The following is a 56,987-nucleotide window of genomic DNA, read 5'->3' as shown; positions in this document are numbered from 1 at the left end:
CAATCCAAGCCACCAATCTTTTTTTGAGGGGTATTTCATTTTGTGACAACTCCTTTTAAACGAATAATGGATATAGGAACTTGTATGCTTTTAGGTAGATAATAATTAATTTTAAAAAAGGAAGTAGGTTAGGGAACAAAGTAACGATTAGTACAGAATAGCCTATCAATCTAAGGAGCGAGGAAAATACATCCTTTTTATTCCATTATAATGGAAGTAGAGTTGAATCTGGAGACTTATTGTTTTTAGGAAGTTAAATTTCTCGTATTTTATTTGTTATGGAACTTTTTACATATTCAGTCGTATTGATTAATAGGGTAAAGAAGTAAATGTTAAAAAAGGGGATAGTTTATGAACATCTTGTTATTTTCCATCATTGTGGGTCTAGCCGCAGCATTAGTGATCTTTCCGATCTCTAGCGGCAAAAAGCCTGTAAAAAAAGAAAAGAAGAACAACCTTACTGGTACTATGATTAGTGTTACTATTTGTACCATTCCTGCAATATTTGTTTTCTATTATATAACGAATCTGGATCGCAATTTTTCGTCAATCTGGATACTTGCGATTATTGTTACAGCCATCGGTGCGTTTTTTGCGACAGGTAAAGAAAGGTTGATCAAGCTGGCTTTGTTCCTTATTAGCTTGATCATTGGTATCTTTTTTCTGTCTGCTGGATTATTTAACGCTAGTGAAAAATATCAGTCATCCAAAATGGCAGAAAAGACAGAAATCGAGTCATTTGATGAGAAAGAAACTCCGGCAAGTGTGCCGCCCAAGTTTGCAAGAAATAAAATGAGAAAGTCTTTCGGGCAAGTGCCAAACACAAGCTTTTATGAATTAGGAAATCTACAAATTCAAAAAGTGGACGAAAAATACGTCTATATTGCACCTGTTGAATTCTCTGGACTTTTTAAGTGGTGGAATGGCGATGTGACCCCAGGGTATTTTACATTGAGTGCTACCGATTCTTCGGCCAACCCGAAGTTTATTAAATCAGAAATGACTTATACACCATCTTCTTATTTTAATAAAAACGTTGAACGACATATGCGCTCAAGTTATCCAGAATACATTTTCTATGGCGATCCACAACTAGAGATCGATGATGATGGAAAGCCGTTTTATATTCGCTCCTATGGAGAATTCATATCTGCGCGTAACGGATTTAAAGTAAAAGGTATTGTCGTAACAGATCCTGAAAATGGAAATACAAAAAATTATCACATCAAGGACATTCCATCCTTTATTGATGGCGCCGTATCTCCAGAAACAGTTAGCCTGCAAAACAGTTACTTTGGTAATTATGTGCATGGATTCTGGAACAGTAAATTCGGTAAAAAGGATGTGAAGCTTCCATCTGATGAAGGAACGGAAGCTAATGTAAGCCCAATCTTTGATGAGAATGGTGATATGTTTTACTTTACCGACTTTACAAGCCCGAAAGAGGGAGTCGACTCTATGCTCGGTTATTCATTAACAGATGCAAGAACGGGGAAGGCGACCTATTTTACTGGTAATCTTGAAGAGTCTTATATGGATTCTGAAGGAGCTTTAGAGATCATAGAAAAGAAGTTTATCGAGAAAAAATGGGACGGTGAGATGCCCGTATTGTATAACTTCTATGGAGAAGCAAGCTGGCTGACCCCTGTTCTAGATTCGAATGGATTCCTACAGAACTATTTTATCGTCTCTGCCGCAAACCCAGAAATCTCTGTATATGCAAATACACCAAATGCTGCAATAAAGCAATACAAAACCGCTTTACAGCGAGGTGGAGGTACAGTTGATGGAACATCGGATGCAGAGGAAAAACAGATAACAGGTGCCGTGCTTCGCGTTTATAAAGAAAAAGTAGGGGATTATACGATTGTATCCTTCTTGCTGGATAACCGTAAGAGCTACATCGTATCTTCAGAAAACAGTCCTCTAGCTATCTATTTAAAAGAACAAGATAAAGTTAACGTTACTTATCAAAATACGGGTGAAGCATTTTTACCTGTAACAGAAATGACAATAGAAGGTTTAGAATAATTGATGATAATAAAAAGGCAGAGCACATTTCATTGTGCTCTGCTCTTTTGTTAAGGTTGTGGAATATATCTTCGTGCTCCTGAGAATTCTACAGCATAAGCAGGTGTTGAGATCGGATCGAGTCTTACTGTAGATGCAGTGTTCGGAGAGTGGATCATCATACCGTTCCCGGCATACATCGCTACATGATGAACGCGTCCTTTTCCTTCATCATAAGCAAAGAACATGAGATCCCCAGGCTGCAGTTGATCTTTATCAACGATCAGCCCTTCCTTAGATTGTGGGCCTGAGTCTCGTGGAATTGTTATGCCGTTTGCTTTATGGACGGTGTGTGTAAACCCAGAACAATCAAATCCAAACCCTGAAGCTCCAGCCCATAAATAAGGAAGACCTAGAAATTTCTTAGCTTCTTCTACGAGTTCTTCGCCTGTTGGAACCGGAATATCACTTTCACTTCTATATACTTTTGCATCTTTCGCATTAAGCCAACGAACTTTTCCTTGAGGTGTTAAAACGGCAATCGTTTTTCCTAGTTTCTTAATAACTGGCAACTTCGTGTTGTAGCTTAATTCAAGATCTTTTTTATGTCCAAATGGTCCTTTAGTAAGCCAAGCAGTTGGACTTGTAATCAATGCAAATTGTTTTCCTTCAGCTTTTTTAAAGTGCTCAGAGTAAGTTAATTGTGCTAACGGCATCCACCCTGGATATCCAAGCTCATTTCTAGGGGTAGGCTGGCCATAGACCGCAACTTTTACCCAATCTCCTTGTTGTTCCAAAATATGTACTTTTTGACCATATAATGCTTGTGTTTCAAGTTCGCCTACTAACCAAAGCTTTTCTTCATACGTCATACTGGTTGTCCAACTTCTTAAGTCAACGGGGTGAGAAACCGATGGATCATCAACAGGTCTTGCTGCATCTGGTCCTACCCAAAGGGTTGCTGCAGCAACATTCACATACATATCTTTCCCAACAATCTCTTTGTTTGTTGCTCCTTTTTCAGCTGAAGCTGTGTTTGAAAATATACCAAGTAACACAGCAAGTGAAAATAATATTTTTACTATTTTTTTCATAGCACCTTCGCTCCTTTTTCTATTTTTCTACATCATTCGTGTTTTTGGTTTGTCATTCCTTTTATACTTGCAAAAGATAAGTCGAATAGCCTTATGTATGTTTTGGATCATCTGTAGCTTATGTACTAGAAATGATAGATTGCAGGTAAAAAGAGGGATGAAAAAAACACCTCCTTTAAGAGGTGTTTGATAGGTCTAGCTTATTAAAAAACGGTTTGCATCCATAAGCTGATTTCCGTAAACAACAAAAGCAGACAAGACTCCTGCTAACAATAGATACAATATCAACACGATCACTTTTGTTTTGGTGTTTGAAACGTAATAGTTTTTAGTTTGTTCAAATTGTTTCTCGATGTTTGCTTTTTCAGTTAACAAGCTTTGTTCATACGCTTCAAACAAGCTGCTGTGGCTAAAGTTTGAAAGCTCTGGTATAGTTGCCAACTCTTCAGGATCAGCTTCTTTATACATGTTATGAATATATTCTTTCTGACGTTGATTGCTCTCATATTCTTCTAAGAGTGTTTGTAGGAACCGTTCACGGTTGTTTAAAATTTCTATTTCCACTAATGTACGATGCTTACGAATCTTCTTCTTATCCTGCAGAACAGGGAACGAATACCCGGTTGGCATGTTTCGCTTTAGTCTATCTTTTGCAACGCGCACATCTTCTAAATACGTACCGATGATATAACCAAAGTTCGGCATGTCCTTGTAATCATTCATCTCCTGATTAATCACAGTGAGTTTATCTTGTTCTGATTGAAACAAAGTAAGCGTTTCTTTCAGTTTATTTTGTTCAAAGTCTTCACGAACTCGTTTCCACCATGTTAGGATACCGAAAATGAAGATTAAGAAAATGATTGGGTCAGGTGATATGAACAAGTAAGGCAGAACAAGTAATAAACCAATAAACCAGATCTTAGTAGACAGAACTCCAACTATTCTACCGCCATCGAGTGGTGAGACGGGGAACAAGTTAAATAGGTTGATCATTGCCCCTAAAAAGATGACCAAGCCCCAGAATGGTTCTGCAGTCGTTTCATACAGAAACACAGCTGGCAAGAAAGATAATAACCCGAACAACGGTCCTGCATATGCGATATAGGCTTCGTCTTTAGCATTTTTAGGCATCTCTTTCATACCGATCGCGGCACCCATAAACGGGATAAATATCGCGGGCGATGTTTTTATTCCTTTTTGTTTAGCAGCGACTAAATGGCCCATCTCATGCACAAAAATTAAATATACGATTGCTACTGCGAATTTCCAGCCATAAAATGCCGCGTATGCTCCAAGTGATATAAACATGGAGATGAGTGTTGCGAATTTCCCTAATTTTAGTAGGCCGAACACCCACTTTAATTTACTTAACAGAAACAAACCTATTCCCGCTATGATGGTCCATATACGGGATTGGTTTTGTTTTTCAGCTTTTTGAGCCATGTATGAATCCCCCAACTATAGTTTCTTATTTCTATCTTAAAGGAAATACGTTAAAAGGGGAAAGAAGTTTCTCTTTTAAGAAAATTCCTTTATAGACGGTTTTTTGATTGAAAAATAGGGGTATACGACATTTAAGTACCCCTCTATTGATAGGAAAGTGTTGCGAATGCTGTTATAGATAAGAAGGAGTGATGAGTTTGGCTCTACATGACCATCCATATATTAGTGATGCATTTGTTATGAACAAAGCAGAAGTGATAAAAGCAGTAGAAGGATATTTATTACGCGAAGGCTATGAAACTGAAACGTGCAATGAGATTGACGGTGTAGATTTGATTGCAACAAATGAATATCATACACTTCTGATCGCAGCGGAAGGGAATATGTCTGAAATAACTGGCTATCAAAACCAGAATGAATTTTGTCTGAAATTTGTAAATCTGCTAAAAAGTCATGAAAAAAACCCTGCTAAGACATTAGTACTTGCTCATCCCGACACTCCAAGTTATCGTGAAAAAGCAAATACGATCAGACATGCATTGGATGATTTAGGAATGGTAAGATTTTGGATTAAAGAAGATGGAACGATAGAGTGGGAATAGAGTTGCTCAACAAGAAAAGCACCGGAAAAATTTCCGGTGCTATTTTACTTTTTCGATTGTATCATGGCTAGCTTCGTATAATTCAGGCAAAACTTCCATCTCTTCAATTTCTCGCTTCGTTTTTTCAGTTCCTAATAAGTAGAGGTTCCTAAACAATTCGTACACAAGCTTACTGTCTTTTCCTCGATGGTATTCAGCATGTGATTCAGAAAAGTGTCTTTTCGGTGAGAAAATATCCAATCCTTCTTGTTTATTGTTAGCGTGCATTTTTGCAAACAGATGCTCTAGCTGTTGCTTTTCATCATAAGAAGCTTGAATCTCAAAATAATGCACATGATCATCAGTTGGAAGGGGCTCCATATCGCCTTTAGCTGTTACATAAAACGTTCCTTTTTGTTCCATTCTCGAATACCTCCTTTTTCCTTTTCATACCTCTAGTAAGCTATTTTGAAACCTATTACGTAGAAAAGAAAAAAAGAAGCTAAATACTCTTAGCTTCTTGTCCATATAGATCAGCGTTCTTTTTTAGTAAGGAATAAATGTACATATCATAATAATGATCTCCAACTCTTTGGTGTTCGTGAAGTAATGCTTCTTCTTGAAAACCAAGTTTAGTTACAAGTGAGCGTGAAGAATTGTTTTCCGGTCTGATCACAGCAGCAATTCTGTTAAATTCGATCCCATTGAAACCATAATGAAGAATCGCTCGTAATGCTTCATTCATAAATCCATTATGCCAATATGCACGATTTAGTTCATACCCGAGTTCTGTTCTTCTGTCTGATTTGCTCCAATTATGAAATCCGCATGTTCCGATGAGTTTATCTTGTTCTTTTAGAATGATTCCCCAACGGATGGAGCTTCCTGTTGTAAATCCTTTTTCGAACGCTTGAATAAGCTCATAAGCTTCTTCCTCTGTTTTTAAAGGTTCCATTCCATAGAATTGAAGTGCGTCACCATCAGAGAAGGTTTCGTATATTTCCTTTACATCTGATTGAATAACGGGTCTTAGTCTTAGCCTATCGGTTTCAATGACTGGAAAATGATCGTATGTATTCAATAATTACCTCCTGTATTAAGAAATAGATTTTAACGACATCTCTTCAATAAATAGTTGGGTTAAGTATGGATCCCATTGTGTACCTTTTCCATCCTCTAAGATAGCCAATGCTTTTTCATGGGTCATCCCTTTCCGGTATGGTCTATCAGATGTCATTGCATCATAAGCATCGGCTACAGCAATGATTCTTCCGAAAATAGGGATGTTTTCTCCAGCTAGCTGTTCAGGATAGCCGTTACCATCATAGCGTTCATGATGATAACGAACACCAGGAAGCAGTGGTTGCATCGCGTCATAAGGCTGAACTTGCGCTAGGATGTCAGCACCTATTACTGGATGCTTCTTTATTTGTTCAAATTCTTCTGAAGTTAATTTTGATTCTTTTAATAACACGACATCGGGTATACCGATTTTTCCTATATCATGCAAAAGAGCTGCTTTTCGAAGTTGTACCAATTGTTGAAACGGCAGTCCTGCCATCTGACCGATCTTCATTGCATAATCGGCAACTCGTAAGCTATGCCCCGCTGTGTAAGGATCTCGTGCATCCAAAGTGGCAGCCATCGTCGCGAAAAAACTTTCGAGCAGCTGTTTGTTTTCATGTTCACGAGATTGTATAGCTTGAGCCATATGATTAAAGCCTTTTATAAGTTTAGAGAACTCATCTGAATACAGATCGTTGACTTTCGCATTAGAATTTCCGGTGCGGACCTCATGCATGCCTGTTTGAAGTTCGTTCATAGGCTGTTGAATATCTTTAAACAATAAGTATGCTCCATAGATAGCAAAAGAAATACCGATCAATAAGATGAAGAAAGCCCAACTCCAATACGATCCGTTTACAGGTGCGGATAAATGATATAAGCGTACTTGATTCGCGAGTGCGAACAACAGCAATGGAAATGTTCCAATAAATAAGGTGCTCCATTGAATTTTTCGTTGAATAGATATGTGTTTAGAGGTTGCTAAAGACAATATCTTCCCATGGTCCTTAAGCGTTCTTTCCTGAATATTTCGAAGCACAGGCTGAACCGCTTTCGTCGTCAAAAAGAATTCAATGATCGCATGCATACCTGCCACTAAGATAGCTCCGAGTGATGCGAGATACATGTAATAATAGGGTAGTGACAAATAACCTGAAGAGATCGCTATAGCTGTTAGACATAGTGCAGGTATAGATAACCCAAATAAATGTGGACCAAGAATTCGTTTAACCGTTCTAATCGGGAAATGATGCGCGTGAAAATATGCTTTTTCTGCGAGCTGTATGGCAGGTTGTTGTTTCGAGAAATAATTTTTAAAAACGGCTGTATGCATACGGAAAAAAACAAATTCAAGAGAAAACATAATCATACTAGAAATAAGGAGAATACCACACAAAACTAAAAATTCGAATGTTGATAAACGGAGTGTGGTAAAAACAAATACCCCTCCGACTCCTAATACGGCAGCGGTTGAACCAATCACGTAATTTTTTAATAAACGTTTTTCAAAATTCTCATATATCTTCATGTTCCCCCGCCTTTCTTACTATGACTTTTAAAAGATATTATTAGCATACCTTACAAAAAGTTGGAAAAAAAGCGATTTTTCAACACTTTTTAACATTTTTTGATAATAACTAGGTAATACGCTTCATTTATGAGTTGTGGGTTCAGAAGAAATGAAAATTATTGATAGTGATTGACTGGAGAACAAGAAGGTTTGGCACTAAGTATAGCATGTATGATAGTGGTGCAAAATACACAGGATGGATAATTATTAGTAATAACGGGTATGAAATGGTATACGGAAGTAGGAAGGGAGATTGAATCATGGCATTATCTACACAAGAAATGGACCATTTTAAGCAAATTTTATTATCACGAAAAGAAGAGATAAAAGGAATGAGGGAAAGGAACGAATCATTTGGTAATGATTCAGAATTTCCGAAAGAATCAACAGGTGAACTTTCAAATTATGATAATCATCCTGGTGATCTTGGCACTGAATTATTTGAAAAAGAAAAAGATATTGCGTTAAATGATCTTCATGAAAAAGAACTTGAAGATATAGATGTAGCTTTAAAAAGTATTGAGACAGGTGATTACGGAGTTTGTAAAACGTGTGGCCAAGATATTTTAAAAGAGCGGTTAGAGATCGTACCTTATACGCTTTATTGTAAAGAACATAGCCCTGCACAAAACTCATCAGATGATCGTCCGATTGAAGAAGAGGTAATTGGACCTGATTATAAAACAAGAAGCAATGACAATAAAGATGCGACGTACTTTGATGGAGAAGATGCATGGCAGTCCGTTGCTAAATATGGTACGAGTGAAACTCCTTCAGACTTTACTGATCCTGATAAAAGAGATTATAACGAGATGTATGAAGACTCTGATGATGATGACGGTTTTGTAGAAGACTATGAAAGTTTTGTTGCTACTGATATAACAGGAAAAGAAAGAAATGTTATCCATAACAGAAATCATGAGGAATATGAAGAAGAGTTGGACAGGGAAGAGGAGAAGCAGTCAGATAGAGAAAAATATGATAAGTAAAGATACAAGGCGCTGTCTATTTTAGACAGCGCCTTATGATTTATAAAAACAATTTTAATAATTTATACGTAAGGAAGCTAGAGAATGCAAGCAAACCGATTCCTGCTAATCTTGCTAACCACCTTATTGTAAAATCATTAATGAGCGTACGAAAAAAATGAACGGTAAAGGCCACGTTAAGGTTCCATAGAATAATTCCTACTATTATACAAAAACTTAACCCCATTCTTAACAATTCACTTGTTGCAGAAGGTATGCTTTGAAGTGAACCACCATAAACACCAAACCAAAACATAAAATTATAGGGATTCATAAGAGCGATGACAAAACCTGTCCAAAAAGGTTTTTTGTCGTCTTTTGTATTTTCTTCGATTAAAGGCAAGGATGTAACGGAATTTCTAATGGTTGAAATTCCTAAGTAACTAAGCATCATAATACCGGTTATTAACATGCAGACTGTAATCCATCTCTCATGTAGGAAAGGCGAGAGTCCTAGGAAGATAAATGACATAAACAATATATCTGCACAAACTGCCCCGATTCCAACGAGCCAAGATGGCCAAAAACCACCGTATAATCCATGCTTAATCATCTCAAGTTTAACAGGGCCGATTGGAATAGCTAAACTGATACCAAGCGTAACAAAATGAATACTCAATATCATGATTTCGTTCAAAGGGTGCCCCCCTTTTCATGTGGCTTGTCTAAGGTACTTACAAAATATGAGATTTAGATCAGAAATAGTACGGAAGGAAAAATTAAAGTCACATCGAAAATGTAATGTAATAGGAAGCACAGTCTGAATATAAGGAGATTGTAATGTGAAAAAAGCAGGTTTGCTTATTGTTGATGTTCAAAAAGGATTTGATGAAACAGATTTCTGGGGAGAACGAAATAATGCAAATGCTGAAGTGAATATGCTTATATTACTTGGTGCCTTTCGAGAGGTAGGATTGCCTGTCTTTCATGTTCAGCACCAATCAGAAAACGAACACTCTCCATTGCATCCTTCAAAATTAGGTTATCAGTTGAAAACAGGATTTGAACCTAAAGAAGATGAACTTCTTTTTATTAAGAATGTTAATAGTGCATTTATTGGTACAGAGCTAAAAGACGCATTAGATAAAGAGGGTATCGAACACATTGTGATAATAGGTTTAACAACAAACCATTGTGTATCTACAACCACAAGAATGGCAGCAAATTATGGTTTTGGAGTGTCTTTAATCCATGATGCAACTGCTGCATTTAAAATTCATTCCTATGATGGAAAAGTGTTCTCAGCTCAAGATGTCCATGAGTCTGCCCTTGCTCACCTTCACCAAGAATTTGCAGAAATAATAAGTACAGAAGAAGCTTTAACACGATGGGTGAGGACTTCTCCTTACATGCAATAACAGACATAGACAATATTCCCCAGGAAATGTCGTATACTGCTAATGGTTTAGAGGATTTCATTTAGGGTAAAAATGTATATACTAAATTAATCAGAGTAATCTAGAGGTGTCTTACAGATGAATAGTGATCAAATAGAAAAATTGATGAACAATCCAGAACAAGAATTGGAGTTTTGGAGAGAAGAAGATCAGCAGCCTGAACTTGTTAGAATACGGTATGTTCCACAAGGAGAAAGTGGTTATTTCCAAGTTACTTTCTTAGATGAGGAAGAGGGAATCATCGGATCACAAGTGTTAGATGAAGTAGAGGATGCTTTGCGTTTTTTAGAGAAAAACAACAATATGAACAAATAGATGAAACCAGAGGGAATCGCCCTCTGGTTTTTTAATACTCTCTTTGATTAAAGAAATTTTTTTGCTTGTTTCCATTCTGTAGCATGCTCAATGCATGTTTCTAGTTGTTCAAACTTGCCTTCTTTATGCATTGAAATGATTTTTTGAGCCGTTTCATGTGCAAGTTTCATTTGTTCTTCATTAATATCCCCTTTTTGAAAAGCTTTCATCAACTCATCATCATCTAAAAGAAAGAGCTCTTTGTCAGGAAGAATAACGATATCTAAATAAAGGTCATCAAACCAAGGTATACCTCTATCATCAACTCCATGATCCCCACACATATCAATATAGAATTGTACAACCTCGCCGTTCTCGTCCAATACCGTGGTAATCGTGTATTTTTCTCCCTCAGGAAAATGTTGCATCCATGTATAGCCAGAGTCAGCAATACATATCTTATTCTCTTTATAGTTTACAACTAATGGTTCAGAAACTTGCTTCAAATGAATCGCTGTAACTTTCCCTTTAAAGCAAGAACTTTCTTTATGCGTTACTTCAAAATGTTTGTCTGTGACTCTTTTCCAATTTGGCCGGTCTGCTGTTTTATGTTCCATTGTTAACCTCCATATTCTGGTAATATTATAACCTACATTTATTGATTGTAAAAAAGGTTTATGTAAAATTGTGGAGAAATATGTAGATAGAATGGTGTGAAACGGAGGGGTTGTAAATCATGAAAAGCATGCATAGAGAGTTAGAGAATTTTCAACTGCAAAAAGGATGGGAGATTAGTCAAGATGGTGCTGACAAAAGCACGGAATCCCTTTTGCTAAATCACATGCTATTAACGACAGAGATAGCGGAGATTGCTGAAGAATTAAGAAGAATGTTAAATAGAGCGTATGAGATGAAAGAAGAAGGTGTTGAAGGGGAGAAGGCTTTTCAACTCGCAAAGGAAGAAGTTGCTGAAGATATCGGGAAAGAAATTGCTGACAGTATTGCTTATCTTTGCAAGTTTGCAACGTTTTTCCAAAGAGATATTGAACAAGATATTAGAAATAAACTGAACGAAATCAATACTCGTACAAAACCAAATTTACAGAAGCGGATGAAAGAAGAGGTGAAATAGATGGATATTCCGTTTGATCAACATAAGATACATTCACATGATGGAACAATGCTTACAGGTTATGATTATGGCGGTTTGGGGGATCCGTTGATTTTAATTCACTATCTTGGTGGTACAGTGAAAGCCTGGAATCCAGTAACTCCATTCTTGAGAGATCATTATAGAATAATAAGTTATGATCTTCGTGGACATGGGAAATCTGATCAACCCGATTATGGATATTCTTTCGAGGATACCACGAAGGATTTAGAAAGTGTAATGAATCATTTTGAGATTGAAAAAGCACATCTTGTAGGAAGCTCTTACGGGTGTATGGTAGGGTTATATTTTACAGCGATGCGTCAGGATAGAGTTCTGTCACTCGCAAACATAGACGGCGCGATCATTAACGATACAGGTGAGAATGGTCTTAATGATGAGACGTTAGAAGAGCACCTTGCTAAATTTGAAGGACAACTAGATCCGGATTACGAATCGATAGAAGAATTTCAACAGGTCTATAGAGAACAATGGTTGCCATGGAATAAGGAACGGGCCAATTATGTAGCAGAATATGAACCACGTATGAAAGAGAACGGAAAAGTAGGTAATATTACTACAGGCCAAACGATGCAGAAGATTATATCCGAAATCTATTATATAGATTTCTTAACTTGGTATAAGAAGGTTCAATCGCCTGTTCTATTTCTACCCGCAGAAAAAGAAGGACATTTCCAACAATCATTAAAGTTCATTGGTCAGGCAAAGGTAGGATTGCCTTACAGTGAGACTGTGATTATCCCTAATTCAACACATCTAATGATGTTTGATCATGCCAAAGAACTAGCAGCGGCCATATTAAAGTTTCACTCGGAAATACCTGTTTCAGAGAGATCTTTTAGATGATTGCTAGAAGAGGGCTCCCTACAATGAGGGAGCCCTTTTCTATTTATTAGTCTTCTTTCTGCACATGCTGATGCGAATTTCTTCGTTTATAGAACTGTTCAAGAATCATACATGTTAGCATCCCCATGATCAGACCGTTGCTTAATAGCGTTACGATAATATTTGGCCATTCTTTTAAAGCGGCAGCAGGAATGAAGAGACTCCCGATTCCAACCATAAGAGAAGTACTGATAATAAAGAGATTATTTTCCGACTTTAGCTCGGATCTATATTCTTTGAAAGCTAAACCAATCATACTAGAAAAAGGGAGGAATATGGTTGCATATCCTACCGGAGCAGGAATACCAGCAAAGAAAAAAGTAAGTGGCGGAAAAAAGCTAATTAAGATAATAAGTGCGTTTCCTATAATGAATGCTAGTTTGCTGAACATTTTTGTAGTTAGGATGAAGCCTGCTGAACCTGAGATAGGTACACTTGCAACTGCTGAAAATAGACCAGCTATCCACGTGTTTATACCCATCATGATTGATGATCGATTATAATTGATAGGTTCATAATCTTTTTTCTCTGTTTCATACGCTTTTTCGACGACGTTAATACTAGCTACCATGTTCGTAAGTAAGAGCATGCCTACGAATAGAGAAGTTATTATCGTTCCGGAAGATAGTTCTGGCATCCCCCAAGCTAGTAACTCTGGAAAAGCAAAAGTCGTATTGCTATGCATCGTTTCTTTTGTTAAGTTCAAGATTCTGAACAATCCCCAACCAAGTAACAAAGAGATCAAGATGGAATAACTTCTTAACCATTTCACACGAGACTTTCCTAGAACGATAGATAAAATTAAGATGAAGAGTGATGTGAGAGCCACTTTGCTATCTGCACCTTCCTGCAGATATCCAATCCCGAGCATACCTTTAATAAAAGAACCACTCAACTGTGAGACGAGAAGGATTAAGTAAGTGCCGGTAACTAAAGGAGTAAAGAGAGCTCTGACCGAACTTATGATGCGAAACATTCCAAGCAGTAGAAAAAGAACGCCGCTGATCAGCATTCCCGCTGTAAGTTGCTGCAGCCCGTCAGCAACCGTTAATGCCCCTGAAGCTACAATCCCCGCGTAAACGGTAAAAACACCCCACCATAATCCAGCAGGTCCTTCATTGATCGGAAGCTTATGTCCGAAAAGTGCTTGCAGAATCGCAGACACTCCAATAATTAAGAATGAACGTTGTAAAAGATCTGCAGTCTCTGCTTGTGTCATTCCAAATGCATCACCAATAGCGATAGGAGCTACTAAACTACCCGCAAGGATAAAAACCATCCATTGAAGAGAAGAAAACGTTAATTTCATGTAAACACCTTCTGTTATGTATTTCGTCACTATTCATTATAGACCTTTCACTTGATTCGTAGAAAGGAAAGATGTTTATAAATGTAGGTATAGCGGGTAAAACTCCATAAAGCAAGAAAGTATTGATAACGAACATTAGAAAAAATTGTGAATTATTTTATTTGTATACCCTCAAAAAAATGGTAGTGGCCGAATTATATAGATACAGGTTAAGACGACCACAAACAAAGGACGATTCTAATGATGCATAAACTTACACATGATGATGTCATTCAATTGTTAGAGAAACATCTATTAGACTTTGAACAGTTTACGCCTTACTTGTTTACTTCACAGTGGATTCATTCTTTTTGTAAGGATAAAGAAAACGGAAATGAGTTCGAAGTAAAATGGGATACATCAGGACAAGAATTGTTCTTCCGACTGTTGGACAACTTGGATTATGATGATCAATGGAAATGGCTTGGCACATTTCAATACACAGAAGAGGTGAAATCATGAGAATTGATGGACAACAACCCGTTCAGCGAAAATATGATGTGAATAAAGTGTATCAGCAGCCTTCTGTAAAGCCGCCATCATTTGCTAAAGACGAACTATACATATCTAACGAGGCAAAAGTGCTGCATGAAAATGCTCAATTAAACATAAGAGAAAAGAAATTATTAGATATTAAAAAACGCATTGATGCTGGTGAATACCAGATCGATGCGCAAGCGATCGCAAAAAAGATCTCACAATTTTATTCCAATTAAACATTACTTATTTTGATTGTCGTTTTTCTGTCTTAGCAGAGAAACGGCATTTTTTATGAACTCAGGAATCGGAACATTCATTCTTCCTGCATTCTCAATGATTGATAACAATTCATTGGATAAATAAAAAAAGATAGTAGCGGAATGAATGTAATTTCCACCTAGCAATTGGTCGAGAGAATGGGCTGCTGCGACGATCGCAAATATGATCATTTTTTTTAGTATTCCTCTAAAGCCCTCTTTGCTGTTTAATCTGCCTTCGTAGGCTGAAGCAGCCATACCAGTTAGATAGTCTAATACAATAAATACGACAAGTGTCTTAAATAACATGCTTGGTGTACCAAATAAGAAGCTTGCAACTGCTCCTAATGATACTACAGTCATGTTGTATAGCATGGACCATTTTTCCACTCGATCGTTCCCCCTTTGAACTCCAATTTGTATAGTATATGTTTGTACAAACCAATTCGATTTGGCGATTACCTACTACTCGTCCCCTAATTTTTTGAAGCTTTATTTCAAATGTGTTAAATAGTCGAAAAATTAAAAAAATATAGAGTCAGACACGCACTATATCTGTTACAATGAAACAAATCCGGAAAGGGAGGAAAGAAATGCAATGAATAAAATTACGTTAGGCTTGCCTCCACATTGCCACAAAGTAACTTGTGACGGAAGAATGATTAAGATTAAGGATCCTGGTAACAACAAATGGGCGTTTCCGCTCTCTGGTACTGAAAATGCAGTTGTTGATCAAGTGAACGATGAGACAGGATTACTTACCATTCATGGAAAGGATAAGATACTCGCGACACTTGAGATGCCGATTCGTTTTTGTGAAGTGGGCAGAGGCTGGCTCCTTGATAAACTACCTAAAAAGAAACGTGTGAAAATAAAATAAATAACCTTAAAATATCCGCACAGCAGATTCATCTTGCTGTGCGTTTTCCATGTATAAGTGCATATTCTTGTTGAAAAAGAGCTATGAAAGGAAAAGAAATAATCAGGAAAATAAAATGAAAGAAGGAAAAAAATGTTATAATGATTTTGGATACGTGTAGATGGGGTGAATGTATTGGGGAAAAAACACCTGCCTGCACACTTAAATCACATTGCTTGGAATCGAAAAATCATAAATGTATTTTGGGTTGTAATCTTTGTGTCAGTGTGTGTAGAGGTCATTAATAGTTTTTTTACATCTAGGCCATTACAAGAATTTATTGGGATGTACATTGTTCTGCCGACAGCACTTTTGATTTTTATGGTTAGTTTGGCTGAATGGAGTTTTATAAAGAAAACAAAATACATAGATTACATCATTATCTGGACAGCGAGTATGTTCTCCGCAATTTTAATCAGCGTGCACTATGAAATGTATGTCATGTATACGAGTCTGTTTTTCCCTATGCTGATATCGACCATTTATTTTAAAAAGAAGAAAGTGTGGCTGTCGTTTGCTCTTAGCTCACTTACCTTTCTGCTGATCTCCAATTTCCATCCGGTCTTAAGAAATATGAATGCTGTCATGGATCAGGTCTCTATGATTTGCATTCTCTTAACATCAACAGCAATCTGTGTTGGAATTATGAGTAGAGGGTATGAGATGGCGAAAGAGCTTAACAAAGCGCAGGCAGATCATCAAGATTTAATGGTTAAGTCAACAATTATGGAGAAGCAAGTGAAAACAGATGCACTAACAGGTCTGTATAATCATATGGCGTTTTATGAATATATGGATGTGTTGTTGCTTCAAGCAGAAACGTACCATTATCCCGTCCATTTAGCGGTGATGGATATTGACAATTTTAAGAAGATCAACGATACATATGGTCACGGAATTGGAGATGTCGTCTTAAAACGAATTGCGAAAGCGATAAAAGATAATGTCACTACAGATGATTTTGTCGCACGCTACGGCGGAGAAGAATTTGTTGTTATCTTAAATGATATAAATGAGGAAGAAGCTTTTACTTTATTAGAAAAAGTACGATTGGTCATACAAAGGCTTGAACACCCTGAAGTTAAGGAAGAACATATAACAATTAGTACAGGGTTGCAAACGTACAGAAGAGGCATGCATAAACAGGCATTCTTTGAAGGTGCCGACAATAGCTTGTACGTTGCAAAGAGGCAAGGGAAGAACAGAGTCATTACTGAAGGATACAGTGAAGCTATACATATTTAATAAGTCACTTATTTGCAGCAAGAGATATCTTGCTGTTTTTTCTTTTTCTTCTAAAATCCTTGTCCATGCATATGTTTGTAAAAGATATGGCCATGGAGGTGAGGGCATGAGTAGTCGAATGAAACAAATACTGCAGATAGCCGCCACTTACATCGGCACTGTTGTCGGTGCTGGGTTTGCTACTGGAAGAGAAATCGTTGAATTTTTTACTAGATACGGCTCAGCTGGATTTGCCGGCATTCTGATCAGTGGTTTTCTTTTTATCATGATTGGTACAAAGCTAATGATCATGGCAAAGCGACTAGGTGCAACTTCTTTTGATGAGATGAATCAATACTTGTTTGGAGCGATTGCCTCAAGAATCGTCAACGTTTTAATGATGATCATGCTCTTTGGAGTCACTGGAGTCATGTTATCAGGTGCAGGAGCATTGTTTTGGGAACAACTTCATCTTCCGTTTCAATTGGGAATTGTTTTTACACTACTCGTAACCTATTTAGTTATGAAAAAAGGCATAGAGGGGATTCTTTGGACAAACTCATTGATTGTCCCCATCATGATATTCTTTTCTATCGTTTTGTCGGTATCAATGTTTGATCTATCTGAAGGTAGGCAGCTGTTTGTTGAAAGTGACTTTGTTGGAGATTGGAGATGGCTTGTAAGTTCATTTGCTTATGCAGCATTTAACTTAACCCTTGCACAAGCTGTCCTTGTTCCTTTATCACGAGAAGCTAATGATGAATCGGTTATTAAGTGGGGCGGCTTTTTAGGTGGCTTAGGATTAACTTTTATTCTATTAAATAGCCACTATGTTCTCTATTCTGTTCCGCGTGTATTGAGTTATGAGATACCAATCGCGGAAATAGTAGGAGGTCTTGGCGTAGCTGTACATTATATTTTTGTAATTGTGATCTATGGGGAGATTTTCTCAACATTAATAGGTAACATTTTCGGACTTGCAGGTGCATTGCAAAGAAATGTTAGGTTATCCAATCAAGTCATCTTAATCGCTTTGATGACAGGAAGTTACTTGTTGAGTCAAGTAGGCTATTCTGAGCTTCTTCATTATTTGTATCCAGTCTTTGGTATAATCGCAATTATTTTTTTAGGTGTTGTTTCTGCTAAAAAACTAACTTGATGCATATCGTTTATATAGGATTGTTTTTTTAGATGTTGTGAAATTGTTGGAAGGGAAAAGAGCCGATGGCGTATTACAATAAATTAGTGCGAGATAAAATACCAGAACTGCTTGAACAGGCTGGGAAGAAAGGAACTTTTCGGATTCTTGGAAATCAGGAGTTCGAAACAGAACTGAAGAAAAAGCTAACAGAAGGTGTGAAAGAATATCGAGAAGTCAAAAATGAAATAGATGCTGCGGAAGAACTGGCGGAGCTGTTTGAGATCTTGATCGCATTAACGAAAGTACATGATCTTACTCTGAGAGAATTGGATGAGATCAGGCAGGAAAAGGCTCAAAAACAAGGGCGTTTTCACGAGCGTCTCTTCCTGATCAAGGTAGAAGACTAAAGGGGTCTGACCCCAGACAAATACAAATTTAAAAAATTTGTATTTGTCAGAAATACATACTTTGACTACACTGTATACTCGTAATCTATATTCCTATCAATACGGGCTAAAACAAGCTAACGCACTGCTTGTTTTAGCTCGTTTTTCTATAAATAAAGAAAAAACATGCAAAATAAGTTTGACAAACAAGCATGAAACAGCATAAGATTAGAGTGCCACGTGGAAATAAGAGGTAACGGAGGAAAATATTATGTTTTCTGAGGAAAGAAGAGAAAAGATTTTAGAAGTGCTTAAGAATGAAGGTCGAGTGCTTGCAAAAGAATTATCTGATGCCCTCCAAGTTTCGATTGATTCTATTCGCCGGGACTTATCATCTCTAGAGGATAACGGGCTACTTAAACGCACGCATGGTGGCGCAATTCCTGTGACAGAAGTAAAAAAAGGACCTACATCAAACGCAGTTCGTTTTGGAGAAGGATCTAAGTATGAGAGAGCAATAGCGAAGGAAGCTGTGAAGTACATCAAAGAGAACGATACTATTTTCCTAAGTGGAGGAGGAATGCACCATGAGATTGTAAAGCATCTTCCACACTACCGATTAACTGTTGTGACGAACTCTCTTGTAACAGCTGAAATACTTCGCGAAAAAGATAACATTGATCTTTATGTGGTCGGAGGAAAAGTGAAGAGATCAGGAAATATGACGGATGCACTAGTAACAAATCTGATCGGTCAGTATTCGTTTGATGTTTCATTCGCAACAGGTGGAGGGATCTCTGAAAGAGGTATCAGTACGGCGACGCCTGAAGTAGCTGCTTTTATGAATGCAGTTGGAATGGTCTCCCGTAAAAGTATCGGTGTATTTCCACATTACAAAATAGGGGTTAACGCGTTTGCGAAAGTTGGGCCAGTTTCCAATTTAGACGTTGTAATCACAGATGATGATGCGCAAAGAGACCATCTGTCAGCCATTGAACAGCAAGGAGTTAGTGTAGTAATTGCTCAATCAGAATTCAGCCAGCAGCACTCAGCTTCAGAAACAGAATAATTTTCTTTTTTATAAAAGACCCCCAAATGTGGAGGTCTTTTTATTATTCGTTACTCATCATTAAAGCGAGGTCTCCTACTTCTGACGAAAGGAATACAAGTGGTCCACCTGTTCCTATTGATCCATTTTTTGAAGAAGGTAACGTTATCCTTTCGTCACCTATCGTATTTCGAAGATCCGTTCGTAAATGATCGGGTTCATTTTTTGTTTTAATCGTAATATCACCAAGATTGGATTTAGCGATAATATCTTTCTTTATATGAAGAAGGTGTATGTCGATATCACCAACGTCTGACTTTGCTGACACAACACCAGTTACATCTTCAAGAAGGATATCTCCTAGATTTGTTTGAAGATCGATGTTATTAGCTTTAATAGCGTGCATCTTGATGTCTGATGTATCTGAGTTTACTTGAAGTCTTTTATACTCAGCTTTGGGAAGTTTAATGAGTAATTCGTAATCACCAGAGAATAGCGAGAACAATTTTGTATTCTTTTTTTGTATAGCTTGAATCGTTAACTTGTTTTTATTATTTTTTACAGAGAGTGAAAAGTCATCGGAGTATTTCTTTTCCGTCTTTCCTTTCATCGATATACTTATTTGATCACCATTATGAGGCAGAACAAATACATCTCCTACACTGCTTTCAATCTTAATTTCGTTAATGGAGGAGGCAACAATCGATTTTTGCTCATTTATTTTTGCAAGATTAAATGGAGATTCACCCATCATAAATAGAACGGCATTGCCTATTATTGAAATACCGATTAAGAAGTAAGCTGTTCGTAGTATCTTTTGAATCATGAGTATCTCCTCCTAATGATTCTCAGGTTGTAGGTAAGGTATCTTAAGATTAATTTGTAAACAATTCTTGATGATTTGATCGAACCTACTAGCAATAAGAGTCCTAGACCTACTAAACCGAAAATAAGAAAAATATCCTTTAAGAAGTTGATCGTTAATCCGTCTTGAATGAGCAAAAGAATTGGTGATATGAGGAATGCACCTGATATCACGATCATCACGAACGGCCACAATAATAGTACGATAAACGGTGCTAAGACAAAAATAAGGTTAAATAAGCCTAATCCCAATGTTGCAGCTACTGCACGAAATACATTCGTTAAAGAAGGATCTTCTTCTGCTTTTGTAATTTCTGTTTGTGCGAGGATTTCCTTGGCGATCTTGGCAGGACTTCCTAGACCTTTAATGATATCTTCGTCTGTTCTTCCACTCTCATAACCCATCTCAAAATATTCTTCGTAATCATCTAAAACTTCTCTTTGTTCACTAGCTCCAAGTGGTTTTATGTTTTTTGCTATTTGCTGTAAAAACTGATTTTTGTCCACATTATTCCTCCTCTAACATTTCGCTTACCCCTTTTGTAAACTGTTTCCATTCATCCACAAGAATTTCTTTCATCTCTATTCCTTTTTCTGTAATCTTATAGTACTTTCTCGGTGGTCCTTCTGTAGATTCCATAAGATAAGTGGAAAAGAGGCCTTCTTTTGTTAATCTTCTAACGAGTGGATAGATCGTACCTTCTGAGATCTCGAATTTTTTGGATATCTCTTCCACTAATTCATAGCCATATCGATCTTTTTGTGAAGTGAGAACTAAAACACATAGTTCAAGAACCCCTTTTTTAAACTGAACGTTCACTAAATACATCACCACTTTACTTAGTACTGTTTATTGCAAGGTACTGTCAAAACAAATATTACCATCTTTATCTTATGAACTCAAGCCTGAATTTGGAAAATTTAAAAGTAGACTATAAAAAGATTTGGCTTTCAAAAGTAAACACCTTATAAAAATTGTGACAATGGAATTCACATCTGGAAATAGAGTGTTAGATTTTATTACACATGAAAGGTTATGGATGTGAGATTAACTTATCCTAATAAATAGAAGGAAGTTCAGTGAATCAAATTTGAAATGAGGTGATTACGTTGTTGCATTCTTCTCATTTTTCATCAGAAGAAAAGCTTATGATTCGTGAACTGAAGAAGAAAATAAGACATGAATCGAATGTAAAAGAAAAAAAGGAACTTGAACGACAGCTCAATAATCTGATCGAGAAAGCTTTTATCAAAAAACAGTTATCACGGCGAAAGGAACTCTGAATTTTTCCGACTCTATAGAACACATTTTCAAAAACTGAATTAACTGTCTTTTTAGCGAGGTAGTGACAGCTCAATGTTGTATGTGTTAAAGTGACACTAGTCTTTTTCAGATGGACATTTTGTTTTGTAGGTTTTTTTAGGGAGTGAACACAACATGAATCAAGACGCAGCATTGAAAAAAGATATTGGGCTTTCCGTAGCCATGTCCATCGTTATTGGAACGGTTATTGGATCAGGGATTTTTATGAAACCTGGAAGTGTGCTTGAGTATACAGGAAATTCCAACCTTGCACTATTAGCTTGGGCACTTGGAGGGTTGATCACGTTAGCTGGCGGATTAACGATCGCTGAAGTGGCAACGCAGATTCCAAAGACAGGTGGTTTGTATGTCTATATGGAAGAAGTATACGGTAAGCTTTGGGGATACTTGAGTGGTTGGGTTCAAACTGTTATTTATGGGCCGGCGGTAATCGGTGCTCTAGGATTATATTTCGGTTCTTTAATGGTACATTTATTCTCGTGGAAAGAATACTTAGGACCTTGGATTGGAATAGGAACTGTACTTTTTCTCACCGTCGTTAATAACTTTGGCACAAAGTATGGAGGTTTTATCCAAAATATATTTACGATAGGAAAACTGGTTCCGATCGTGCTGATCATTGTTTTTGGATTAACACAAGGAAATGAACAGATCTTAAATGCTTCAAGTGGAGCAGTTGTTGAAATATCAATGGGTGCAGCGATTTTAGCGACACTTTTTGCTTATGATGGCTGGTTGATGGTTGGATTCGTAGCAGGTGAGATGAAGGATCCCGGAAAAACGTTACCTAAAGCTATTATTGGTGGAATCTTGGTCGTTATGGCAGCGTATCTGTTAGTTAACATTGCACTGTTTCACATTTTACCTGCTTCAGAAATCGTAAGACTAGGAGAGAATTCTGCATCATCAGCAGCAACGATCCTTTTTGGACCACTAGGCGGGAAACTAATAGCAGTCGGCATCGCGGTATCCATATTTGGTTGTTTGAACGGTAAGATTTTAACCATTCCACGCGTTCCTTTTGCTATGGCAGAAAGAAATCAGCTTCCGATGGCAAAAACGTTCAGCTCAGTCAGTGAAAAATATGGAACTCCTATCGCTGCTACGTATTTGCAAGTAGTGATTGCTATTATGATGATGATTGTTACAGATCCAGATTATCTATCGGAAATGGCTATATTTGCGGTTTACATCTTTTATATATTTGCTTTTTATGCTGTGTTTAAACTGCGTAAACGCAATAAAGACCAAAAGCGAGTCTATAGCGTACCGTTATTTCCAGTCGTTCCTATTTTCGCGATCTTAGGCTCTTTGTATATTGTTGTCGCGACTATACTCAACGACCCTATTGATAGTTTTACGGCAATCTTTATAACTGTTGCTGGACTGCCCGTTTATTACTGGCTAGAGCGTAATAAAAAACAAGACTCTTTATAAAGGAGATCTTGTTTTTTTGCATGATAAAACCCGCCTAAAACAATAGGCGGGTTATTCAAATAATCGTTTATACGCTTAATAGTTCTTTCATTTCACGATAACGTGAAGATAGACTAGCTGGTGATACGCCATACTTTTTAGCCGTTTCTGCTTGAGTTGAAGCGATACCTCTAATGTCTTTTGAGACGAGGTAATCAAGAGCAGCCGCATAGATCTCTTCTTTACGGATAGCAGGCTTACTTTCTGTAATGTACTCGCTCCAAAGCTTTTCTGCTTCTTCAACAACTTCTGTCTCAGCGTTCGCTTTAACGAGTTCAGTTACAGCGTTGTATTTTTCATCTTTCAAATCCGTTGCTTCTTCCGTTTTTTCAACTTTTGACGTTGTTGTAACAGTTGCTGTGTTCTCAGGTTGAGACTGAGGCACACCAGCACTAATATCAATCAAAGAGAGCTGAAGTACAGCAGGGAACTCGCTTCTAAATATTTCGTTCGCATCGCTTTGTGGCTGAATATCTTCTATCGCAGCTTTTAACGGTGGAAGTTCAGTCATAGGCATTTCCACATATCCAACATAAAACTCATGGTTGATGCCGTTTGAAACGAGTGTTCCAAGTAGAGCACTTTCTGTTTTTGGCTTTTCAGCAGCATTGATTGTTACATCATACACAGCTTCTGTCCAAATATCCTGTACGGTAAAGATGAATCCTGTCTTCTGCTCAATTACTTTATAAAGGGATGGTGAAGCTGTTGTCCAACCAGCTAGTATTTCCGCGACTTCTGGTTTAACAGCGTTCTTCACTTTCTCTACATAAAGTTGTACAGGCGTTTTATTATCCTTAATCTCTGAGCAGAAAATTTCCCAACAAACTGCAATATTTGCGTATGTTTGTTCTTGCTCTTTAGCCACAGGGTACTTTTTCACATACTTGGATGTACGTTCAGCTAAATCCTGCTGATAGTTCTCCAAGGCATATTTGATGAGTCCTTCTTGATGGAAGGATACTTCACGTGTTTGCTCTTCTTTATGTAAGCAACATTTTTTATATTTTTTTCCGCTGCCACAATAGCACGGATCATTTCTTCCTATCATTGACATGCTATTCCTCCAGTAAACCACTTACTTATCCTGTACATACTAGCATAAATCGGTTTTTTTTCAAACTACAAATCATCAGACACTATTTTATCACAAAAATGTCTCAGAAAAAATCATTCAATAGGTTGGTTTTTTTGGGAACTGAAACCTTTTTCTTCTAAAAAGCGTCTAAGCGAAAAAGGGGGTATCACGATATGTGGAAAAAATGGAAATTGTGGGTATTTGTTGCTGTACTTCTGTTGAGTGCATGCAGCAGTGAGAGCAGTTCGAAAAGTGATAAAGCTATAGATCAAGATAGTGGTGGGACACAGTCAGAAGCCAAGGTAGAGAGTTCATCAGAAGAGGGAAGTAGGAATGGTGAATCAGATAATGATAAAGCGGAACAGCAACTAAAAAACCAAAGGAAAGTAATTTATAACGCTGAACTCATGATCGCAGTGGATAAATTGCAAAGCTCGATGGAGACTGTTCGAGAAACGGCAGAGAAGACAGGCGGATATATCGTTGAGTCTACTACTAGTATAGGTGAAAAGAATGATGAATCTGGTGTGATGGTTGTTCGTGTGCCGATGAAAAGTTTTCGTGTGTTTTTAGATGATGTTCGAAGTTTAAGTAAAGGAACACCATACGAAAATGTTACTGGAGAAGACGTTACAGAAGAATATGTTGATCTGACTTCACGGTTGAAAGCAAAGCAACAAGTTAGGGAACGTCTTGAGGCTTTTATGAAGGACGCACAGAAGACAGAAGACTTATTAAAGATATCTGGTGACCTAGCTGCCGTACAAGAAGAGATAGAACAGGTAGAAGGGCGCTTAAACTTTTTGAAAAATCAAAGTGATTACTCAACGGTTACGATACAATTTGAAGTGAAAAATTTAAAAGCGCAAGAACTTCAAACAGAAGGGTTAAATACGTGGGCAAAAACGAAGGTGCTTTTTATGGATACGGTGAACTTTTTAATGTCTGCGATTTCATTAATTGTAGTGAGTATTTTAGGATTAGCACCGATTTGGCTGATCGTAATTATTGTGGTTTATGTATGGTGGCGGAGACGAAAAACAGAACAAAAGAAAAAGCCGGAATCACCGACAACTATGTCTTAAGAGATGTGTGTTTAACTTGTCAGTAACTGGGACGTCAGAAACACCCTCTGCAGCACGGATGATCCGTTTGCTGAAAGGGTGTTTTGGCTCTTACGGCACCTTTTAAGTGGTGTGCCGTTTTAAAGCACTAGCTGAGAAACGCTTTGTATTCTGCGCTTAATTTCATAAAACGTTCTTTATCTTTTGTATCCAAGGCAATGTCAATTTCTCTCTCATAATACGCTTTGTAATAATTGTGAAGGGCCTCATCTAATACCATTTGGGCAATAAGGCTGAAGGCAAATGGGTCTCTTTTTTGTTGTTTGTATTGCACCATCTCATTTTGGTTCTTGTTAAAAGAAGTGTTTTTGTCTTTCATCCTGTTTCCCTCCTTAAAATTATCTCCCTATCCAATTAACCTTTTATGTTTCTAGGTTTCTACTAGTATACTGAGCAAGATGCCTAATGACAACCATTTTATTTGAAAATTCTGAAAAAATTTATACATTGTATCTAAAGTGCTATGTTTTCACCACCTTTTGGAAAAAATGTTAATGATTTGTCATTTTTATTTCTGTTTGCTGCTCTTTGTTACAATTGTTTAAATTCTATTTTTTTTATGTTGTAATAGTGTGTTAGTTATTATTTCCCCGTATTTAAAGATGGTTAAACTTTTTGAAACACGTAACCTAAAAATAATTGACATTATTGTTTATGTATGAGTAGGATTGTGTTAACTCAATAATGTCATTTTCGCTAGGGGTGCTTATTTTAAGCTGAGAGAAGGTTATGACCTTCGACCCTTTGAACCTGATCCAGTTCATACTGGCGTAGGGAAGCGGTGTGGATAACAGTTTCCTTTATGAAATGAAATTTTAAGCCACCCGCCAATCAGCGGGTGGCTTTTTTTGCATTAGGAATTAGGAGGTAGATGAATATGGGACAACTGATAAAGGTAAGTAAAGCACTTACGATTGCAGGATCAGATAGTGGCGGTGGTGCAGGTATTCAGGCTGATCTAAAGACGTTTCAAGAATTAGGCGTGTATGGTATGTCGGTCCTTACGGCAGTCACTGCACAGAATACGACAGGCGTTCAAGGCGTATATCCAGTTTCTATAGAAGGTTTAGAAGCTCAGTTAGCGTCTATAGGCAGTGACTTGACGCCGGATGCGATAAAGACTGGAATGCTCTTTTCAGGTGATTATATTGAGAGAACAGCTTATATGATAACTAAATTCGGATGGAAAAACGTAGTGGTCGATCCAGTTATGATCGCAAAAGGTGGGGCAACATTGTTAGGAGAAGAAGCATTACATGCTATGAAAACATGTATGCTACCGCTCGCGAAGATCGTCACACCAAACATTCCTGAAGCTGAAGCATTAACAGGTATAACGATAAACAGCAGCGAGGCTAGAGAAGAGGCGGCAAGAGTTTTGTTTGATTCGGGTGCTGATCATGTTGTAGTAAAAGGCGGACACTTTGGAAACGGTGAATTTGTTTCGGATCTCGTATTTAATGGCATAGAGATGATTGAACTTGTAGAGAAGCGGATTCAAACGAAAAATACTCACGGAACGGGTTGTACGTTTTCAGCAGCATTGGCTGCAGAGCTTGCATACGGGAAAAAGGTCGATAGTGCGATCGTGCATGCTAAGAAATATATACAGACCGCAATTGAACATGGAATCGATGTTGGTTCAGGTCATGGACCGGTCAATCATTTTGCCTATAGGAGGATTGCACATGAACAATACTAGGATACAAGAATGGAAAACGTTTGTTTCACAGATTAGAGCAGAAAAGCCACTCATTCATCATATAACGAATAATGTCACCATGAACTTTCTGGCCAATGGAGTCCTCTCAGCAGGAGGGAGTCCAATGATGGTGCATGACGCATGTGAAGTTGAAGAAGCTGTAGGGGTTGCCGATGCGTTAGTCCTGAACATTGGAACAATAGATGAAGCTTCAGCAAAATCTATGATACTCGCACTTCGTAAAGCATTGTACGCTGAGGTTCCAGTTGTCCTTGATCCAGTAGGAGTAGGTCTATCATCATTCAGGCAAGAGCTCGTAAAGAAGTTGTTGTTTGAATATTCAGAATTTAAGGGGGTCAGACCCCGAACAATTCTGACAATTTGCGGAAATGCTGCTGAAATGCAGTTTCTGGCTGAAGGGGCTTGGGAAGGAAAAGGTGTGGATGGTGATTTGGCGACGTCTGAAGATGATCTGATCAAGCTTGCGGGGGCTGCGGCAAAGCAAACAGGCTGTCTTATCGCCATGACTGGAAGTAAGGATGTTATTTCAGATGGTGAAAAAGCTATCGTGCTTTCTCATGGGGATCCGATGCTTTCTTATGTCACAGGGACAGGATGCTTTGCTACCTCAATGGTAGCTCTATATCAAGCCAACCTGAAAAAAGAAGTCACGAAGGAGACAGTAAACATGCCAGTCTTAGAACGAACCGCATTAGCTATATTAATGCTTACTAAAGCGGCAGAAGAAGCTGTTAAAACTGCTCAAGGACCAGGAAGCTTTCAACAAAATCTTCTTGACCAGCTTTTTCAGTTAGAGACTACCCATGAAATATTTCATGAAACAATCCACTGGCAAGATCACATGTTGAAGGAAGGGGCAAATAGATGAGAACCAAAGCTAAAACACGTTTAGAACAAAATCTATCACTTTATTTTGTAGCTGGAACGATGAACTGCAGTTCACCAGAAGATTTTTATCGTATTCTCTTGCAAGCGATCGAAGGCGGGATTACTGCCTTTCAGTTCCGGGAAAAAGGTGTGAACTGTTTAAGTGGTCAGAATCAGTTAGAAATGGCAAATCGTGCAAAGAAAGTTTGTGAAGAACATGATGTTCTTTTTATCGTGAATGACGATCTAGACTTGATGAAGGCGGTTGATGCAGATGGCCTTCATGTTGGTCAGACAGATGGAAAGCTGGATATCATACGCCGTGAAACAGAAGGTAAACTATTAGGTGTTTCGGCACATACTCTAACTGAGGCAGCCGACGCTATCAAACATGGTGCGGATTATATCGGCGCAGGTCCGATCTATCAAACGTCCACAAAAGCTGATGCGAAGATTCCGGTAGGAGTTGATTTAATCAGAGAACTTCGCAGCAACCAGATAAACGTCCCACTTGTTGGGATCGGTGGAATCACACTTGAAAACGCGAGTAAGGTCATTGAAGCAGGTGCTGATGGTGTTGCAGTTATCTCAGCAATCAGTGGTGCAATAAATCCTACATCCGCTTCCGTTAATCTGCTTCATTCTATCCATCGTGCAAAAGAGAATCGTAAGTGAAGATTTCTGTCCAAAAGATTACTGTAATGGCGATGTTGGTCGCAATTGGGACAATCTGTTCTCATTTGTTTTGGATTCCTGCTGGGGTGGCAAAAGCGTTTCCCGTTCAGCACGCGATCAACGTGATGGCAGGTGTGACACTTGGACCCATTCCGGCAGTTATTATAGCTTTTAGTATCGGCTTGTTGCGTAACTTATTTGGAATCGGTTCATTGCTTGCTTTCCCAGGAGGAATGATCGGGGCATTTGTAGCAGGGTACCTTTATAAAAAGGGAAGAAAGTATGTCTTTGCCGTTATAGGCGAATGGATAGGGACAGGGATCATCGGAGCTATTATAGCAGTGCCAGTAGCTACAGTTTTTCTAGGAACAAAAACTGGCGCATTCTTTTTTGTCACTCCTTTTTTAGTCAGTTCAATTGTGGGTGGAGTAATCGGTTTGTTAGTCATCCGTGTACTTCATAAAAATGTTGCAGCAAAAAACTGGCTAAGATCGAACCAAGAAAAATCTGTATGAAGAAAGGCACCAGATAGGCCTCCACATCGTACACTATGTACTATCAACCGGTGAATAGGGGGCCGATATGATGAAAAAACGTCCAAAACGCTGGGTGTATACAGAAATGGTTCTCATGTTCTTAGGACTACTTTTGGCTATTTATAACGGTAAGACTTGGGAAAGTCCAACTGTATTATTTTCAATCTTGATGGTGATTTTTATTTTTCGTGCAGTAGAGCGAAAAATTTTTAATCAAAAAACGGAATTTTGGTTGAACGCAGGAATGGCCACGGTCTTTTTCATCCTTGGAATCGGACCGTTCGTATAAGGAGTATAAAAAAAGCAGGCTGAAGAGAAGTCAGTCTGTTTTTTTGTTTCTTTCTATAGGCAAACGTATATTTTTTTCAAATCTTTGACAAAATGACGAGTAACGTAATAAAATAATTTTACGTAAAGTTATATTTTTACGTCAGGTCAAATAATGAAGTGAGGTGATGAGAGTGAATAGGAATCAAAGCATGCCAGAGACGTTTATTGTCACAGAACCAGAACAAGCAGCTGCGCTATTGCATCCTGTAAGATCTGAGCTCATAAGTTTGTTAAAGGAGCCGCGTTCTGCGACAGAGCTATCAAAAAGAATGAACGATTCCGCTCAAAAAATGAATTATCATCTTAAAGCACTTGAAAAAGTAGGCCTTGTAGTACGTGCAGGCACAAGGAATGTAAGAAACCTTGTAGAAGTTCTATACGTAAGTGTCGGCCGTTCGTTTTTATTGTCAGATTCACTAGGTCTCTCTGCTGACACGATGAAAAAGCTCCAAGATCAAACCGCTCTTGCTCATGTGTTATCACTCACTGAGAAGATCAAACGAGATGCCATTTCCTTAATGGAGCAGTCGGAAGATGAAGAGATACCAAGCGCAGTGATGGAAATGGAACTAGCACTTTCCAACGTTGAACACCGCAATCATTTTTTGCAGGAATATGCAGATATGCTCACCACTCTCATTCAAAAACACCACAAACCGAACGAAGAGAATGCAAAGATGTACCACGTTTCAATGGCGATGTATCCAAAACCTGAAGGAGGCGGCACAACGTGAATAAGGAGAATAAAAGTACGGTTATCCCAATCAATCGCGAAGCAGCAAGTGATGATACTAACATCATTCCTATGAAAACAGAAGTACAGGTTACAGAAACAGAAACGGTACAGGAACCAGCTAAAATTATTTTTATCACATCAGGATTTGGAAAAATACATGTTACACCAAAAACAAATACAAACCCGATGGCAATCGCAGCCTAACTAGGAGGAAGACAGATGAATCTAATTCCAATGGTAGTAGAATCTACAAATCGCGGAGAGCGGTCTTACGATATTTACTCACGCTTGTTAAAAGATCGAATCATTATGCTGGGGAGCGCGATCGATGATAACGTAGCAAATTCCATCGTTGCTCAATTACTCTTTCTAGCAGCTGAAGATCCTGACAAAGACATCTCCATCTACATCAACTCACCAGGAGGTTCTGTTACTGCGGGGCTAGCGATCTATGACACGATGCAATTCATTAAACCCGATGTTTCGACTATCTGCATCGGCATGGCGGCTTCAATGGGAGCTGTTCTCATGGTAGCTGGTGCAAAAGGCAAGCGTTATGCGCTTCCGAACGCAGAAGTGATGATACACCAGCCGTTAGGTGGAACACAAGGGCAGGCATCAGATATGGCGATTCACGCGAAACGCATCTTACAAACACGCGAGTTGTTGAATAAGATCATTTCTGATCGATCCGGCCAGCCGATTGAAAAGGTGGAAAAAGACACAGACCGTGATTATTTCATGTCTGCAGAGGAAGCATTAAAATACGGGATCATTGATAAAGTGATCGAAAAGATCTAGAAATTGAATAAGAGCAAGGTAAGAAGCCAGCCATGAACCATGGGCTGGCTTCTTGTATGGGGTCAGTCCCCAAACAATTTATTTCCCGTGTTGTTTTGAGATTTTCTTCGCGGGTGTTTGCTTCATTTTGAATGTAAAATACGTGCGATTTCGTTTTGGTCTATCTGAATATGGTAATCTAATGTAAGTTACATAATTTAAAAGTGTATGAGCTTTTAAAGATAAACGAAAGAAGGAATGAAGGATGTCAGCTCCAACAGGCAAGTCGATAGATTCATCTTCTAACCAACAAAAAACGATCTATTCCATTCTTTTTGCCATAAGTTTTGTACATTTATTAAACGATTCCATGCAGGCTGTTATACCAGCTATCTTTCCAATTTTAGAGAAATCAATGAATCTGACTTTTACTCAGCTTGGATGGATTGCTTTTACTTTAAACATCACATCTTCCATCATGCAGCCGGTGATTGGTTGGTATACGGATAGAACAACTTCACCTTATATACTCCCAGTTGGAATGATGGCGAGTTTAGTAGGTATGCTGGGGATCGCGTTTGCGGATTCCTTTTATATGATTATCATTTCAGTTATTGGTATTGGTTTAGGCTCTGCTGTCTTTCATCCTGAAGGGTCTAGAGTCGCTTATATGGCAGCTGGAAACCGTCGAGGACTAGCACAATCCATCTATCAAGTCGGAGGGAATACAGGGAGCTCACTGGCCCCTGTGATGACTGCGCTCGTTTTCGTACCGCTCGGACAGTTCGGAGCTGTATGGTTTACTTCGCTAGCGGCTATCGCTATCTTCGTATTGTTTTATGTTTCCGGCTGGTATGCCAAACAGCTTGTTCATTTCCCGCGTGTTCAAAAGCAAACCGGTGAGAAAAAGAAAATTGATAAGAAACGAAAAAACCAAGTTATCGGAGCGATGGCACTGCTCGTCTTTTTAGTTTTTGCACGTTCTTGGTACTTCTCTGGAATCGGCAACTATTATCAATTTTATTTGATCGATGATTATGGACTTACTATTAGACAAGCACAAATCTACTTGTTTGTTTTCATGGCTTCAGGTGTACTTGGAACTTTCTTTGGAGGACCAATCGCAGACCGGTTAGGAAAACGAAACATGATCTTTTGGTCGATGGTCGGGTCAGCACCACTCGCTTTACTTCTACCCCACGTAGGGTTATGGGCTGTTATTCCTTTGTTTTTCTTGATCGGCTTTATCTTGAACACGAGTTTTTCGGTGACTGTCGTATATGCCCAAGAGCTTGTACCTGGTAGAATCGGTATGGTATCAGGTTTGATCGTTGGTCTGGCGTTTGGTATGGGAGCCCTCGGGTCGGTAGTGCTTGGTAAGGTCGCTGACGTGACGAGCATCTCAAACACGATGTTCTTGATCAGCTTCTTACCGTTAGTCGGATTGTTAACGGTCATGCTGCCTACAGATAAGACTCTTGAGAAATGGTCTTCTGGGGTCTGACCCCAAACAAAGACATTTCTCTTCAATATGTCTTTCTCACAAAAACAAAGCCCCCTGTCTCTTTAGAGACAGGGGGCTTTGTTTAGTTATTCAATCGTCTATATCTGGCACTTGCGAACATGAATATGCCATATGAGATAAAGCCGAGTGATACGATTGCAAGAAGCACTGGACCAAACGGTTGTGACGCAAGCTCCAAGAGTGCGCCATCCAAACCCCGAGTCTCTTTTGGATCAGCAAGTATAGCCGTACGAACTAGAAAGAACGCAATAATCATAAAAACGATACCGCGGGCAGCCATTCCAAATGTTCCAATATAACCGCTCCATCGCCATTCTTTTTTATTCATTTCATTCTTCTTTAAGTCGCGTTTAAATCGATGTGTAAAGGCTCGAAACATAAATACGATTCCTGTTATGGCAAAAACAATACCTCCAATAGCGACTAACAGTTGACCAAAAGGCTGTGAGAGCATTTGTGCAGAAAGCGTTTGGTAAGTTTCATCAGAAGATTTTGCTCTTGCACGAAACAATATGCGTAAAGAACTGATACACATGGCGATATAAACGCCTGCAATAATTAAAAAACCTAACCTATTAAACCATCTTTTCCAGTCATGCTTCACACATTCAGGATCGAAAAGAGCTTTAACAATCTGCCAAAAAGCAAACGCACTCAAGCCTAAGGAAAGCAAAATCAATAATATTGGACCAAAAGGCTGTTGAGCGATCGTATAGAGTGCTCCGTTTGAACTTGCTTCACTCGGATGCTTTCCAATAGACATGATTAAAGCAAGAATGCCGATAATGATGTAAACGATACCTTTTGAAAGATAACCGATACGTGCAGTACGGTGGACCCAAGGGCGATAGGACTCAAAACGACTTTTAATTTTATCTTTAACTGTTGGTTTCTTTACAAAAGGCTGTTTCACGATGAGTACTTTTCTCCTTTCACAGTAAATTACTTCTAGACTCAGGTGGGTTATAGAGCAAGTAAATACGGTATACGTTACTGATGATCGTCTTTAAGACAGCATAAGTAGGGATGGCTAAAAGCAGACCGATAAACCCAAATGCTGCACCTGCCATGAGTACGACTAGGATGATGGTGAGCGGATGGATACGAAGCTGTTTTCCCATGATTTGAGGAGACAAAATATTTCCCTCTACTTGTTGTACAACGAGCGTTACGATTGCGACTTTTACAGCCATAAACGGGTCTTGGATCAAACCTACTAAAAGAGCAGGAAACACCCCGATAAACGGTCCTAAAAAAGGAATCACATTTGTTAGAACTGCAAAAAGAGCAAGCACTAATGCAAACTTTAATCCGATCAATAGATACCCCGCAAACATAAAAATACCTACAAACCAAGCAACGAGAACTTGACCTTTTATGTAGGAGGACAGGGTAGAGTCTATGTCTCTAACAATCGCTGCGACTTCATGCTCCATGTGATGAGGAGTAAACCTTAAAAAATAGTTAAAAAATTTCTTATCGTCAAGCAACAAGTAAAAAAGAATAAAAGGGACCACTAACAATACTAAAGCAATGTTTGTCAATGTGGCTACAAGAGCAATAACATCTTTTGAAACGGTACTTGTAAACTTTTCAAGCCGTTGTGTGGCTAACTTTGTTATATGTGTGCTGTCGACGAATGATTTTTTGCTTCCAGTAATCATCGTGCCTGTCTTTTCAGTAGCTTCACCAATCTTTTTCGGGAAATCGTCAGTGATACTAGAAAGCTGATCGGCTACAACGGGGACGGTTAGCGTGGCAACACTAGATATCGCTAAGATCAAACCGACCATCACTACCATGATGGCTACAAACTTAGGGACTTTTTTCTCCATTAAAAAACGTATGACCGGTCTAAGCAGATAATAAAGCAACCCAGCGATAAACAAAGGAAAGAAAACGCTAGATATAACAAGATAAAGGAAGTCAAGCAGGTAATCAATTTTCCCTAGTAAATAAAGGATCATTAATAGTAAAACTGAGCCTGCGGCGTACTTGAAAAATGAGTGCTGATACCACATTAAATCTGACCTCCATTTCATAATAGTAGTCTTTTCCCTTTTTAGTAATTCGTAATCTTATTTTGATAATAAAATAATTGACTTTTTCTAAGAGCGCTGATAGATTGTAAGTGTAAATGTAAACGTTTACGTAACAAGAAAGCAGGGAGATGTTTTGAATCCGACAATAAAAGATGTTGCTAAGCATGCAAACGTTTCAATCGCTACAGTATCTCGGATTGTAAACGGGTTGCCTGGCTATTCGGAGGAAACAAAGAAAAAAGTTCAGCAATCTATCGAAGCACTCGGTTATCAGCCTAACGCCATCGCACGCGGGCTCATCAACAAGCGGACACAGACGATAGGGGTTCTTTTTCCGGATGTATCCGGAATGCTTTCATCAGAAGTATTAGAAGGTGTAGAGAATGCAGCTCACGACGAAGGGTTCAGCGTAATCGTCTGCAACACGACTTCGAGTGGGAAGAGAACCGTGAAATATTTGAGGCTGCTGCAAGAAAAACGAGTAGATGGAATCATCTTTGCTTCAGAAGATGTTAAAGAAGAGTACTATAAAATCTTTCAAGAGATGAAAGTACCTGTTGTCCTTGTTTCTACGGCTTCATCCAAATACGATTTGCCATTTGTTCGAGTGAATGATTTTGATGGAGCATTTCAAGCTACAGAGTATTTAATTGGAAAAGGTCATAAAGTGATTGGCATGATCGGTGGAAGCGATGAGGATCCGATTGCTGGAGTACCAAGAATGCAAGGATTTCAAAAAGCTCTCGAAAGTAATGGCCTTTCTATTACTAACAAGCACATAACGAAAAATGAGGGTTATCGTTTTCAAAACGGAAAAGAGTCATTGCCACTTCTGCTAAAAAAACTGCCAGATATGACCGCATTATTCGCAGCAAGTGATGAGATGGCCATTGGAGCAATGTCTGCTGCACATCAGTTAGGAATAAGGGTGCCAGAGGAACTATCAATCATCGGTTATGATAATCTGAAGATTGCTGAGATGTGTTATCCGCCACTAACGACTGTATCTCAGCCGTTAAAGGATATGGGACAGACCTCAGGTGAAATGCTAGTCAGTTTGATTAAAGGTGAACAACAAGAAGCAAAAAGCCGTTATATGCCTTTTAACATTGTGGAAAGGCAATCAGTCAGTGAATTTCGTGACAAGTAAAAAGCGGGTTAACTCAAAGCTTCATTTTTATTTGGGATTTACGTAAACGTTTACGTAAAATGCTTACACACATAGGAGGAAGTTATAAATGATTAAAGTAACAGTTTGGAATGAAAACCGCCATGAGCAGAAAAATCCAGTAGTAAAAGAAATATATCCAAAAGGAATTCATGGTGCTATTCAAGAATTTCTAGAAAAAGCAGGGCATGATGTGAACACAGCAACACTTGATGAAGCTCAGCATGGTCTAACAGAAGAAGTATTAAACAACACGGATGTGTTAGTTTGGTGGGGACACTTAGCTCATGATGAAGTAGAAGATGAAATCGTAAATAAAGTTTATCAACGCGTTCTTGATGGAATGGGTCTACTCGTTCTTCACTCTGGTCACTTCTCAAAAATATTTAAAAAGCTGATGGGAACATCGTGTGACCTTAAGTGGCGTGAAGCTGATGAAAAAGAACGCATCTGGATTGTTAATCCAAGCCATCCGATAGCAAACGGACTTGGTGAATACATCGAGCTTGAAAAAGAAGAGATGTATGGGGAGCATTTTGATATTCCTGCTCCAGATGATCTTGTATTTGTCAGCTGGTTTGAAGGTGGAGAAGTGTTCCGATCAGGAGCAGCGTACAATCGTGGCAAAGGAAAAGTATTCTATTTCCGTCCGGGACATGAAACGTATCCAACGTATTACAACGAAGATGTGCAAAAAGTGATCACGAATGCAGTATCATTCTTAGCTCCTTCAGGCAGTGAAGCTCCAAAATACGGAAATGCAAAACCGCTTGAAGCAATCTCAAGCAAAGTGAAAATATAAAGCACCCACTATAAGGAGGAAATACTCATGACAATTAAAGTTGGAATTATCGGTTGCGGTAGTATCGCACAACATCGTCACCTTCCAGAATATGCGGCTAATGGAGACGTAGAGATCGTTGCTGTTTGTGACATCATAAAAGAGCGTGCTGAATCAACACAGTCGGTATACGGAGGAAAGATCTTTACGGATTATAATGATCTTCTTGCACTTGAAGAAGTTGATGCAGTAAGTGTTTGTACGCCTAACTTTCTTCACGCACCGATTTCAATTGCAGCTTTACATGCTGGAAAGCACGTTTTATGTGAAAAACCGATGGCAACATCGCTTCAAGAAGCAGAGGAAATGATCGCAGCAGCAGAAAAGAGCGGAAAAACGCTAATGATTGGTCATAATCAGCGCTTTGTTCCGGCACACCAGAAAGCGCGTGAGCTGATTGCGTCTGGTGATATCGGAAAAATTTACAGCTTCCGAACGGCTTTTGGGCACCCAGGACCCGAAGGCTGGAGCGTAGATGGTGTGAACAGCTGGTTCTTTAAAAAGGATGAAGCGTTTATCGGTGCAATGGGTGATCTTGGAGTTCATAAAACAGACTTGATCCGATACATTCTTGGAGAAGAGATTGCTGAAGTTGGTGCTTTTGTTGAGACGAGCGCAAAAGAGTTTGCTTCCGTTGATGATACAGCTGTTTGCGTGTTGAAAACAGAGAGCGGGGTCATCGGGACATTGGCCGCTAGTTGGTCTTACACGGCAAAAGAAGATAACTCTACAATTATTTATGGTGAAAAAGGAATCCTTCGATTAGAAGACGATCCGAAGTATTCTTTAGTCGCACAATATACGAACGGAAATGTTGTACGCTACGAGATGGGTGCGATTCAAACGAATGATAACCAATCTAACTCACATGTGGTAGATCACTTTATTGAAGCGCTCGACTCTGGTAAAGCTCCACTAATCACGGGCGAAGAAGGTAAGCGTTCATTAGCTGTTATCCTAGCTGCTTTAGAATCAAACGAGAAGAAAACGATCGAAAAAGTTAAAACAGGAGTTCACGCATGAAACTAAGAGTTGGGATCATCGGGGCAGGCGGCATCGCACAAGGCCGTCATATCCCCGCTTTTCAAAAGTTAGGAGAAAAAGCAGAAGTTACTGCGATTAGTGATGTAAACGTGGATGTTGCCAAAAGTGTTGCTGAAAAATTTCACGTACCGAACTATTTTACGAGTTATGTAGAGATGTGGCCTTTTGTAGATGCTGTTGTTATCTGTACACCTAACAAGTTTCATAGAGAGATTACAGTTGCAGCATTAGATGCAGGCAAACATGTTTTATGTGAGAAACCGATGGCGATGACCGTTGAAGAATGCGCAGAAATGGTAGAAGCAGAAAAACGATCAGGAAAAGTATTATCGATCGCCTATCACTATCGATACATGAAAGAGTCGCAGGCTGCAAAACGCATCATGGAAGCAGGAGAGGTTGGTAATCCTCTTGTTGTTCGTGTACAAGCGCTTAGAAGAAGGAAAGTTCCGGGTTGGGGCGTATTTACAAATAAAGAACTTCAAGGTGGCGGAAGCTTGATCGACTATGGCTGCCATCTGTTGGATCTGACGCTTTGGCTCCTAGATAACCCGATTGTGAGTGAAGTATCTGGACAAACGTATAACACAGTGAGTCGTGAAGCAGAACAAGTGAACCAATGGGGTTCGTTTGATGCAGAAACGTTTGAAGTTGATGACCACGTAACGGCATATATTCGTCTTGCAAATGGGGGAACAATTCTGTTTGAAACATCATGGGCGGCAAATATTCCGGACGATGCAGAACTGCTTCGTATTTCTGGTGATAAAGGCGGGCTAGATGTCTTTCCACTTACGGTAAATAAAGCGGTAAATGGTATGATGACGACAACTAAAGCAGATTGGATTCTTGGAGAAGATGATCCCGGTCTTCCTCAAGCAGAGAATTTTGTGGACAGCTGTTTAGGTAAAGCAGAACCACTTGTGAAAGCTGAAGAAGCGATGAATACTTCACGCGTAATCGAAGCGATCTATGCTAGCAGTCTTATGGGAAAAGGTATTCAACTAGGACATGAAAAAGGAGTGAAGTAGCATGAAATTAGGTGTGTTTACGGTTTTGTTTTCACAAAAATCATTTACAGACATGCTTGACTATGTGAAAGAAGCGGGAGTGCAAGCTGTAGAGATTGGAACTGGAAACTATCCAGGAAACGCTCACTGTCCGCTTGATGAACTACTTCAGAGTGAAGAGAAGCGTTCACAATATCTACATGAAGTAGAAAAGCGAGGTTTGACGATTTCGGCGTTCAGTTGTCATGGAAACCCGTTATCTCCAGACGAGGCTTTTGCAAAAGAATCACATGATACTTTTGTAAAAACTGTTGAACTGGCTGAATTGATGAATGTACCAGTGGTAAACTGTTTCTCTGGTGTACCGGGTGACTCTGAGAATGCAAAGTATCCAAACTGGCCCGTTTCCCCTTGGCCGAACGAATACAGCGATGTGTTGAAGTGGCAATGGGAAGAGAAGTTGATTCCGTATTGGCGCACGTGGGGTCAATTTGCAAAAGAACATGGAGTGAAGATCGGCTTAGAGCTTCACGGTGGTTTCTTAGTGCATACTCCATATACGTTACTGAAGCTGCGTGAAGAAACATGTGACGCGATCGGTGCGAACCTTGATCCATCCCATCTTTGGTGGCAAGGCATCGATCCTGTGGCAGCAATCAAGATTCTTGGAAAAGCTGGAGCAATCCACCACTTCCATGCAAAAGACACATACTTAGATCAAGACAACATCAACATGTACGGATTAACGGACATGCAGCCATATGGCGCTGTTCAAAACCGCGCTTGGAGCTTCCGTTCAGTAGGCTGTGGTCACTCTGTTCAAGACTGGTCAGACATGATGAGTGCCCTTCGTACGTATGGTTATGACTATGTAGTAAGCATCGAGCATGAAGATCCGATCATGTCGATCGACGAAGGATTCAACCGCGCGGTGAAGAACCTGCAGTCAATCCTCATCGCCGAGCAGCCAGCCGAGATGTGGTGGGTCTAGGGGTCTGACCCCACACAAATACAAATCTACTAAATTTGTATTTGTGGAGTGAACACTCCCTAGCGGTTAACATTCAAGTCTCAAGCTCTGAGAAAACCTGTATTCCAGTTAATGGAATACAGGTTTTTGTTTATGAAATTAAATGTTGAATCTCATTAATTAAAAAATGATTTGACAGTTCATACCAATATCACATATAATTTCAAAAACATATGAAGTAGAAAACGAAGAAGAGGATTAGTAAATCGATTCTGTCTTTCAAGAGAGGAAGCTGTTTGGCTGCAAAGCTTCTACTGACAAACGATTGAACCTGCCTCTGAGTTCTGTATCTTATTCCATTAATAAGATATTCAGCGGTTAAATACCGTTATCATGAAAGAGTGTAAAGCTAAGCTTTGAATTAGGGTGGTACCGCCATGAAATTGGTCCCTAATGAAAAAGTTTAGCTTTTTTTATTTTCTAATAATAGTGAGGAGTGCAACCTATGGCAAAAGAATTTGTAAAAGATGTAACGAGTATGCAAGATGATTTTGCTCAATGGTATACAGATGTTGTTACAAAAGCTGAACTTATCGATTATTCAAGTGTTCGAGGATCTATGATTTTAAGACCTTACGGATACGCAATATGGGAGAACATTCAAAAGGAACTTGATAAGCAGATCAAAGCGACAGGTCATGAGAATGTGTATATGCCGCTTTTCATACCAGAAAGTCTGCTTCAAAAAGAAAAAGACCATATTGAAGGATTCGCACCTGAAGTAGCATGGGTAACACATGGTGGAGAAGAAAAGCTTACAGAACGTCTTTGTGTTCGCCCCACATCTGAGGTTCTTTTTGCCGAGCATTTTAAAAACATTATCCATTCTCATCGCGATCTTCCAAAGCTCTATAACCAGTGGTCGAACGTTGTGAGATGGGAAAAAACCACAAGACCTTTTCTTCGTACACTTGAATTCCTCTGGCAGGAAGGACATACGTGCCATGAAACAGATGAAGAGGCACACGAGGAAACGGTCCGTATGCTTAACGTATACGCTGATCTCTGTGAGGAATTCCTTGCAATACCGGTCGTGAAGGGTCAGAAAACGGAGAAAGAAAAATTTGCTGGAGCGAAATACACTTATACGATTGAAAGCCTTATGCATGATGGGAAGGCGTTACAGTCTGGAACTTCTCATCATTTAGGAGATGGATTTGCCAAAGCGTTCGGTATCGAATTTACGAACAGAGAAGGTAAACTGCAGACCGTTCAGCAGACATCATGGGGCTTCACAACTCGTATTATTGGAGCGATGATCATGGTTCATGGTGATGACCGCGGGCTAGTCGTTCCTCCAAAGATAGCACCAACTCAACTCATGATCGTACCGATTGCTCAACACAAAGAAGGTGTTCTTGATTTTGCCTACGATTTAAAAGATAAGCTTTCACAGACCATTCGAACTGGAATTGATGCAAGTGATAAAAAACCAGGGTGGAAATTTAATGAATATGAGATGAAAGGAATACCTCTTCGTCTTGAGGTTGGGCCGCGTGACATTGAGCAAAACCAAGTCATATTAGTTCGTCGTGATACAGGAGAAAAAGAAACAATATCTCTGCAAGATTTAGAATTACACATACAAAATACATTAGTTGATATTCAGAGTAACTTATTTAAAAAGGCAAAGGCTCATCGAGAACATCAAACAACGACAGTCACTACATTTGATGCATTTAAAAATGAACTAACTGATAAAGGCGGGTTCATTAAAGCGATGTGGTGTGGAGATGAAGCTTGTGAGAATTTTATTAAAGATGAAACAGGTGCAACATCAAGATGTATACCATTTGAACAAGAAAAGCTCTCAGAAAAGTGCGTTTGCTGTGATGAAGAAGCTAAGCAACTTGTGTACTGGGCAAAAGCATATTAAAGGAAAGGGGTCAGACCCGGGGTCTGACCCCTTTCTTTATTTTTAAATATAATAAATTTCATAATATTAGGAACTTTACATTACTGTATGACATACACTATACTATAATCGAGGTGATTGCATGAGCGAATTAATTTTCTCTCTAAAGACAGAACTGCGAAGAGGAACTTTAACTTTAGCAGTTTTAAGCCAGCTCCAAACACCGCAATACGGGTACTCACTCGCACAACGGTTAGAAGAGAACAACGTATCTATTGATCAAAGCACATTGTATCCACTTCTTCGAAGGCTTGAAAAGCAAAAGCTGCTGACGAGTGAGTGGGATACAACCGAGAACCGACCTAGAAAATATTATCTTTTGAGCGAGTTTGGTCAAGAAGTGTTCAGACAGCTGAAAGAAGAATGGCAAAAAACGTCCATGCAATTAAATTCGATGTTATAAGGAGGAATTCCAAATGAATTTGATTGAAACATATATCAGTGAAGTGACACAAAGACTTCCCGAAAAAATAAGGGATGACATTGCGATGGAATTAAGGTCTACTATCGAAGATATGCTTCCTGATCAATACACAGACAAGGATGTTGAAGTGGTTCTAATGAAACTAGGAGATCCTGTAAAACTCGCAGGCGAATACAATAATAAGCCTCGTTATCTCATAGGTCCTATGTTTTATGAAAGTTATATCAATGTCTTGATAGTAGCAGCGATCATTTCTGTTGTAATCAGCAGCCTTACGCTTTTTGTAAACGGTATGATTACGTTTGAGGGCGATAAATCTCTATTCACTGTAATGGCTTTTATCGGTCAACTTTGCTTGAAGATGCTCTTATCCAGCTTGAATGTTTTGTTTCAAGTTTTCTTCTGGGTAACGATTGTTTTTATCATGTTAGAACGATCAGGAGTTTTAAATGGTGATCTTTACACGAGAAAAAAGAAAACATGGTCTCCGTCCGATCTATATCAACTTAAGAAAGTAGTTGCGAAAAGACAGATTCCAAAAGCGGAAGTTTTCTTTAGTTTATTCTGGACAGCAATTTGGGCAATAATCCTATTTAAGTCGTCTGAAATGATCGGCTGGTATGAGCAAAGTGGAAAAGGATTAGAAGGACTTACGCTCAAAGCTCCACTATTTAATGAAGAAGTTTTGTTCACGTATGCTCCTTTTATAGTTTTGCTTATTCTTATTGAAGTGGGTCTTGCTATCTATAAATTTTTCATTGGAAGATGGACGAATCTGCTTGCTTCTTTGAACTTAATCTATCATTTTATTTCGGTAGGATTACTTTGCTTTATGCTAACGGATGAAACTCTTTATAATAAGTCATTTACTCAAAAACTATATGACACCGTCCCGGATGTTCCAGCATTTTGGTTTGTATCCACAATAGCAACACTCATGGCTGTATTTTCCATCATTGATATTATTACGGGCTTCAATAAAGCAAATAAATCAAACGCTGCCATCGACCAATGGATGAAGAATGGATAAGAAAAAGGCTTCTAAAAAGAAGTCTTTTTATTTTTGAAATGGAACAATATGTTAAAGTTTAATAGTAGAAAAATACGAAGGAGGAATAACGTGTTTACGATAGTAAAAGCAGATTCTTCAAAAGCGAAAGAAATCGCAATCTTCATTGCAAACGAAAACAGAATCACCTCTAACTATTGCGGTTATTGTGGTGAAGAAGAGCATGAAATTCTCCATTCACTAATTGAAGACGTTTCAGATGTTCCTTACAATGAATCCTTCGCATTGGCTTATGAGGATGATCTCCTTGTAGGAGTGATCGGATTTGATGCAGATCTCGAGAACGGAAACGCAGAAATATGGGGACCTTTTATCCGGCATAGTGAGCACCAGCAAATTACTAAACAGCTTTTGGAGTTTTTACTTCAGCTCATTCCCCAAAGAATTAACACGGTTCATTTCTTTATCTCTACAGAAAATACAAATCAGAGAGAGTTCCTACTACATAATGACTTTATGGATCAAGAAAGTAAACATACAATACTTACGGTCAATAAGGAATCCTTAACAACCACAAATTTAGTAAAGAACATAAAAGAACTGACAGAAAATGATAAAGATGTTTTCAAAAATCTCCATGATACCCATTTTCCTTCTACTTACTACAATTCACAACAGATCATTGAACGAATTAACGAGTTTCATAAAGTGTTTGTTTATGAGACTGAAAATGAAGTGTCAGGTTACATTTATGTGGAAATACAACCTGAGTTTGCAGAAGGTTCTATTGAATTTTTCGCTGTAGATGAAAACCATCGAGGAAAAGGAATCGGCATACAGCTATTAACCTATGCCGTCAAATGGATGCTTAGTAATCCGCACATGAGAAGTATTGATCTATGCGTAAACCATGAAAATAAACAAGCGATCAACCTATACCAGAGAATCGGGTTTGTTATTCAAAAAGAACTATTTCATATTAAGAAGCAACTTTCAGCAGAAACATATTCTAGAAAATAGTACTATTTTTACTTCACCTCTATGAAAAATATTTTTTCCGTATAAAATAGATAGAGTGATTATGAATCTATTTAAGGGGAGAATGTTATGAAAAACACTTGGAAAGCCTATCGTTCACCGATTATATTGCTCCTCGCAATTATTGCCGGAAGCATCATCGGTTCGACGATGGGGAAGGACGCTGCAGTCCTTAAACCGTTCGGCGATCTGTTTCTAAACGTTATGTTCATGATTGTCGTTCCACTCGTTTTCTTTTCGATCTCATCGAGTGTAGCGAGTATGGCTGGAACTAAACGTTTTGGTAAGATTATCAGCTCTATGCTGATCGTCTTTTTATTCACAGGAACGGTTGCTGCTATCATCAGTATGGCTGGAATTAAAATCTTTCCGCCTTCTGAGGGTGTGAAGATCGACTTAGTGAAGCCTGATACAACGGGTGAGGAAGTATCGATTGGTGATCAGTTAGTTAGTACAGTCACTGTGCCAGATTTCGTAGATCTATTAAGTCGTGCCAATATGTTAGCACTAATCCTTTTTTCTGTGTTGTTAGGTCTTGCAACTTCGAAAGTAGGAGAAAAAGCAAAGCCGCTCGCGAACTTCCTTTCAGCGGGAAGTGAAGTTACCCTTCAGATGGTGAAATATGTGATGTATTATGCACCGGTTGGTTTAGGAGCATACTTTGCTGCACTTGTTGGTGAATTCGGCCCAACGTTGCTCGGTTCATACTTTAAAGCAGTCTTATTCTACTATCCGTTCTCTATTCTTTATTTCTTTGGTTTCTTTACCTTATACGCGTTCATGGCTCATGGAAAGCTTGGTATCCGTGTGTTTTGGAAAAACATGCTTTCGCCATCTGTAACGAGTTTAGCAACGTGTAGTTCTGCTGCGAGTATTCCTGTTAACTTAGAAGCTACTAAGAAAATGGGAGTACCTGACGATATTAGTGAAACGACGATTCCGCTCGGTGCAACGCTGCATAAAGACGGATCTGTTATCGGTGGGGTATTAAAGATCACGTTCCTTTTTGGAATATTTGGAATGGACTTCTCAGGATTCAATACTTATCTTCTTGTTGGTGGAGTTGCTCTACTAGTCGGTATGGTAATGGGAGCGATCCCTCAAGGCGGACTGATAGCGGAGATGCTTATTCTATCTCTGTTCGGTTTTCCTCCTGAAGCTCTTCCAATAATTGCAGCGATCTCTGCCATTATTGATCCTCCAGCTACTTTATTGAACGCTACAGGTGATAATGTCGCAAGTATGATGACAGCGCGTTTAGTTGAAGGTAAGAACTGGCTGAATAAAAAGACAGGTTCGTTAACAGAACAAAAAGGCGCATAATCTATTTACATCTCTAACTCATCTTATGTTGAGTTAGAGATTTTTTTATGGAAAAAATGTGTATCTACTTTGTTATCGCATCCCAATCATTGGCTGACTGTAAAAGCAAAATAAAAAAAGCCTTCCGCTAACTAATAACGGAAGACTTAAGTGTAACTAAAAGATTAAGTTTAATACGAGATAAGATAGAGCAGCTAATGTCGCAGAGATCGGAAGTGTGATGAACCAAGTGATGATCATTGTCTTAGCAGTTCCCCACTTAACCCCTTTTAAACGGTGAGACGCACCAACTCCTAGGATAGAAGAAGTGATAACGTGCGTTGTACTTACTGGTATACCTAAGAAAGATGCTCCAAAGATAACTGAAGCTCCCGTTAAATCAGCAGATACCCCGTTAACTGGACGAATCTTCATGATCTTTCCGCCAACCGTCTTAATAATTTTCCAGCCACCTACAGAAGTACCAAGACCCATTGCAAGTGCACAGGAAATCTGTACCCAAAGCTGAATATCAGTGCTTTCCGTGTAGCCGTTCGCGATTAGTGCCATCGTGATGATACCCATCGCTTTTTGCGCATCATTCGTACCGTGGGAATAAGCTTGAAGCGCAGCAGTAGCTACCTGCACTTTACGAAAACCGTTATTTGTTTTCGTTAGGTTCGTATTTTTAAATATCATCTTAATAACGTTATAAAATATAAAACCAACAATAAATGCTAGAATCGGAGATAGAAGTAAACCATAAATAATTTTTAGAAAACCAGAATAATGAAGTGCTTCAAAACCAGCAGCTGCAATCGCAGCACCAGCTATAGAACCGATAATTGCATGTGAAGATGAACTTGGAATTCCATAGTACCAAGTAATCAAGTTCCAAGCGATTGCCGCAACAAGAGCAGCAAGGATAACGACTGACCCGTTAGGAAGTGTAAATGGGTCAACAATATCTTTGGTGATCGTTTTTGCAACACCAGTGAATGTCATGGCTCCGACAAAGTTCATGACAGCAGCTAAAATAATAGCTCTTCTTGGTGTCAACGCTTTTGTTGAAACAGATGTTGCAATCGCGTTCGCCGTATCATGAAATCCATTGATAAAATCAAATGCAAGCGCACCGATTACAACAAGAATGGTAATGAGTAATACTGTATCCATACCAGCCACCCGTTACGCGTTTTTCATGATGATAGATTCTAAAGTATTTGCAACGTTCTGGCAGCTGTCGGCAATGCCTTCAAGCACTTCGTACATTTCTTTATACTTAATAACTTTGATCGGATCTGTTTGTGTTGAGAACAACTCACGCTGTGCTTCACGGTAAAGATCGTCACATTTTGATTCGTAATCTTTAATTTTGATAGCATGTTCACGCATATCAAGAAGTTTTTTCTCTGATAACAAATTAACAGTAAGCAGAATTTCTTCCGCACTTAATTTAATGTATTCTACAAATTTAACCATGTATTGATCTGGATTTGTAATTGCGTAAATATCAAACAATGCAGAAGATTGCTCGATACCATCTAAAATATCATCCATGCTCATGGCAAGTGATAAGATGTCTTCTCTTTCAATGGGTGTAATAAATACTTTGTTCAGTTCCATGATAACGGTATGAACATAAGAATCACCTTTAGATTCTAGTTCTTTTAAGTGGTCCGCAAACTCGCGAAGATCATTTTCGTTGTTAATCTTAAATTCGTGGAAATAACCAGCAGAGTCCTTCAAGTTGCTAGCAATATCCGTTAGCATGACCATGAACTTGTCCTTTTTCTTTGTAAACATAGTACCCTCCAAAAGAAATGTCTTTTATCCTTTTTCTTTTACGTTTTTTATAGTGGTTATTTTTTTCTGTTTTTTTAACCACCCAACACATTATACAAAAAAATAAGAGTTTTTGTCGAAAAAGAATGAATTGTAATCAATTATTTACAAAAGATTAACAAGGTTAACCTATCTTTTTATAATTTACACACACAGAATTTACAATGTAAATGATTTGAAATGTATTCTTTATATTCTTCTAACTCATCATTCCTTAACGTATTATTTAGAATCTAGTGGCACAGAAAGCCCATAGAAGAACATTTGTAAAATATCTGTTGCTAGCTTTTTTCCATTCTCTCCTGTGATCATTGAGATAAGCATATCGTTATTGAAAAGTTGGATGTATACCATTATCGATTCTAAAGAAAGATCAGGATTGATCTCACCATTATTTTGAGCACTTCTAATCAGGTCAACTATTAAAGGAATTGCATACTTAGATTGAAATTCCGTTAAGTAAATTTTTAACTCCTCATCGTTTAGCATCATCTCTTGAATAACTTCTGGATGAATGTTCAGTACGTTATTCGTCTTTTGATGGATGCTTGCGGTCATTTTTTCTTTAAAAGAAAGATCCTTCTGAAATAGCTTCTTATGAAATTTGTATTCTTCTTCAACAAATTCTTTAATCACTTCACGAAACAAGGCTTCCTTGCTGCCAAAATGATTATAGATGGTTACTTGAGATACCCCAGCATGTTTTGCGAGATCTTCTATTTTTATTTCTTTAATGCCTTGTTTTTGAAAAAGCGAGAAAGCAGCTTGTTTAATATCTTTTTTCTTCTGTTCCTTACGACGTTCGTATCCGTTCAAATTTCTTCACCTCTTTACTAGGATAAAACATATTTTGAAAAATAACAAATCACATATTTCAAAAAGTATTGCTAAGTACGACGAAAAGGGTTATGATTATTTTGAAATATAATAAGTTTAATATTTCAAAAAGGTGGGTGTGACGATGATTATCGTAAAGGGACTGTCAAAGCGATTTACTGCAGAAAAAGGTTTGTTCGACCTGAACTTTGAAGTGCAAAAAGGTGAGGTGTTTGGATATATAGGACCGAATGGAGCGGGCAAATCAACAACCATTCGTCACTTGATGGGTTTTATGAAACCAGATAGTGGGCATTCTTCAATCGATGGAATGGACTGTTGGAACAACGCTGCACGCATTCAAGAACAAACAGGATACCTGCCCGGAGAGATTGTTTTTTTAGAAGGGATGACAGGGCTTGGCTTTTTGTCACTCGTTCAAAAGATGCGAAAGCAAACCTCTACAAAACGGAGAGACGAATTAATTGAAAGATTTCAGTTAGATGTAAAAGCACCAATAAGGAAGATGTCTAAAGGGATGAAACAAAAAGTGGGAATCATAGCAGCGTTTATGCATGAACCTCAAGTTCTTATATTAGATGAACCTACATCGGGGCTAGATCCACTCATGCAGCGTGTTTTTATCGATCTTATCTTGGAAGAAAAACAAAATAACAAAACGATACTAATGTCATCACATAGTTTTCAAGAGATTGAGCGGACTTGTGATTCGGCAGGAATCATAAAAGACGGAAAATTAGTAGCGCTAGAAGATATGCATAGGTTACGTACGGTACAACGACGTGTATTTGAAGTGAAAGTTAAGTCTGAAAATGATATGAATACCATTCTTCATTCCAATTTGGATACAGAAGTAAAAGGGGAAAGAACGGTTCATGTTACGGTTCAAGGGAACGATCAGGAATTTCTTCAATTGTTAAGCGGCTGTGAGGTTCAACATATCGATACACGGCCACAGGATTTAGAAGATATTTTTATGCATTATTACGACAGAAGGGAAGTGACGAAATGAGCTTGCCTTTATTCCTTGCGATGATGAAAAGTCACGGAAAGCTGATTGCCGGGTTCATATACGGTGCTGCAGCTTATATTGTCCTGATCATTTGGATATATCCTTCTATTGCTGATATGAAAGGATTTAACGATATGATCGCAGCTCTGCCAGAAGGCATGCGAAAGCTGATCGGTATGGAGAATGGCATAAATTCGCTATCAGACTATGTAGCGGGTGAATTTTACGGTATGTTGTTTTTGATCATATTGATGGTATATGTGATCTTGACTTCAACTCGGGTGATGGCACGCCTGATCGATCAAGGTTCAATGGCCTATATGCTCGCTACACCAAATTCAAGAGTTAAGGTTGCTATCACACAGGCGGTAGTATTGCTTACCGGACTTGCATTGATCGTAGGGTTTACAACGCTTAGTGGCATTGCAGCAAGTGAATGGTTGATTCAAGGGTATCAATTGGATATTCCTTCTTTTATTAGAATGAATGTACTGACCTTTCTTATCTTCTCAACGATCGCAGGTTATTGCTTTTTTATCTCATCGGTAAGTAATGATGAGAAAAAAGCGCTCGGAATTTCTGCTGGGATCACGCTATTGTTTTATATGTTGAACATGGCAGGTAAACTAAGTGAGAAAACAGAATGGATGTTAAACTTTTCGATTTTTAAATGGTACGACCCGGTTAAGTTGATCAACAATGAAACGGACGCGATCTGGATCGGTTGTTCTCTAAGTATCTCAACATTTTTATTGTTCATGGTTAGTGTGATCGTGTTTAAGAATAGAAATCTTCCGTTATAAATATTCTAAATAGTTCGACTAACGTGTATAATATTAATAAACAAAGTCACCAAAATAGAAATTCCACATACAATGTTAGTGCTAGGAACCGAATATTGGATAGTTTTCAGGCTGCTGTCGTAAAAGACGGCAGCATTTCTGCTTTTTAAGGGTACTTGAGGATGATAGTTATTATCAATACAGCAGGAGGGGAAGTTTAATGGAACTCTCTGCACGAACACAACTGTTAATGGCAACGACGTCTGGCATCTTCATATTAACGGCATGGATGATGGAAAAGTATTCAGAGTCTCCTTATTTTGTGCTCTTTTATCTGTTAGCTTTCATCGTAGGAGGCTATGCAAAAGCGGTTGAGGGGATTCAGGAAAGCATTAAAGAGCGACAATTGAATGTTGAACTTCTTATGATGTTTGCCGCAATTGGATCAGCTGCGATTGGCTATTGGGGAGAAGGCGCTGTTTTGATCTTGATCTTTGCTTATTCTGGTGCGCTAGAGATGTACACTTTACAAAAAAGTGATAAAGAAATCAAAGCATTAATTTCTTTGCAGCCTGAAGAAGCTTGGCTTTTAATGGAGGATAAGGAATATAGAGTGGAAGCTTCCTCCTTAGAACCTGGTAACCTTATAAAGGTTAAGCCAGGAGAACGGGTGCCTGCAGATGGAATCATCGTAAAAGGGAACTCTTTTATTAATGAATCCGCTCTAACAGGTGAGCCCCTTGCTCGAGAGGTCTACGCATCATCGGAAGTATTAGCAGGAACGTTGAATCAATCTGGATTATTAGAGATTTCTGTGACGAAACACATGAAAGACTCTGTGTTTCAAAGAATGATAGATTTAGTGAACAACGCTCAAAGTGATGCTCCGCCAGTGCAAAGGAAGATTGAAGAGTTTGAAACAAAATATGTTCTTTTCGTATTACTGGCAGCAGCCTTAACGTTTCTAGTGCCTGGATCGATTGGTATTTGGAGTTATTCCGAATCTTTATATCGAGCTTGTGTTCTACTAGTTGTTGCTTCTCCTTGTGCACTTGTAGCATCGACAATGCCAGCATTACTTGCTTCGTTATCTAACGCAGCGAAAAATGGGATTCTATTTAAAAGTGGTGTATTTTTGGAGAAGTTGAGTTTAGTGAACGTAATTGCTTTTGACAAAACAGGTACTTTAACAAAAGGCCGTCCCACTGTGAAACATGCTGAGTTTCTCCATTCTTCTTGGGCAAAAGAAGAGTTGATCTCAATCATCCATGGAATTGAAAGTAATAGCATACATCCTCTTGCAAAAGCTATTAATGAACATCTTAAAATTCATCTAGAAATAAAACCTATAAAACTGAATGCGTTTGAGGATGTTGCAGGAATGGGTGTGAAAGCTCACATCCAAGATACTATATGGAAAATAGGGAATCGTGAGTGGACTGATATAACAGAAAAGCAAGAGTGCGAGCTGTTGATGAGGATAGAGGACAAAGGAGAAGAAACTGGACACACTGTTGTCTATGTAACGGCTGATGATCAGCTCACAGCCTATTTTCTACTAGGAGATACTGTAAGGGAAGAGACCATTCAAGCGATAAAAGATCTACAAGAAAAACAAATTTTAACGATCATGCTAACTGGTGACTCTAAACGTGGAGCAGAAATGATCGGAAGAATCGCGAAGGTAGACGAAATAGGTTTTTCGTGCATGCCTGAAGATAAAGTTAAGACCGTGAAAAAATGGAAAGATAAAGAAGCGGTGGTAGCTATGATCGGTGATGGTGTGAACGATGCACCTGCTCTCGCTATAGCAGATGTTGGTGTAGCGATGGGAATGGGAAGCGACGCCGCCATTGAGACTGCAGATGTAATCCTCGTAAAAAATGATCTAAGCAAGCTGCTTTATGCCATGCAACTATCTGAACGTTTATCAAAAATTATTAAACAAAATATCATTTTTTCAATCAGTGTTATTTTATTTTTATTATGTGCGAACTATTTACAGTTCCTCACGTTGCCATTTGGGGTGATCGGGCATGAAGGAAGCACGATACTAGTGATTTTAAATGGGCTCCGCTTATTAAAATAGCCACAGAAAAAAGCCGGACTTAACGTCGCGGCTTTTTATCTGAATTAAAAAGTATTATTGTTTATATCACTTTGTTTTTTTTCATAGCTAGAATCTGTTCCTGTCTTTTGCTGTGTATCAGTGGAAGAAAGGGTACGAGGCGTTACAACAGCTTTTGTTTGCGTGTTGGTTTGATAGTTGTCTTTTTCAGCCTCTTGTTTTGCTTCTTCTATCGCAGATTGTGTTTCACTTTTTACCTCAGTCGCCGTATTCTTCGCTTCCTGTAGCTTTTGACGAGCAGAAAGAGAAAGGTTTCCGGATTTTTCTTTTATAGATGCAACCGTATCTTTAGCATCCATAGTTCCAAGTTTTGCTTTTAGCATTGTTTCATCTTTCATCTGTTGCGTGCGTTCTTTCAATTTGATAGACGAATCACGAAGATCGTTTCTAAACTCATTTCCGTTTTTAGGAGCATATAATAATGCTGCAGCAGCCCCTACAAGACCTCCCACTACTAAACCTGTAGCAAAACCAGAAGCATTACTTTTCTTGCTAACGTTAGTATCAGCAGTATCTCGTGTTTGGAAGTCGGAATGTGTAAAGACCGGTTCCGCAGTAGTCGTTGTTGTGTTTGTATGGTTAGGCATAGTATTGAATCCTCCTTTTAGTCTGTATAAAACCCTACCCGGAACCTATTGATGATAAACATGAAGCATGAAGGCGTGATGAATATTAATAGAAACAAATTTATCGTTTAGGATGGCATGATGGAAAGCAAATAATATATTTACTCTATATACGGTTGATAGAGAATGATAACTCCAAAACGTTATAAATTTGAATATAGAAAAAGCCGGGCAGCAATCACCCGGCCGAATTCTATTTATTTCATTAACTCTTTAATTCTGGAAGCATACGAATTTCTTCATTCATTGCTGATTTGCAAATGGGGCATTGCGGTTCTTTTTGCAAAGAATAGTCAGCGCGCATCCAGCATGAGCATCCATCACTCGTACATGCCCAAACCTTCGTTTCTACGTCTGGAATCGGCTCTGCAGGTTGTTTTGAAAAAAAAGCCATAGATATCCCCCTTTTCTGTTCTACTTATAGTATACGCCTAAAAGAGGAAAAATATGTATCAATTTGATTACATATTTAAAATAAGTTCATATTGAGCAGAGATTTCCCTTGCCCAGCGTGCATGAATCTCTTTAATTTCTCTCGGAGATTTTATTGAAATGTTCGTTTTCATTGGCCATAAATACTCGGCAGCTTTTTCAACATAAGTTGCCAAAATATCTCCTGTCAGACTGTATAAACCATCTTGTTTCATAGTAATAAATTGCTTAAGAAAAGGGTGAGACTCACAATAAGTTAATTCTTCTAGTAATAAATCTGCTTCGAGTCTAACATAGTTTCTTGGTGAGATTTGAGATGCCCAGTTATGAATAGTTACCTCGGTAAAATCTTTTACCTCTATTGGTTCATAATTTATTACAGCATGCTTGATATCTGATAGTGTAAAAACGTGATAATCCATGAGCGAGTAACAATATGCTGGACAGTACCATTCACCATTTTCGCTATAAAGCCCAATCAGTTGAATGTTGCTATACATTTTTTGTTCTTTCATCGTATATAGGATCGTGACAATCTTTTGTTTGATTGAAGCTTCAAGAATAACTGGCGCAACCTGACTTTTTGGAGGTAATGGTAGCTGCACCAAAAGTCGTTTTTGAATTTGAGTCCAATTTTCTTTAGCATCTTCTGGCATGAACTGATGCAGTTTATGTAAAATAGATTTACTTTGGGTTTGAAAAGGAAAACTTGATTCAGTGTATGCTTGCAAACTAAATAGAATAGAGGAAGCCTCCATTTCGGTAAATCCAATCGGAGGAAGAATACGATCGTTCTCGATGCGATATCCGCCGTGTGGTCCGAATTCAGATACGATTGGAAGGCCCATCTCGATCAGATTTAATAGATCACGTTGAATGGTTCTTGTAGATACTCCAAATTCATCAGCTAATTCCTTTAAGGTAAAATGCTTTTTAGAGTTTATGGAAAGCAGTAACCGTTCCAGTCTTTTTATTTTTGACATGTTAGACCCCTAATTGAAATATTCATATATTAAAACTTTTGTACTAGTCTTTGTATGTTATATCGTACAAATATGCTGAAATGTTAGAGTTTATCCAAATAAAGTAAGAATAAATTAAAAAACACGTTAATCCATTGGATAACGTGTTGATTTCGTAGTATGAAAGGTAGGAAAACTAATCTGCGGTCATTGTTATAAGCAGTTTTTTAATATTAGTTCTTTACTATTGAAGAAAGGCGTTCAATACATTGAACCATATCCGCAAGCTGTTTATCAGTGAGCTGTGACATGTACTTGATCAGTACACCGTTTCTTTTTTCTTGAATTGCATGAAATGCCACTAAACCAGTTTCATTTAATTGCACATATACAATTCTTCGATCGAGGTCAGAGCGATAACGATCTACTAATCCTCTTTTAACGAGTCGATCGATGATAACGGTAGTAGCACTTGCACGTACTTTCATAGCGTCAGCAATCTCGGAAACCGTCCATTTTTCACGAGATGATAAAGTCTTTAATATTTGGAATTGAGTAGAAGTAATCTCTTCTTCTTCCCATATTTCAGGCTTTATCACGTCCATGATCTCATTAAACGCTTTCTCTATACGCTCTACTTCCATTAATACATTTCTACTATCTGCCACCACTTTCACAGTACTGCCTCCTTAGCTTACATTACTCCTATTTTAATATAAATTTCCGATAAGTTCCATTAAAGAGTAGTATAAAGTATCTAGTTTTCAATGTGTATCTCTGTGCTAGTATTTAAACTATTGAAATATAGGTTTAATTTAGAAACAAAAATATATTTCCTGATAAAAGAGGAATTCACTTGTTACTATCTAATAAAAAATAGAGAGATAAAGGGGGATGTGCAAGATGGCACGTATTGCTTGGATTACAGATAGTACAAGCTGCATAACACAGGATGAAGCGAAAGAACTTGGCATTCATATTATTCCTGTATCTGTCATAATGGAAGATAAAATTTATAAAGACGGTGTAGATATTACCCCGGATGAATTTTATGCAAAACTTGAAAGTGTTTCTGAACTTCCAAAAACGAGCCAGCCAACAGTTGGAGAGTTCTCAGACTTTTATGAAGTTCTGAAACATAACTATGATTGTGGAATTGCCATACATGTTTCTGAAAAATTCAGCGGCACGATCAATGGTTCTAGACTTGGTGCGGAAATGGCAGATTTTCCAGTACATATTGTAGATTCAAAGATTTTATCTGAATCAATGAAACAACTTTTGTTAAAAGGAAAGAAACTTGAATCTGAAGGATTGGAAGCTCAGGAAATTGCTGCGATGCTGCGTGAAACAGCAGATCATGTAAAAGGCTATGTTTGCATCGGGAGTCTTGAGCAATTAAGAAAAGGTGGTCGATTATCTGGTGCAAGCTTCCTTGTTGGAAATCTTCTTCAGATCAAACCCATACTTACCTTTGACGATGGTTCACTCGTACCATTTGAAAAGATCAGAACGTTAAAAAAAGCAGAATCTCGTGTTCTCGCTTTGTTTGAAGAAGCGGCAGAAAATAAAGGTGCTTATGGTGTAAGTGTCGTATACAGCGGCTCCTCAGAAAAAGCTGAGGATTGGCTTCACCTGTTAAGAGAGAAGTATCCACACATTACATTCAATCTAGGGCAGCTGAGCCCTGCGATCGGCGTCCACGTTGGTGCAGGCACCCTCGGCCTCCTCTGGTTTGAAGAATAGGGGTCTGACCCCACACAATTACAAACAGGCAAAATGTCCATCCATGATGGACATTTTGCCTGTTTTATTATGATCTATACTGCTCTGCTTTTCTTAAGCTTTTTTTCGAACTGCAAAGACGATCAACATACTCCATAGAAGAAGTAGGGGTACCAAAGCTGAAATTTCTGTAAACAAATCTATAGAAAAAAATTCGTTCAAAATCGTTCTTAAGTTCGTTACGATTATTAAGCCACCAGCTAATACGCCTAATAGCGCTGGCTTTAACTTTTGCACAAGCCACGCTGCAAAAGGAGCTGCAATGATCCCACCTAGCATCATCGCAACAACGACCTGCCAAAGCAAAGTTTCCCAACCGATAAACAAAAAGAAACCGATAGAAGCAGATAATGATACTGCAAATTCACTAAAATTTACTGAGCCGATCGCTTTATTAGGAGTAAGGTTTTTCTGTGTAAGCAGAATAGGAGTTGTTATTGGTCCCCATCCACCGCCACCTGTTGCATCCATAAACCCAGCGATTAGCCCTAATGGACGATACATCATTTGCTTAGCACTGCTCTCTGTAGAATCTGTCTCTGTATCCACCTTTACTTTTATCAGTAAAAAGCGGAACAGAACATAAAAGCCAAGACCTAATAAAAATAACGAGATGTACGGTTTGATAAATGCAGAAGGAATGTAACTTAAAAAAGCAGCACCTAAGAATGCACCTATAGCGCCTGGGATGACGAGCTTTTTGACCGTTTTCATATCTACATTTCCGAATTTGAGGTGTGAGTAGCCTGAGACAGCAGATGTCACAACTTCTGATAAGTGAACAGAAGCAGAGGCTAAAGCGGGCGAGAACCCGACTACTAAGAGAAGAGTTGTAGAAGTAACTCCATAAGCCATGCCTAGAGAGCCATCTATGAGTTGAGCCATGAGACCAATCAAAGCCAGCATTACAATTTTTTTCATAAAAGGTCCTCCAACAATAATGATGCTATAGATTATGTGGACAAAATGAGAAAGGTTCAGGTCAAATGTTTATGATTTTATAATTTTTCTTTGTTATTTCATATAAAAAGAACTGAAATAATTGTTTTTTTGTTCATTTTTAGATACTCTAATAGACAGTGTTGCAAGTAGAGGTTAATCGCCTTTATTTTGTGGAATAATACAAAACAGTTATAAATACATAAATTGGAGTGATATGTACAATGGAAATCGGTTTAATCGGCCTTGGGAAAATGGGCTTCAATATGGCACTGAATATGAATGATAAAGGGAATACGGTTTTCGCTACAGATGTTAACAAAGATACAGTGAAAGAGATCTCAGCGGAAGGTGTTAAAGGTGTTGACTCGATCGAAGAGCTTGCTAATTCTTTTACAGGAAGAAAAGCGGTTATTCTTTTAGTTCCAGCTGGAGAG

65 protein-coding genes, 1 pseudogene, 1 riboswitch and 1 other annotated feature (2 of these 68 running past the window's edge) are annotated in these 56,987 nt (G+C 38.5%); of the genes and pseudogenes, 41 read left to right on the top strand and 25 right to left on the bottom strand.

What is annotated here, in order from left to right; translation table 11 throughout:
• A protein-coding gene (locus IHV12_RS07645; protein WP_197190462.1) for a PH domain-containing protein crosses the window boundary here: on the bottom strand, window positions 1-39 show its beginning. The gene continues 387 nt to the left of window position 1, outside the view; 39 of the gene's 426 nt are visible here — the first part of the coding sequence; its start codon is at window positions 37-39; the stop codon falls past the left edge of the window.
• A 312-nt stretch (window positions 40-351) separates the two neighbouring features.
• Here IHV12_RS07645 and IHV12_RS07640 point away from each other — a divergent pair, with 312 nt between their 5' ends.
• Window positions 352-2,031: a hypothetical protein gene (locus IHV12_RS07640; protein WP_197190461.1), complete on the top strand. Its 1,680-nt coding sequence runs from the start codon at window positions 352-354 to the stop codon at window positions 2,029-2,031.
• Between the two features lie 50 nt (window positions 2,032-2,081).
• Here the strand turns inward: IHV12_RS07640 and IHV12_RS07635 are convergent, their stop codons facing one another.
• Together IHV12_RS07635 and IHV12_RS23050 are read right to left on the bottom strand one after the other, a co-directional pair.
• Window positions 2,082-3,104, bottom strand: coding sequence for an NlpC/P60 family protein (locus IHV12_RS07635; RefSeq protein WP_197190460.1), 1,023 nt, complete (start codon window positions 3,102-3,104; stop codon window positions 2,082-2,084).
• An 881-nt stretch (window positions 3,105-3,985) separates the two neighbouring features.
• A pseudogene (locus IHV12_RS23050) lies at window positions 3,986-4,547 on the bottom strand (site-2 protease family protein); the annotation flags it as partial.
• 197 nt (window positions 4,548-4,744) lie between these two features.
• Between IHV12_RS23050 and IHV12_RS07625 the strand changes: the two are divergent.
• Entirely contained in the window at window positions 4,745-5,149 is a 405-nt protein-coding gene (locus tag IHV12_RS07625) for a hypothetical protein (protein WP_197127347.1), read from the top strand.
• Window positions 5,150-5,188: 39 nt separating this feature from the next.
• Here the strand turns inward: IHV12_RS07625 and IHV12_RS07620 are convergent, their stop codons facing one another.
• The 3 genes from IHV12_RS07620 to IHV12_RS07610 form a co-directional block, all read right to left on the bottom strand.
• The gene (locus tag IHV12_RS07620; protein ID WP_197190458.1) at window positions 5,189-5,551 is read right to left on the bottom strand and encodes a hypothetical protein; all 363 of its coding nucleotides are present in this window, start codon (window positions 5,549-5,551) and stop codon (window positions 5,189-5,191) included.
• A 79-nt stretch (window positions 5,552-5,630) separates the two neighbouring features.
• Window positions 5,631-6,209 (bottom strand): GNAT family N-acetyltransferase, encoded by a 579-nt coding sequence (locus IHV12_RS07615; protein WP_197190457.1) that lies wholly within the window; start codon window positions 6,207-6,209, stop codon window positions 5,631-5,633.
• Window positions 6,210-6,224: 15 nt separating this feature from the next.
• Window positions 6,225-7,721 (bottom strand): HD domain-containing phosphohydrolase, encoded by a 1,497-nt coding sequence (locus IHV12_RS07610; RefSeq protein WP_197127350.1) that lies wholly within the window; start codon window positions 7,719-7,721, stop codon window positions 6,225-6,227.
• 302 nt (window positions 7,722-8,023) lie between these two features.
• Between IHV12_RS07610 and IHV12_RS07605 the strand changes: the two genes are divergently transcribed.
• A complete protein-coding gene (locus IHV12_RS07605; protein WP_197127351.1) occupies window positions 8,024-8,752 on the top strand; it encodes a TraR/DksA C4-type zinc finger protein in 729 nt (242 codons plus the stop codon).
• A 40-nt stretch (window positions 8,753-8,792) separates the two neighbouring features.
• Here IHV12_RS07605 and IHV12_RS07600 read toward each other — a convergent pair whose 3' ends face one another.
• On the bottom strand, window positions 8,793-9,428 hold the full coding sequence (locus IHV12_RS07600; protein ID WP_197190456.1) for a LysE family transporter: 636 nt from the start codon (window positions 9,426-9,428) through the stop codon (window positions 8,793-8,795).
• A 145-nt stretch (window positions 9,429-9,573) separates the two neighbouring features.
• Between IHV12_RS07600 and IHV12_RS07595 the strand changes: the two genes are divergently transcribed.
• Window positions 9,574-10,149 carry a cysteine hydrolase family protein gene (locus IHV12_RS07595; RefSeq protein WP_197190455.1) on the top strand — a complete coding sequence of 192 codons (576 nt, stop codon included), beginning with the start codon at window positions 9,574-9,576 and terminating at the stop codon, window positions 10,147-10,149.
• 117 nt (window positions 10,150-10,266) lie between these two features.
• Entirely contained in the window at window positions 10,267-10,503 is a 237-nt protein-coding gene (locus tag IHV12_RS07590) for a hypothetical protein (RefSeq protein WP_197190454.1), read from the top strand.
• Window positions 10,504-10,550: 47 nt separating this feature from the next.
• On the opposite strand, the gene IHV12_RS07585 is transcribed toward IHV12_RS07590, so the two are convergent.
• The gene (locus IHV12_RS07585; RefSeq protein WP_197190453.1) at window positions 10,551-11,099 is read right to left on the bottom strand and encodes a DUF402 domain-containing protein; all 549 of its coding nucleotides are present in this window, start codon (window positions 11,097-11,099) and stop codon (window positions 10,551-10,553) included.
• A 119-nt stretch (window positions 11,100-11,218) separates the two neighbouring features.
• On the opposite strand from IHV12_RS07585, the gene IHV12_RS07580 reads away from it, so the two are divergent.
• Complete coding sequence (locus IHV12_RS07580; protein ID WP_197190452.1) at window positions 11,219-11,614, top strand: hypothetical protein; 396 nt, start codon at window positions 11,219-11,221, stop codon at window positions 11,612-11,614.
• Window positions 11,615-12,499, top strand: a complete 885-nt coding sequence (locus IHV12_RS07575) for an alpha/beta fold hydrolase (protein WP_197190451.1) — start codon at window positions 11,615-11,617, stop codon at window positions 12,497-12,499.
• 46 nt (window positions 12,500-12,545) lie between these two features.
• Here IHV12_RS07575 and IHV12_RS07570 read toward each other — a convergent pair whose 3' ends face one another.
• Window positions 12,546-13,877 (bottom strand): purine/pyrimidine permease, encoded by a 1,332-nt coding sequence (locus tag IHV12_RS07570; RefSeq protein ID WP_370568778.1) that lies wholly within the window; start codon window positions 13,875-13,877, stop codon window positions 12,546-12,548.
• A 210-nt stretch (window positions 13,878-14,087) separates the two neighbouring features.
• On the opposite strand from IHV12_RS07570, the gene IHV12_RS07565 reads away from it, so the two are divergent.
• Both IHV12_RS07565 and IHV12_RS07560 read left to right on the top strand, forming a co-directional pair.
• Window positions 14,088-14,348 carry a hypothetical protein gene (locus IHV12_RS07565; protein WP_197127359.1) on the top strand — a complete coding sequence of 87 codons (261 nt, stop codon included), beginning with the start codon at window positions 14,088-14,090 and terminating at the stop codon, window positions 14,346-14,348.
• Window positions 14,345-14,602, top strand: a complete 258-nt coding sequence (locus IHV12_RS07560; RefSeq protein ID WP_171005494.1) for a flagellar biosynthesis anti-sigma factor FlgM — start codon at window positions 14,345-14,347, stop codon at window positions 14,600-14,602. The genes IHV12_RS07565 and IHV12_RS07560 overlap by 4 nt, the downstream gene beginning before the upstream one ends.
• A gap of 3 nt (window positions 14,603-14,605) precedes the next feature.
• Here the strand turns inward: IHV12_RS07560 and IHV12_RS07555 are convergent, their stop codons facing one another.
• Window positions 14,606-15,013 carry a phage holin family protein gene (locus tag IHV12_RS07555; protein ID WP_370568777.1) on the bottom strand — a complete coding sequence of 136 codons (408 nt, stop codon included), beginning with the start codon at window positions 15,011-15,013 and terminating at the stop codon, window positions 14,606-14,608.
• A gap of 208 nt (window positions 15,014-15,221) precedes the next feature.
• On the opposite strand from IHV12_RS07555, the gene IHV12_RS07550 reads away from it, so the two are divergent.
• From IHV12_RS07550 to IHV12_RS07530, 5 genes are all read left to right on the top strand, one after another.
• A complete protein-coding gene (locus IHV12_RS07550) occupies window positions 15,222-15,503 on the top strand; it encodes a hypothetical protein (RefSeq protein ID WP_191752768.1) in 282 nt (93 codons plus the stop codon).
• A 174-nt stretch (window positions 15,504-15,677) separates the two neighbouring features.
• Entirely contained in the window at window positions 15,678-16,787 is a 1,110-nt protein-coding gene (locus IHV12_RS07545) for a GGDEF domain-containing protein (RefSeq protein ID WP_197190450.1), read from the top strand.
• A gap of 106 nt (window positions 16,788-16,893) precedes the next feature.
• Window positions 16,894-17,925, top strand: a complete 1,032-nt coding sequence (locus tag IHV12_RS07540) for a YkvI family membrane protein (protein WP_197190449.1) — start codon at window positions 16,894-16,896, stop codon at window positions 17,923-17,925.
• Window positions 17,926-18,011: 86 nt separating this feature from the next.
• Window positions 18,012-18,314: a phosphoribosyl-ATP pyrophosphohydrolase gene (locus tag IHV12_RS07535; RefSeq protein WP_370568776.1), complete on the top strand. Its 303-nt coding sequence runs from the start codon at window positions 18,012-18,014 to the stop codon at window positions 18,312-18,314.
• 250 nt (window positions 18,315-18,564) lie between these two features.
• The gene (locus tag IHV12_RS07530; RefSeq protein WP_197190447.1) at window positions 18,565-19,362 is read left to right on the top strand and encodes a DeoR/GlpR family DNA-binding transcription regulator; all 798 of its coding nucleotides are present in this window, start codon (window positions 18,565-18,567) and stop codon (window positions 19,360-19,362) included.
• 43 nt (window positions 19,363-19,405) lie between these two features.
• Here the strand turns inward: IHV12_RS07530 and IHV12_RS07525 are convergent, their stop codons facing one another.
• Genes IHV12_RS07525 through IHV12_RS07515 form a run of 3 tightly spaced genes read right to left on the bottom strand, consistent with a single transcriptional unit; the run spans window position 19,406 to window position 21,025 of the window.
• Window positions 19,406-20,167, bottom strand: coding sequence for a DUF4097 family beta strand repeat-containing protein (locus tag IHV12_RS07525; protein WP_197190446.1), 762 nt, complete (start codon window positions 20,165-20,167; stop codon window positions 19,406-19,408).
• Window positions 20,164-20,712: an HAAS signaling domain-containing protein gene (locus IHV12_RS07520; protein ID WP_197127365.1), complete on the bottom strand. Its 549-nt coding sequence runs from the start codon at window positions 20,710-20,712 to the stop codon at window positions 20,164-20,166. Before IHV12_RS07520 ends, IHV12_RS07525 begins: the two co-directional genes overlap by 4 nt.
• A 1-nt stretch (window position 20,713) precedes the next feature.
• Window positions 20,714-21,025 (bottom strand): PadR family transcriptional regulator, encoded by a 312-nt coding sequence (locus IHV12_RS07515; RefSeq protein ID WP_197127366.1) that lies wholly within the window; start codon window positions 21,023-21,025, stop codon window positions 20,714-20,716.
• Window positions 21,026-21,306: 281 nt separating this feature from the next.
• Here IHV12_RS07515 and IHV12_RS07510 point away from each other — a divergent pair, with 281 nt between their 5' ends.
• Window positions 21,307-21,489, top strand: coding sequence for a hypothetical protein (locus IHV12_RS07510; protein WP_197190445.1), 183 nt, complete (start codon window positions 21,307-21,309; stop codon window positions 21,487-21,489).
• Window positions 21,490-21,643: 154 nt separating this feature from the next.
• Entirely contained in the window at window positions 21,644-22,966 is a 1,323-nt protein-coding gene (locus IHV12_RS07505; RefSeq protein ID WP_197190444.1) for an APC family permease, read from the top strand.
• Window positions 22,967-23,033: 67 nt separating this feature from the next.
• Here IHV12_RS07505 and IHV12_RS07500 read toward each other — a convergent pair whose 3' ends face one another.
• The gene (locus IHV12_RS07500) at window positions 23,034-24,062 is read right to left on the bottom strand and encodes a YecA family protein (RefSeq protein WP_197190443.1); all 1,029 of its coding nucleotides are present in this window, start codon (window positions 24,060-24,062) and stop codon (window positions 23,034-23,036) included.
• 194 nt (window positions 24,063-24,256) lie between these two features.
• Between IHV12_RS07500 and IHV12_RS07495 the strand changes: the two genes are divergently transcribed.
• A complete protein-coding gene (locus IHV12_RS07495) occupies window positions 24,257-25,168 on the top strand; it encodes a DUF4349 domain-containing protein (protein ID WP_197190442.1) in 912 nt (303 codons plus the stop codon).
• Between the two features lie 127 nt (window positions 25,169-25,295).
• Here IHV12_RS07495 and IHV12_RS07490 read toward each other — a convergent pair whose 3' ends face one another.
• A complete protein-coding gene (locus tag IHV12_RS07490) occupies window positions 25,296-25,526 on the bottom strand; it encodes an IDEAL domain-containing protein (RefSeq protein WP_231618116.1) in 231 nt (76 codons plus the stop codon).
• 369 nt (window positions 25,527-25,895) lie between these two features.
• Window positions 25,896-26,001: riboswitch (TPP riboswitch) on the top strand.
• A 95-nt stretch (window positions 26,002-26,096) separates the two neighbouring features.
• Here IHV12_RS07490 and thiD point away from each other — a divergent pair.
• From thiD to IHV12_RS07445, 9 genes are all read left to right on the top strand, one after another.
• Window positions 26,097-26,909: a bifunctional hydroxymethylpyrimidine kinase/phosphomethylpyrimidine kinase gene (gene thiD, locus IHV12_RS07485; protein WP_197190872.1), complete on the top strand. Its 813-nt coding sequence runs from the start codon at window positions 26,097-26,099 to the stop codon at window positions 26,907-26,909.
• A complete protein-coding gene (gene thiM / locus IHV12_RS07480; protein ID WP_231620684.1) occupies window positions 26,896-27,798 on the top strand; it encodes a hydroxyethylthiazole kinase in 903 nt (300 codons plus the stop codon). The genes thiD and thiM overlap by 14 nt, the downstream gene beginning before the upstream one ends.
• On the top strand, window positions 27,795-28,472 hold the full coding sequence (gene thiE / locus IHV12_RS07475) for a thiamine phosphate synthase (protein WP_197190441.1): 678 nt from the start codon (window positions 27,795-27,797) through the stop codon (window positions 28,470-28,472). The genes thiM and thiE overlap by 4 nt, the downstream gene beginning before the upstream one ends.
• A gap of 2 nt (window positions 28,473-28,474) precedes the next feature.
• Window positions 28,475-28,987 carry an energy coupling factor transporter S component ThiW gene (gene thiW / locus IHV12_RS07470; RefSeq protein ID WP_370568798.1) on the top strand — a complete coding sequence of 171 codons (513 nt, stop codon included), beginning with the start codon at window positions 28,475-28,477 and terminating at the stop codon, window positions 28,985-28,987.
• 67 nt (window positions 28,988-29,054) lie between these two features.
• Window positions 29,055-29,297 (top strand): hypothetical protein, encoded by a 243-nt coding sequence (locus IHV12_RS07465; protein WP_197127372.1) that lies wholly within the window; start codon window positions 29,055-29,057, stop codon window positions 29,295-29,297.
• Between the two features lie 172 nt (window positions 29,298-29,469).
• A complete protein-coding gene (locus IHV12_RS07460) occupies window positions 29,470-30,072 on the top strand; it encodes a winged helix-turn-helix domain-containing protein (RefSeq protein WP_197190440.1) in 603 nt (200 codons plus the stop codon).
• A complete protein-coding gene (locus tag IHV12_RS07455; protein WP_197127374.1) occupies window positions 30,069-30,278 on the top strand; it encodes a hypothetical protein in 210 nt (69 codons plus the stop codon). The genes IHV12_RS07460 and IHV12_RS07455 overlap by 4 nt, the downstream gene beginning before the upstream one ends.
• 15 nt (window positions 30,279-30,293) lie before the next feature.
• Complete coding sequence (gene clpP, locus IHV12_RS07450; RefSeq protein ID WP_066392681.1) at window positions 30,294-30,875, top strand: ATP-dependent Clp endopeptidase proteolytic subunit ClpP; 582 nt, start codon at window positions 30,294-30,296, stop codon at window positions 30,873-30,875.
• Window positions 30,876-31,119: 244 nt separating this feature from the next.
• Window positions 31,120-32,358: an MFS transporter gene (locus IHV12_RS07445; protein ID WP_197127375.1), complete on the top strand. Its 1,239-nt coding sequence runs from the start codon at window positions 31,120-31,122 to the stop codon at window positions 32,356-32,358.
• Window positions 32,359-32,440: 82 nt separating this feature from the next.
• Here the strand turns inward: IHV12_RS07445 and IHV12_RS07440 are convergent, their stop codons facing one another.
• Window positions 32,441-33,292 carry a DUF1206 domain-containing protein gene (locus IHV12_RS07440; protein ID WP_197190439.1) on the bottom strand — a complete coding sequence of 284 codons (852 nt, stop codon included), beginning with the start codon at window positions 33,290-33,292 and terminating at the stop codon, window positions 32,441-32,443.
• A gap of 19 nt (window positions 33,293-33,311) precedes the next feature.
• Complete coding sequence (locus IHV12_RS07435) at window positions 33,312-34,400, bottom strand: AI-2E family transporter (protein ID WP_197127377.1); 1,089 nt, start codon at window positions 34,398-34,400, stop codon at window positions 33,312-33,314.
• 154 nt (window positions 34,401-34,554) lie between these two features.
• On the opposite strand from IHV12_RS07435, the gene IHV12_RS07430 reads away from it, so the two are divergent.
• The 10 genes from IHV12_RS07430 to IHV12_RS07385 all read left to right on the top strand — a co-directional run bounded on the left by IHV12_RS07430 (window position 34,555) and on the right by IHV12_RS07385 (window position 45,223).
• Entirely contained in the window at window positions 34,555-35,571 is a 1,017-nt protein-coding gene (locus IHV12_RS07430; RefSeq protein ID WP_197190438.1) for a LacI family DNA-binding transcriptional regulator, read from the top strand.
• An 88-nt stretch (window positions 35,572-35,659) separates the two neighbouring features.
• Window positions 35,660-36,391, top strand: a complete 732-nt coding sequence (locus IHV12_RS07425) for a ThuA domain-containing protein (RefSeq protein ID WP_197190437.1) — start codon at window positions 35,660-35,662, stop codon at window positions 36,389-36,391.
• Window positions 36,392-36,418: 27 nt separating this feature from the next.
• Complete coding sequence (locus IHV12_RS07420) at window positions 36,419-37,453, top strand: Gfo/Idh/MocA family protein (protein WP_197127380.1); 1,035 nt, start codon at window positions 36,419-36,421, stop codon at window positions 37,451-37,453.
• Window positions 37,450-38,505, top strand: coding sequence for a Gfo/Idh/MocA family protein (locus tag IHV12_RS07415; RefSeq protein WP_197190436.1), 1,056 nt, complete (start codon window positions 37,450-37,452; stop codon window positions 38,503-38,505). Before IHV12_RS07420 ends, IHV12_RS07415 begins: the two co-directional genes overlap by 4 nt.
• Before the next feature lies 1 nt (window position 38,506).
• Window positions 38,507-39,475, top strand: coding sequence for a sugar phosphate isomerase/epimerase family protein (locus IHV12_RS07410; protein WP_197127382.1), 969 nt, complete (start codon window positions 38,507-38,509; stop codon window positions 39,473-39,475).
• Between the two features lie 218 nt (window positions 39,476-39,693).
• Window positions 39,694-39,909, top strand: a binding site (T-box leader).
• 50 nt (window positions 39,910-39,959) lie between these two features.
• A complete protein-coding gene (proS, locus tag IHV12_RS07405; RefSeq protein ID WP_197190435.1) occupies window positions 39,960-41,390 on the top strand; it encodes a proline--tRNA ligase in 1,431 nt (476 codons plus the stop codon).
• A 121-nt stretch (window positions 41,391-41,511) separates the two neighbouring features.
• Entirely contained in the window at window positions 41,512-41,832 is a 321-nt protein-coding gene (locus IHV12_RS07400) for a PadR family transcriptional regulator (protein WP_197190434.1), read from the top strand.
• A 13-nt stretch (window positions 41,833-41,845) separates the two neighbouring features.
• The gene (locus IHV12_RS07395) at window positions 41,846-42,883 is read left to right on the top strand and encodes an HAAS signaling domain-containing protein (RefSeq protein ID WP_197190433.1); all 1,038 of its coding nucleotides are present in this window, start codon (window positions 41,846-41,848) and stop codon (window positions 42,881-42,883) included.
• A 90-nt stretch (window positions 42,884-42,973) separates the two neighbouring features.
• The gene (locus tag IHV12_RS23045) at window positions 42,974-43,882 is read left to right on the top strand and encodes a GNAT family N-acetyltransferase (RefSeq protein ID WP_197190432.1); all 909 of its coding nucleotides are present in this window, start codon (window positions 42,974-42,976) and stop codon (window positions 43,880-43,882) included.
• A gap of 87 nt (window positions 43,883-43,969) precedes the next feature.
• On the top strand, window positions 43,970-45,223 hold the full coding sequence (locus IHV12_RS07385) for a dicarboxylate/amino acid:cation symporter (RefSeq protein WP_197190431.1): 1,254 nt from the start codon (window positions 43,970-43,972) through the stop codon (window positions 45,221-45,223).
• Window positions 45,224-45,379: 156 nt separating this feature from the next.
• On the opposite strand, the gene IHV12_RS07380 is transcribed toward IHV12_RS07385, so the two are convergent.
• The 3 genes from IHV12_RS07380 to IHV12_RS07370 form a co-directional block, all read right to left on the bottom strand.
• Complete coding sequence (locus IHV12_RS07380) at window positions 45,380-46,378, bottom strand: inorganic phosphate transporter (RefSeq protein ID WP_197127387.1); 999 nt, start codon at window positions 46,376-46,378, stop codon at window positions 45,380-45,382.
• 12 nt (window positions 46,379-46,390) lie between these two features.
• Window positions 46,391-47,008: a DUF47 domain-containing protein gene (locus tag IHV12_RS07375; RefSeq protein WP_197190430.1), complete on the bottom strand. Its 618-nt coding sequence runs from the start codon at window positions 47,006-47,008 to the stop codon at window positions 46,391-46,393.
• A gap of 261 nt (window positions 47,009-47,269) precedes the next feature.
• Window positions 47,270-47,863 (bottom strand): TetR/AcrR family transcriptional regulator, encoded by a 594-nt coding sequence (locus IHV12_RS07370; RefSeq protein ID WP_197127388.1) that lies wholly within the window; start codon window positions 47,861-47,863, stop codon window positions 47,270-47,272.
• Between the two features lie 145 nt (window positions 47,864-48,008).
• Here IHV12_RS07370 and IHV12_RS07365 point away from each other — a divergent pair, with 145 nt between their 5' ends.
• The 3 genes from IHV12_RS07365 to IHV12_RS07355 all read left to right on the top strand — a co-directional run bounded on the left by IHV12_RS07365 (window position 48,009) and on the right by IHV12_RS07355 (window position 51,767).
• Window positions 48,009-48,896, top strand: coding sequence for an ABC transporter ATP-binding protein (locus IHV12_RS07365; protein ID WP_197190429.1), 888 nt, complete (start codon window positions 48,009-48,011; stop codon window positions 48,894-48,896).
• Complete coding sequence (locus IHV12_RS07360; protein WP_197190428.1) at window positions 48,893-49,699, top strand: ABC transporter permease; 807 nt, start codon at window positions 48,893-48,895, stop codon at window positions 49,697-49,699. The genes IHV12_RS07365 and IHV12_RS07360 overlap by 4 nt, the downstream gene beginning before the upstream one ends.
• Window positions 49,700-49,898: 199 nt before the next feature.
• Window positions 49,899-51,767, top strand: coding sequence for a heavy metal translocating P-type ATPase (locus tag IHV12_RS07355; protein WP_197190427.1), 1,869 nt, complete (start codon window positions 49,899-49,901; stop codon window positions 51,765-51,767).
• A 44-nt stretch (window positions 51,768-51,811) separates the two neighbouring features.
• On the opposite strand, the gene IHV12_RS07350 is transcribed toward IHV12_RS07355, so the two are convergent.
• The 4 genes from IHV12_RS07350 to IHV12_RS07335 form a co-directional block, all read right to left on the bottom strand.
• Complete coding sequence (locus tag IHV12_RS07350) at window positions 51,812-52,393, bottom strand: YtxH domain-containing protein (RefSeq protein ID WP_197127392.1); 582 nt, start codon at window positions 52,391-52,393, stop codon at window positions 51,812-51,814.
• A 244-nt stretch (window positions 52,394-52,637) separates the two neighbouring features.
• The gene (locus IHV12_RS07345) at window positions 52,638-52,826 is read right to left on the bottom strand and encodes a cold-shock protein (RefSeq protein WP_197127393.1); all 189 of its coding nucleotides are present in this window, start codon (window positions 52,824-52,826) and stop codon (window positions 52,638-52,640) included.
• A 67-nt stretch (window positions 52,827-52,893) separates the two neighbouring features.
• On the bottom strand, window positions 52,894-53,847 hold the full coding sequence (locus IHV12_RS07340; RefSeq protein WP_197190426.1) for a helix-turn-helix transcriptional regulator: 954 nt from the start codon (window positions 53,845-53,847) through the stop codon (window positions 52,894-52,896).
• Window positions 53,848-54,059: 212 nt separating this feature from the next.
• A complete protein-coding gene (locus tag IHV12_RS07335; RefSeq protein WP_197127395.1) occupies window positions 54,060-54,503 on the bottom strand; it encodes a MarR family winged helix-turn-helix transcriptional regulator in 444 nt (147 codons plus the stop codon).
• A 226-nt stretch (window positions 54,504-54,729) separates the two neighbouring features.
• Here IHV12_RS07335 and IHV12_RS07330 point away from each other — a divergent pair, with 226 nt between their 5' ends.
• Window positions 54,730-55,572, top strand: a complete 843-nt coding sequence (locus IHV12_RS07330) for a DegV family protein (RefSeq protein WP_197190425.1) — start codon at window positions 54,730-54,732, stop codon at window positions 55,570-55,572.
• 93 nt (window positions 55,573-55,665) lie between these two features.
• Here IHV12_RS07330 and IHV12_RS07325 read toward each other — a convergent pair whose 3' ends face one another.
• A complete protein-coding gene (locus IHV12_RS07325) occupies window positions 55,666-56,532 on the bottom strand; it encodes a sulfite exporter TauE/SafE family protein (protein ID WP_197190424.1) in 867 nt (288 codons plus the stop codon).
• 242 nt (window positions 56,533-56,774) lie between these two features.
• On the opposite strand from IHV12_RS07325, the gene gnd reads away from it, so the two are divergent.
• A protein-coding gene (gene gnd, locus IHV12_RS07320) for a phosphogluconate dehydrogenase (NAD(+)-dependent, decarboxylating) (RefSeq protein ID WP_066392738.1) crosses the window boundary here: on the top strand, window positions 56,775-56,987 show its beginning. 684 nt of this gene lie beyond the right edge of the window; only the first 213 of its 897 coding nucleotides appear in the window; its start codon is at window positions 56,775-56,777; the stop codon falls past the right edge of the window.

The sequence above is a fragment of the Fictibacillus sp. 7GRE50 genome (assembly GCF_015903875.1).
Taxonomy (GTDB): domain Bacteria; phylum Bacillota; class Bacilli; order Bacillales; family Fictibacillaceae; genus Fictibacillus; species Fictibacillus phosphorivorans.
Note: the sequence above shows the minus strand (reverse complement) of the source record. Positions and strands in the feature narration are given on the sequence as shown.

Bases quoted from the DNA above. Each gene is read 5' to 3' on its own strand.
- clpP (WP_066392681.1), top strand. From the start codon at position 30,294: ATGAATCTAATTCCAATGGTAGTAGAATCTACAAATCGCGGAGAGCGG.
- thiM (WP_231620684.1), top strand. From the start codon at position 26,896: ATGAACAATACTAGGATACAAGAATGGAAAACGTTTGTTTCACAGATT.
- IHV12_RS07495 (WP_197190442.1), top strand. From the start codon at position 24,257: ATGTGGAAAAAATGGAAATTGTGGGTATTTGTTGCTGTACTTCTGTTG.
- IHV12_RS07395 (WP_197190433.1), top strand. From the start codon at position 41,846: ATGAATTTGATTGAAACATATATCAGTGAAGTGACACAAAGACTTCCC.
- IHV12_RS07400 (WP_197190434.1), top strand. From the start codon at position 41,512: ATGAGCGAATTAATTTTCTCTCTAAAGACAGAACTGCGAAGAGGAACT.
- IHV12_RS07620 (WP_197190458.1), bottom strand. From the start codon at position 5,551: ATGGAACAAAAAGGAACGTTTTATGTAACAGCTAAAGGCGATATGGAG.
- IHV12_RS07325 (WP_197190424.1), bottom strand. From the start codon at position 56,532: ATGAAAAAAATTGTAATGCTGGCTTTGATTGGTCTCATGGCTCAACTC.
- IHV12_RS07375 (WP_197190430.1), bottom strand. From the start codon at position 47,008: ATGTTTACAAAGAAAAAGGACAAGTTCATGGTCATGCTAACGGATATT.
- IHV12_RS07575 (WP_197190451.1), top strand. From the start codon at position 11,615: ATGGATATTCCGTTTGATCAACATAAGATACATTCACATGATGGAACA.
- IHV12_RS07525 (WP_197190446.1), bottom strand. From the start codon at position 20,167: ATGATTCAAAAGATACTACGAACAGCTTACTTCTTAATCGGTATTTCA.
- IHV12_RS07635 (WP_197190460.1), bottom strand. From the start codon at position 3,104: ATGAAAAAAATAGTAAAAATATTATTTTCACTTGCTGTGTTACTTGGT.
- IHV12_RS07585 (WP_197190453.1), bottom strand. From the start codon at position 11,099: ATGGAACATAAAACAGCAGACCGGCCAAATTGGAAAAGAGTCACAGAC.
- IHV12_RS07465 (WP_197127372.1), top strand. From the start codon at position 29,055: ATGATGAAAAAACGTCCAAAACGCTGGGTGTATACAGAAATGGTTCTC.
- IHV12_RS07410 (WP_197127382.1), top strand. From the start codon at position 38,507: ATGAAATTAGGTGTGTTTACGGTTTTGTTTTCACAAAAATCATTTACA.
- IHV12_RS07380 (WP_197127387.1), bottom strand. From the start codon at position 46,378: ATGGATACAGTATTACTCATTACCATTCTTGTTGTAATCGGTGCGCTT.
- IHV12_RS07365 (WP_197190429.1), top strand. From the start codon at position 48,009: ATGATTATCGTAAAGGGACTGTCAAAGCGATTTACTGCAGAAAAAGGT.
- IHV12_RS07540 (WP_197190449.1), top strand. From the start codon at position 16,894: ATGAGTAGTCGAATGAAACAAATACTGCAGATAGCCGCCACTTACATC.
- IHV12_RS07640 (WP_197190461.1), top strand. From the start codon at position 352: ATGAACATCTTGTTATTTTCCATCATTGTGGGTCTAGCCGCAGCATTA.
- IHV12_RS07350 (WP_197127392.1), bottom strand. From the start codon at position 52,393: ATGCCTAACCATACAAACACAACAACGACTACTGCGGAACCGGTCTTT.
- IHV12_RS07340 (WP_197190426.1), bottom strand. From the start codon at position 53,847: ATGTCAAAAATAAAAAGACTGGAACGGTTACTGCTTTCCATAAACTCT.
- IHV12_RS07445 (WP_197127375.1), top strand. From the start codon at position 31,120: ATGTCAGCTCCAACAGGCAAGTCGATAGATTCATCTTCTAACCAACAA.
- IHV12_RS07345 (WP_197127393.1), bottom strand. From the start codon at position 52,826: ATGGCTTTTTTTTCAAAACAACCTGCAGAGCCGATTCCAGACGTAGAA.
- IHV12_RS07355 (WP_197190427.1), top strand. From the start codon at position 49,899: ATGGAACTCTCTGCACGAACACAACTGTTAATGGCAACGACGTCTGGC.
- IHV12_RS07550 (WP_191752768.1), top strand. From the start codon at position 15,222: ATGAATAAAATTACGTTAGGCTTGCCTCCACATTGCCACAAAGTAACT.
- thiE (WP_197190441.1), top strand. From the start codon at position 27,795: ATGAGAACCAAAGCTAAAACACGTTTAGAACAAAATCTATCACTTTAT.
- IHV12_RS07505 (WP_197190444.1), top strand. From the start codon at position 21,644: ATGAATCAAGACGCAGCATTGAAAAAAGATATTGGGCTTTCCGTAGCC.
- IHV12_RS07565 (WP_197127359.1), top strand. From the start codon at position 14,088: ATGATGCATAAACTTACACATGATGATGTCATTCAATTGTTAGAGAAA.
- IHV12_RS07490 (WP_231618116.1), bottom strand. From the start codon at position 25,526: ATGAAAGACAAAAACACTTCTTTTAACAAGAACCAAAATGAGATGGTG.
- IHV12_RS07360 (WP_197190428.1), top strand. From the start codon at position 48,893: ATGAGCTTGCCTTTATTCCTTGCGATGATGAAAAGTCACGGAAAGCTG.
- IHV12_RS07425 (WP_197190437.1), top strand. From the start codon at position 35,660: ATGATTAAAGTAACAGTTTGGAATGAAAACCGCCATGAGCAGAAAAAT.
- IHV12_RS07590 (WP_197190454.1), top strand. From the start codon at position 10,267: ATGAATAGTGATCAAATAGAAAAATTGATGAACAATCCAGAACAAGAA.
- IHV12_RS07330 (WP_197190425.1), top strand. From the start codon at position 54,730: ATGGCACGTATTGCTTGGATTACAGATAGTACAAGCTGCATAACACAG.
- IHV12_RS07530 (WP_197190447.1), top strand. From the start codon at position 18,565: ATGTTTTCTGAGGAAAGAAGAGAAAAGATTTTAGAAGTGCTTAAGAAT.
- proS (WP_197190435.1), top strand. From the start codon at position 39,960: ATGGCAAAAGAATTTGTAAAAGATGTAACGAGTATGCAAGATGATTTT.
- IHV12_RS07385 (WP_197190431.1), top strand. From the start codon at position 43,970: ATGAAAAACACTTGGAAAGCCTATCGTTCACCGATTATATTGCTCCTC.
- IHV12_RS07500 (WP_197190443.1), bottom strand. From the start codon at position 24,062: ATGTCAATGATAGGAAGAAATGATCCGTGCTATTGTGGCAGCGGAAAA.
- IHV12_RS07435 (WP_197127377.1), bottom strand. From the start codon at position 34,400: ATGTGGTATCAGCACTCATTTTTCAAGTACGCCGCAGGCTCAGTTTTA.
- IHV12_RS07420 (WP_197127380.1), top strand. From the start codon at position 36,419: ATGACAATTAAAGTTGGAATTATCGGTTGCGGTAGTATCGCACAACAT.
- IHV12_RS07415 (WP_197190436.1), top strand. From the start codon at position 37,450: ATGAAACTAAGAGTTGGGATCATCGGGGCAGGCGGCATCGCACAAGGC.
- IHV12_RS07580 (WP_197190452.1), top strand. From the start codon at position 11,219: ATGAAAAGCATGCATAGAGAGTTAGAGAATTTTCAACTGCAAAAAGGA.
- IHV12_RS07610 (WP_197127350.1), bottom strand. From the start codon at position 7,721: ATGAAGATATATGAGAATTTTGAAAAACGTTTATTAAAAAATTACGTG.
- IHV12_RS07605 (WP_197127351.1), top strand. From the start codon at position 8,024: ATGGCATTATCTACACAAGAAATGGACCATTTTAAGCAAATTTTATTA.
- IHV12_RS07560 (WP_171005494.1), top strand. From the start codon at position 14,345: ATGAGAATTGATGGACAACAACCCGTTCAGCGAAAATATGATGTGAAT.